Origin of the sequence: Candidatus Pantoea edessiphila (assembly GCF_002933315.1) — a bacterium.
In the GTDB taxonomy this organism is placed as follows: Bacteria; Pseudomonadota; Gammaproteobacteria; order Enterobacterales; family Enterobacteriaceae; genus Pantoea_C.
Genome location: NZ_PDKT01000002.1, coordinates 57,672 through 115,342 on the forward strand (window position 1 = coordinate 57,672; position 57,671 = coordinate 115,342).

General features: G+C 27.8%; 42 protein-coding genes (1 of these 42 only partly in view). 29 read left to right on the forward strand and 13 right to left on the reverse strand.

What is annotated here, in order from left to right; genetic code table 11:
• Positions 1 to 186 precede the first annotated feature (186 nt).
• The 7 genes from sltY to dnaJ all read left to right on the forward strand — a co-directional run bounded on the left by sltY (position 187) and on the right by dnaJ (position 11,515).
• A complete protein-coding gene (gene sltY / locus CRV12_RS02010) occupies positions 187 to 2,163 on the forward strand; it encodes a murein transglycosylase (protein ID WP_158676343.1) in 1,977 nt (658 codons plus the stop codon).
• 566 nt (positions 2,164 to 2,729) lie between these two features.
• A complete protein-coding gene (thrA, locus tag CRV12_RS02015; RefSeq protein WP_136130975.1) occupies positions 2,730 to 5,204 on the forward strand; it encodes a bifunctional aspartate kinase/homoserine dehydrogenase I in 2,475 nt (824 codons plus the stop codon).
• 18 nt (positions 5,205 to 5,222) lie between these two features.
• Entirely contained in the window at positions 5,223 to 6,152 is a 930-nt protein-coding gene (thrB, locus tag CRV12_RS02020; protein WP_136130976.1) for a homoserine kinase, read from the forward strand.
• 3 nt (positions 6,153 to 6,155) lie between these two features.
• A complete protein-coding gene (gene thrC, locus CRV12_RS02025) occupies positions 6,156 to 7,436 on the forward strand; it encodes a threonine synthase (RefSeq protein WP_136130977.1) in 1,281 nt (426 codons plus the stop codon).
• Between the two features lie 40 nt (positions 7,437 to 7,476).
• Positions 7,477 to 8,043: a molybdopterin adenylyltransferase gene (gene mog / locus CRV12_RS02030; protein WP_136130978.1), complete on the forward strand. Its 567-nt coding sequence runs from the start codon at positions 7,477 to 7,479 to the stop codon at positions 8,041 to 8,043.
• Positions 8,044 to 8,398: 355 nt separating this feature from the next.
• Positions 8,399 to 10,300, forward strand: coding sequence for a molecular chaperone DnaK (dnaK, locus tag CRV12_RS02035; protein ID WP_136130979.1), 1,902 nt, complete (start codon positions 8,399 to 8,401; stop codon positions 10,298 to 10,300).
• 102 nt (positions 10,301 to 10,402) lie between these two features.
• Positions 10,403 to 11,515 carry a molecular chaperone DnaJ gene (gene dnaJ, locus CRV12_RS02040; protein ID WP_136130980.1) on the forward strand — a complete coding sequence of 371 codons (1,113 nt, stop codon included), beginning with the start codon at positions 10,403 to 10,405 and terminating at the stop codon, positions 11,513 to 11,515.
• 23 nt (positions 11,516 to 11,538) lie between these two features.
• Here dnaJ and rpsT read toward each other — a convergent pair whose 3' ends face one another.
• A complete protein-coding gene (gene rpsT / locus CRV12_RS02045) occupies positions 11,539 to 11,802 on the reverse strand; it encodes a 30S ribosomal protein S20 (RefSeq protein ID WP_136130981.1) in 264 nt (87 codons plus the stop codon).
• Between the two features lie 260 nt (positions 11,803 to 12,062).
• Here rpsT and ribF point away from each other — a divergent pair, with 260 nt between their 5' ends.
• The 8 genes from ribF to folA all read left to right on the forward strand — a co-directional run bounded on the left by ribF (position 12,063) and on the right by folA (position 23,353).
• Positions 12,063 to 13,007, forward strand: coding sequence for a bifunctional riboflavin kinase/FAD synthetase (gene ribF, locus CRV12_RS02050; RefSeq protein ID WP_136130982.1), 945 nt, complete (start codon positions 12,063 to 12,065; stop codon positions 13,005 to 13,007).
• Positions 13,008 to 13,027: 20 nt separating this feature from the next.
• Positions 13,028 to 15,832, forward strand: coding sequence for an isoleucine--tRNA ligase (gene ileS / locus CRV12_RS02055; RefSeq protein WP_136130983.1), 2,805 nt, complete (start codon positions 13,028 to 13,030; stop codon positions 15,830 to 15,832).
• Positions 15,832 to 16,308, forward strand: coding sequence for a signal peptidase II (gene lspA / locus CRV12_RS02060; RefSeq protein WP_136130984.1), 477 nt, complete (start codon positions 15,832 to 15,834; stop codon positions 16,306 to 16,308). Before ileS ends, lspA begins: the two co-directional genes overlap by 1 nt.
• Before the next feature lie 62 nt (positions 16,309 to 16,370).
• Positions 16,371 to 17,291, forward strand: a complete 921-nt coding sequence (ispH, locus tag CRV12_RS02065) for a 4-hydroxy-3-methylbut-2-enyl diphosphate reductase (protein ID WP_136130985.1) — start codon at positions 16,371 to 16,373, stop codon at positions 17,289 to 17,291.
• A gap of 140 nt (positions 17,292 to 17,431) precedes the next feature.
• The gene (gene dapB, locus CRV12_RS02070; RefSeq protein ID WP_136130986.1) at positions 17,432 to 18,220 is read left to right on the forward strand and encodes a 4-hydroxy-tetrahydrodipicolinate reductase; all 789 of its coding nucleotides are present in this window, start codon (positions 17,432 to 17,434) and stop codon (positions 18,218 to 18,220) included.
• A 208-nt stretch (positions 18,221 to 18,428) separates the two neighbouring features.
• Positions 18,429 to 19,586 (forward strand): glutamine-hydrolyzing carbamoyl-phosphate synthase small subunit, encoded by a 1,158-nt coding sequence (carA, locus tag CRV12_RS02075; protein ID WP_136130987.1) that lies wholly within the window; start codon positions 18,429 to 18,431, stop codon positions 19,584 to 19,586.
• 2 nt (positions 19,587 to 19,588) lie between these two features.
• Positions 19,589 to 22,819, forward strand: coding sequence for a carbamoyl-phosphate synthase large subunit (gene carB / locus CRV12_RS02080; RefSeq protein ID WP_136130988.1), 3,231 nt, complete (start codon positions 19,589 to 19,591; stop codon positions 22,817 to 22,819).
• Between the two features lie 54 nt (positions 22,820 to 22,873).
• On the forward strand, positions 22,874 to 23,353 hold the full coding sequence (folA, locus tag CRV12_RS02085; protein ID WP_136130989.1) for a type 3 dihydrofolate reductase: 480 nt from the start codon (positions 22,874 to 22,876) through the stop codon (positions 23,351 to 23,353).
• 72 nt (positions 23,354 to 23,425) lie between these two features.
• Here folA and apaH read toward each other — a convergent pair whose 3' ends face one another.
• From apaH to leuA, 9 genes are all read right to left on the reverse strand, one after another.
• The gene (apaH, locus tag CRV12_RS02090) at positions 23,426 to 24,241 is read right to left on the reverse strand and encodes a bis(5'-nucleosyl)-tetraphosphatase (symmetrical) ApaH (protein WP_136130990.1); all 816 of its coding nucleotides are present in this window, start codon (positions 24,239 to 24,241) and stop codon (positions 23,426 to 23,428) included.
• Between the two features lie 53 nt (positions 24,242 to 24,294).
• Positions 24,295 to 24,672 carry a Co2+/Mg2+ efflux protein ApaG gene (gene apaG / locus CRV12_RS02095; RefSeq protein ID WP_136130991.1) on the reverse strand — a complete coding sequence of 126 codons (378 nt, stop codon included), beginning with the start codon at positions 24,670 to 24,672 and terminating at the stop codon, positions 24,295 to 24,297.
• A gap of 20 nt (positions 24,673 to 24,692) precedes the next feature.
• Entirely contained in the window at positions 24,693 to 25,496 is an 804-nt protein-coding gene (gene rsmA, locus CRV12_RS02100; protein WP_136130992.1) for a 16S rRNA (adenine(1518)-N(6)/adenine(1519)-N(6))-dimethyltransferase RsmA, read from the reverse strand.
• Positions 25,489 to 26,478, reverse strand: a complete 990-nt coding sequence (gene pdxA / locus CRV12_RS02105) for a 4-hydroxythreonine-4-phosphate dehydrogenase PdxA (protein ID WP_136130993.1) — start codon at positions 26,476 to 26,478, stop codon at positions 25,489 to 25,491. The genes rsmA and pdxA overlap by 8 nt, the downstream gene beginning before the upstream one ends.
• A complete protein-coding gene (locus tag CRV12_RS02110) occupies positions 26,471 to 27,757 on the reverse strand; it encodes a peptidylprolyl isomerase (RefSeq protein WP_136130994.1) in 1,287 nt (428 codons plus the stop codon). Before CRV12_RS02110 ends, pdxA begins: the two co-directional genes overlap by 8 nt.
• A 242-nt stretch (positions 27,758 to 27,999) precedes the next feature.
• A complete protein-coding gene (leuD, locus tag CRV12_RS02115) occupies positions 28,000 to 28,605 on the reverse strand; it encodes a 3-isopropylmalate dehydratase small subunit (RefSeq protein WP_136130995.1) in 606 nt (201 codons plus the stop codon).
• Between the two features lies 1 nt (position 28,606).
• Positions 28,607 to 30,019, reverse strand: coding sequence for a 3-isopropylmalate dehydratase large subunit (gene leuC, locus CRV12_RS02120; protein WP_136130996.1), 1,413 nt, complete (start codon positions 30,017 to 30,019; stop codon positions 28,607 to 28,609).
• A 13-nt stretch (positions 30,020 to 30,032) separates the two neighbouring features.
• Positions 30,033 to 31,112: a 3-isopropylmalate dehydrogenase gene (gene leuB, locus CRV12_RS02125; RefSeq protein WP_136130997.1), complete on the reverse strand. Its 1,080-nt coding sequence runs from the start codon at positions 31,110 to 31,112 to the stop codon at positions 30,033 to 30,035.
• On the reverse strand, positions 31,106 to 32,677 hold the full coding sequence (gene leuA / locus CRV12_RS02130) for a 2-isopropylmalate synthase (RefSeq protein ID WP_136130998.1): 1,572 nt from the start codon (positions 32,675 to 32,677) through the stop codon (positions 31,106 to 31,108). Before leuA ends, leuB begins: the two co-directional genes overlap by 7 nt.
• 412 nt (positions 32,678 to 33,089) lie before the next feature.
• On the opposite strand from leuA, the gene ilvI reads away from it, so the two are divergent.
• The 12 genes from ilvI to secA all read left to right on the forward strand — a co-directional run bounded on the left by ilvI (position 33,090) and on the right by secA (position 50,593).
• Positions 33,090 to 34,811 (forward strand): acetolactate synthase 3 large subunit, encoded by a 1,722-nt coding sequence (gene ilvI, locus CRV12_RS02135; protein ID WP_136130999.1) that lies wholly within the window; start codon positions 33,090 to 33,092, stop codon positions 34,809 to 34,811.
• A gap of 3 nt (positions 34,812 to 34,814) precedes the next feature.
• Positions 34,815 to 35,306 (forward strand): acetolactate synthase small subunit, encoded by a 492-nt coding sequence (gene ilvN / locus CRV12_RS02140; RefSeq protein WP_136131000.1) that lies wholly within the window; start codon positions 34,815 to 34,817, stop codon positions 35,304 to 35,306.
• Positions 35,307 to 35,535: 229 nt separating this feature from the next.
• Positions 35,536 to 36,474 carry a 16S rRNA (cytosine(1402)-N(4))-methyltransferase RsmH gene (rsmH, locus tag CRV12_RS02145; protein ID WP_136131041.1) on the forward strand — a complete coding sequence of 313 codons (939 nt, stop codon included), beginning with the start codon at positions 35,536 to 35,538 and terminating at the stop codon, positions 36,472 to 36,474.
• Positions 36,475 to 36,655: 181 nt separating this feature from the next.
• Positions 36,656 to 38,140, forward strand: coding sequence for a UDP-N-acetylmuramoyl-L-alanyl-D-glutamate--2,6-diaminopimelate ligase (gene murE / locus CRV12_RS02150; protein ID WP_136131001.1), 1,485 nt, complete (start codon positions 36,656 to 36,658; stop codon positions 38,138 to 38,140).
• 1 nt (position 38,141) lies between these two features.
• Complete coding sequence (gene murF / locus CRV12_RS02155) at positions 38,142 to 39,485, forward strand: UDP-N-acetylmuramoyl-tripeptide--D-alanyl-D-alanine ligase (RefSeq protein ID WP_136131002.1); 1,344 nt, start codon at positions 38,142 to 38,144, stop codon at positions 39,483 to 39,485.
• Positions 39,486 to 39,494: 9 nt separating this feature from the next.
• Entirely contained in the window at positions 39,495 to 40,577 is a 1,083-nt protein-coding gene (mraY, locus tag CRV12_RS02160; RefSeq protein WP_136131003.1) for a phospho-N-acetylmuramoyl-pentapeptide-transferase, read from the forward strand.
• A 2-nt stretch (positions 40,578 to 40,579) separates the two neighbouring features.
• On the forward strand, positions 40,580 to 41,908 hold the full coding sequence (gene murD, locus CRV12_RS02165) for a UDP-N-acetylmuramoyl-L-alanine--D-glutamate ligase (protein WP_136131004.1): 1,329 nt from the start codon (positions 40,580 to 40,582) through the stop codon (positions 41,906 to 41,908).
• A 243-nt stretch (positions 41,909 to 42,151) separates the two neighbouring features.
• Positions 42,152 to 43,210 (forward strand): undecaprenyldiphospho-muramoylpentapeptide beta-N-acetylglucosaminyltransferase, encoded by a 1,059-nt coding sequence (gene murG / locus CRV12_RS02170; RefSeq protein WP_136131005.1) that lies wholly within the window; start codon positions 42,152 to 42,154, stop codon positions 43,208 to 43,210.
• Between the two features lie 64 nt (positions 43,211 to 43,274).
• Complete coding sequence (gene murC / locus CRV12_RS02175) at positions 43,275 to 44,759, forward strand: UDP-N-acetylmuramate--L-alanine ligase (RefSeq protein WP_136131042.1); 1,485 nt, start codon at positions 43,275 to 43,277, stop codon at positions 44,757 to 44,759.
• Positions 44,752 to 45,672: a D-alanine--D-alanine ligase gene (locus tag CRV12_RS02180; RefSeq protein ID WP_136131043.1), complete on the forward strand. Its 921-nt coding sequence runs from the start codon at positions 44,752 to 44,754 to the stop codon at positions 45,670 to 45,672. The genes murC and CRV12_RS02180 overlap by 8 nt, the downstream gene beginning before the upstream one ends.
• Before the next feature lie 577 nt (positions 45,673 to 46,249).
• Positions 46,250 to 47,398 carry a cell division protein FtsZ gene (gene ftsZ, locus CRV12_RS02185; protein ID WP_136131006.1) on the forward strand — a complete coding sequence of 383 codons (1,149 nt, stop codon included), beginning with the start codon at positions 46,250 to 46,252 and terminating at the stop codon, positions 47,396 to 47,398.
• Positions 47,399 to 47,971: 573 nt separating this feature from the next.
• On the forward strand, positions 47,972 to 50,593 hold the full coding sequence (gene secA, locus CRV12_RS02190; protein WP_136131007.1) for a preprotein translocase subunit SecA: 2,622 nt from the start codon (positions 47,972 to 47,974) through the stop codon (positions 50,591 to 50,593).
• 107 nt (positions 50,594 to 50,700) lie between these two features.
• Here secA and zapD read toward each other — a convergent pair whose 3' ends face one another.
• The 3 genes from zapD to nadC form a co-directional block, all read right to left on the reverse strand.
• A complete protein-coding gene (gene zapD, locus CRV12_RS02195; protein ID WP_136131008.1) occupies positions 50,701 to 51,444 on the reverse strand; it encodes a cell division protein ZapD in 744 nt (247 codons plus the stop codon).
• Between the two features lie 4 nt (positions 51,445 to 51,448).
• Entirely contained in the window at positions 51,449 to 52,057 is a 609-nt protein-coding gene (gene coaE / locus CRV12_RS02200; RefSeq protein WP_136131044.1) for a dephospho-CoA kinase, read from the reverse strand.
• A 245-nt stretch (positions 52,058 to 52,302) separates the two neighbouring features.
• On the reverse strand, positions 52,303 to 53,199 hold the full coding sequence (nadC, locus tag CRV12_RS02205; protein ID WP_136131009.1) for a carboxylating nicotinate-nucleotide diphosphorylase: 897 nt from the start codon (positions 53,197 to 53,199) through the stop codon (positions 52,303 to 52,305).
• Between the two features lie 965 nt (positions 53,200 to 54,164).
• Here nadC and aceE point away from each other — a divergent pair.
• Positions 54,165 to 56,828 carry a pyruvate dehydrogenase (acetyl-transferring), homodimeric type gene (aceE, locus tag CRV12_RS02210; RefSeq protein WP_136131010.1) on the forward strand — a complete coding sequence of 888 codons (2,664 nt, stop codon included), beginning with the start codon at positions 54,165 to 54,167 and terminating at the stop codon, positions 56,826 to 56,828.
• Between the two features lie 14 nt (positions 56,829 to 56,842).
• Positions 56,843 to 57,671, forward strand: the 5' portion of a protein-coding gene (locus CRV12_RS02215) for a 2-oxo acid dehydrogenase subunit E2 (protein WP_136131011.1). It continues 458 nt past the right edge of the window; 829 of the gene's 1,287 nt are visible here — the first part of the coding sequence; it begins with the start codon at positions 56,843 to 56,845; its stop codon lies off the right edge, out of view.

The window sequence follows — 57,671 nt, forward strand, 5'->3', positions numbered from 1 at the left end:
CTTAAAAGTTGCTTAATAAAATATTTTAGCTATAAAACTTTTAACAATTAAATTGCATAGTATATACATTTGTTATATTAAATTTATTAGTTTAATTATGTTTTTAATTAATAACATAATAAAAATAATTTTTATGATAGATTTTTACTATTCATAATAGTATATAAAAAAAGGAAAATATGGCAAGTGAAAAATTTATGTAAATATTTAATTTTGTTTTACTTTACTACTGTAACTAATATTTTGTATGCCGATTCCATTAGTCAGCAACGTGACGATTATAAACAAATAAAAATAGCTTTAAAAAATTACAATAAAAATCTACCAGTTATAAATAAACTACTACATAAATTAAAGGATTATTCACTTTATCCTTACCTTCAATACGATATTTTAATGGAAAAAATCAAAAATGAAAAGAATTTGACTTTAATGCAAAAACCTGTAATTAATTTTATAAAAGAACACAGTGATTTAAAAGTTTCACATTTATTAAGTTATTATTTTACAGAGTTATTAGTTACAAAACATCGCTGGAAAGATCTAATGTATTTCAGTCCGAAAGCACCAAAAACAGCAAAATGTGTATGTGATTGGTATTACGCTAAATGGTCAATTGAAAAAAAACCAATACATTTTGAAGATTTAATTAAGAATTTATTAAATAGTAACCTTGTTTCCAAGAAGAATTTATTAAACAATAAAAAGAACTCAAATAATTGTGATAAGTTGTTTCTGATTCCACATAAATATATTGCAACACCTCCATCTGTGATAATCGAATATATTCGATTAGCTATGAAAAAAAATAATCATACATTAATAAATTATTTAATTAAACTTTTACCTTCAGACTATAAAAATACTGCAAATACAGTCTTAAAAATTAAAAACAATCCACTATTTATTACTGACTTTGTCAAAACAGCAAAATCTACTCCATTTAATCTTCAATTAATTAATTACTCTATTGTAAATTTATCGCCCAAACATGCTGATTTAGCAATCGAAAAAATTCCAATAATATTAAGTCATTACAAGATGGAAAATTCTGATATTCAATCGTTAAAAGAAATCGTAGCAAATAATATGATGGATAGAGAATTTACTTCGAAACAAAAAATATGGCGTGATTCAGTTATAATAAATAGTAAATCTGTTTCATTAATTGAAAAACGTATTCGTTTATCCTTAAAACAAAATAATATTAAAGATCTAAAAATTTTTATTGAGCATTTGCCGTATAACATGCAAGCAAAAGAAGAATGGCAATATTGGAAATCTTATGTATTATTAGTTTTAAACAATAATAAAATTGAATCTGATAAAATTTTATATAATTTGATGAAAAAAAATAGTTTTTATTCATTAATTGCTGCTCAAAAATTAGGTATAAGTTATCAATTTAAACAAAGTAAGACAATAGAACCTGATCCTAGTATATCGAAAATTAAAAAAATAATTAGAATAAATGAATTAATGTATTGGAACAAATATTGTTTTGCAAAGTTTGAATGGAATAAATTACTTACTAATAAATCTAATAGATTTCAGACAATGTTAGCTAGCTACGCTAATAAACAACAATGGTGGCATTTGAGTGTAGAAACCACTATTCAAGCCAAAATTTGGAATAATCTTAAGGAAAGATTTCCATTAGCTTGGAATGAATTATATAAAAAATATACTAAAGGTAAGAACATTACAAAAAATTATGCTATGGCTATTTCAAGACAAGAAAGTGGATGGGATCCTTACGTAAAATCAGCAAATAATGCTGTTGGACTTATGCAAATTAAGAATATTGCTTTTACAGATACAATGCAAATATGTCATATTAAACAATCTTTAACTATGCAAAAATTATTTAATCCTGAAAATAATATTTGGGTTGGAACAAATTATTTAGAACATATTTTCAAATTGGTTGGAAAAAATAGAGTTCTAGCTTCAGCAGCATATAATGCTGGTTTATCAAAAATAAATCAGTGGAGACGTGTAACAGCAGGTAAATTAGATGTAGTAGCGTTTATAGAATCTATTCCATTTAAAGAAACACGACAATATGTAAAGAACGTTTTATTATACAATGCATATTATAATTATTTAACGGGAAAACCTGAAAATATTTTAACTCCTCTTGAATGGAATCATAGTTATTAATTAAAATAAATTAATATATTATATGGTATTGATTATATATGGTATTAATTATATATCAATACTTATAACTAAAGATATATTAATAATATTATATTTAAATATTGATATTTTTTAGATATATTGGTAAAGATGCTAAAAAATACTTTATAAAATTTTTCTATATTATATTCCTAAAAAATAAATTATTTTATTTATATTTTTTTATATAATTCCATCCATTATGCATTCACTAATGTAGTTGTATTACAGTTATTTCATTTATATTAATTAAATAAATTATATACTTAAACGACTAATTTATATTTGATATATTAAAAACTGTATGCAATGATTACTAGTTTATTGTTAATTAAAATAAACTAGTAATCATTTAATATATTTATTTATCTGTTATCAATACTAATTTCTATAGTTCAAAATAGTGAAAAATTATTAAATTTAAATACCTTAATTATTAGTATCTATGTAAGTTAAATAATAATAAGCTGATATATAAAAGAATAAAATCACTTTAAAAAAGAAATATTTCTTAACTTTATTTGTTAAGATTAGGGAGAGTTTACACCATGCGAGTGCTGAAATTTGGTGGAACATCAATGGGTGATGCGAAACTTTTAATTCGTGCAGCCGAAATTTTGGAAGATAATGCAAAAAATGGCCAAGTCATTACTGTATTGTCTTCACCAACTAAAATTACAACTTATTTAACAGAAGTTATTAAAAATAATCTTACTAATAAAAATATTTTATTAAATATAAAGCATGCAGAGTATATTTTTTCTAGTTTACTGTTAGATTTAGTTGATATTCAACCAAAATTAAATTTTGGTTATCTAAAAAGCTTTATAGGATTGGAACTTAATAAAATAAAGAAAATACTATATGGGATAAGATTGTTAAAACAATGTCCAGACAACATATATGCTTCTGTTGTTTGCGTTGGAGGGAAAATTGCTGTTGTGATTATGGAAGAAATATTAAAAGTACGTCATAATCATACAAGCATAATTAATCCAGTGACAAAATTATTTGCATTTGGGAGCTATTTAAATTCTACAATTGATATTATTGAATCTATTCGTCGAATCAAACTGGATATAATTCCTAATAATAACATTATTCTTATGGCTGGTTCAATAGCCGGTAATGAAAATGGTGAAATAGTATTATTAGGAAATAATGGTTCAAATTATTCAGCAGCAGTTTTAGCGGCATGTTTTAATGCAGATATATGCGAAATATGGACTGATGTAGATGGTATACACAATTGTGATATAAATCAAGTGCCTAATGCAAAAACAATAAAATCAATGTGTTATCAAGAAGCTATTGAACTTTCATATTTTAATACTCAAATCTTAGATTTAAGAATAATTGAAGTTCTTGTTGATTTTAATATTAATTACTTAATTAGAAACATTATTAATGTTAAATCACCTGGAACTTTTATTAGCAATAGCAATGATAATAATCATAACAATTCAATTAAAGGTATTTTTAGTTTAAAAGATATAGTAATGTTGAATTTTTCTATACCTATTTTACAGAATTTAATTGTTGTAGAATCTCGTATAGTTTATTCTGTTTCAAAACATACTGTTTTATTATTCCTATCAATAAAAAAAAATCATCTAGAATATATTATTAATTTTTACATAGCAGAAAATAGCTTAGAAAATGTAATGCAAGTATTACAAAAAGAGTTTAAATGTGATTTCAAAAATAAATTAATTACTTCTGTAGAAGTAATTAAAAACTTAGGAATGATTTCAATTGTAGGTGATGGTATATATAATAGTAAAGGTTTATACAAAAAAATTTTTTCATTGATATCTGATAATGTTAATATTACAAATATATTAACAAATCATTCTAAAAATTCACTTTCGATTGTTTTAAATAATCATGAAGTTATAAATGCTGTTAAATTAATATATAATTCATTATTTGTTAATTATAATTCACTATTCATTAATTATAAAACAATTGAAATATTTATAATTGGAATTGGTGGAGTAGGAAATGCATTGTTAAATCAGATACATCGACAACAAAAATACTTAAGAAACCAAAAGCAAATAAAACTATCTATTTGTGGAATTGCAAATTCACAGCGATCATTAATAAATCCAGAAGAAATTAATCTCAGTAATTGGAAATTAGATTTCAATAAAACTAAAAGAATATTTAACATTAGTGAATGGGTGTCTTTAATAAAGCAAAATCACATGCCAAATCCAGTAATTGTAGATTGCACTGCTAGTCAAGAAATTGCTAATCAATATGCTGAGTTATTATCTAATGGTTTTAGTATAGTAACATCAAACAAAAAAGCTAATACTTCTTGTTGGAGTTATTATCAAAAAATACGAAATATTGCTAACACTTCAAATCGCAAATTTTTATATGAAACGAATGTTGGAGCTGGTTTGCCAGTAATTGCAAATTTAAAAAATTTATTAAATGTAGGTGATAAACTTATAAATTTTTCTGGCATTTTATCGGGTTCACTTTCCTTTATTTTTGGTAAGTTAGATGAAGGATTATCTCTATCAGAAGCAACAAATATGGCACGTGAAATGGGTTTTACGGAACCAGATCCTCGTGAAGATCTTAGTGGTATGGATGTAGCACGTAAATTATTAATTCTAGCAAGAGAAGTCGGATATAAATTAGAATTAAAAGATATAATTATTGAACCATTATTACCAAACGATCTTAAAAAGATTAAAGATGTTAATGATTTTATGGAATATTTATCAAAATTTGATGATTTATTTCAAGATAGGGTATCGAGAGCACGAAATCATGGTAAAGTGCTAAGATTTGTTGGTACTATTGATCAAGGTGGAATATGTAAAGTAAAAATCAATGAAGTAGAAGAAAATAATCCACTTCATAAAATTAAAAATGGTGAAAACGCATTAGCATTTTACAGTCGTTATTATCAACCCATTCCATTAGTTTTAAGGGGATATGGTGCAGGTAATGATGTAACAGCAGCTGGTGTATTTGCCGATTTACTGCATACTGTATCTTAATTGGGAGTTTATATTATAATGGTGAAAATCTATGCACCAGCATCAATTGGTAATGCTAATGTCGGTTTCGATGTATTAGGTGCGGCAATTGCTCCAATAGATGGTTCTTTTCTAGGTGATTTTGTTACAATCCAATCCTCAGAAAATTTTAAATTAGTTAATACTGGTATTTTTGCAAATAAACTACCCACTACCACGCAGGATAACATTATTTATCAATGTTGGAAAAAATTTTGTGAAAAAATTAATAATATTCTACCAGTAGAAATTATTTTAGAAAAAAATATGCCAATAGGATCAGGTTTAGGATCTAGTGCTTGTTCAATAGTAGCTAGTTTAGTAGCAATAAATGAATTTTGTGATAATCCTCTTAATAAAAATGAATTATTAACACTAATGGGTAACTTAGAAGGATATATTTCTAATAGTATACATTATGATAATGTAGCACCATGTTTTTTAGGAGGTATGCAACTAATTTTAGAAGAAAATAATATTATAAGTCAAAAAATACCTATTTTTAAGGAATGGTTGTGGGTAATTTCATATCCAGGTATAGAGATATCTACTGCTCAAGCTCGTTCAATTTTACCATTACAATACTGTAAAAAAGATTGTATTAAACATAGTCAGTTACTAGCTGGATTTATTCACGCTTGTTATACAAATCAGCCATATTTAGCTTCTAAACTAATGCAAGATACAATAGCAGAACCTTATCGTGCTAAATTATTAACTGGATTTATAGAAGTTAAAAAAAAATTGCAACAAATGGGTGCAATAGCATCTGGAATTTCTGGATCAGGTCCAACTATTTTTACTATTTGTGATAAAATGAACATAGCAAATCAAGCAGCAAATTGGTTAAAGTATAACTATTTAAAAAATAATGATGGTTTTGTTCATATTTGTCGCATTGATACTTTTGGTGCACGCAAATTAGGATAAAACATGAAACTATATAATATTAAAGATCGAAATGAACAAGTTAATTTTATTCAAGCTACCAAGCAAGGTCTAGGATCAAAACAAGGACTGTTTTTTCCAGTTGATCTTCCTGAATTTAATTCAGATAAAATCAATAATATACTAAAAATGAATTTTATAGATAGAAGTTATGAAATTTTATCAGCTTATATAGGTAATGAAATCCCGGTAAACACATTAACTAATTGTATTAAAAATGCATTTTCGTTTCCTGTATCAATAAAATATATAGATAATAATATTTATTGTATGGAACTATTTCATGGTCCAACACTAGCATTTAAAGACTTCGGTGGCAGATTTCTGGCACAAATACTATCACATTTTATTGATGATGAACAAATCACTATTTTAACTGCAACTTCTGGTGATACTGGTGCAGCAATATCTCATGCTTTTCATGGTATAAAAAATATAAGAGTAGTTATTTTATATCCAAAAAATAAAATAACTCTTTTGCAAGAAAAATTATTTTGTACTATTGGAGGTAATATTGAAACACTTGCTATAAAAGGTGATTTTGATACTTGTCAATTGTTAGTTAAAATGGCGTTTAATGATATTTCTTTAAAAAAATCACTATCTTTAAACTCAGCTAATTCTATTAATATTAGTCGCCTTTTAGCACAAATATGCTATTATTTTGAAGCTGTAGCTCATTTGCCTAAAAAAATACGTGATAATTTAGTAATATCGGTACCGAGCGGAAATTTTGGTAATTTAACTGCTGGTTTTTTAGCAAAATCACTTGGTCTTCCAGTGAAAAGATTTATAGCTGCTACAAATATAAATGATACTGTACCAAGATTTCTGGAAAATAATATATGGAAACCAAAAGAAACTATCTCTACTATATCTAATGCGATGGATGTTAGTAAACCAAATAATTGGCCACGTATAGAAGAATTATTTTACCGTAAATCTTGGCAATTAAAAGATTTAGCATATGGTTCGGTATCAGATGAAACAACTAAATTATCAATAAATGCATTATCGAAATTAGGTTATATTTCAGAGCCACATGCTACTATAGCTTGGCATTTATTGCGTAGTAATTTAAAAAATAGTGAGCATGGTATATTTCTTGGAACTGCGCATCCAGCCAAATTTCAAGAAATTATAGAGGAAATTACAGGAAAAAAAATAGTATTACCTTCTCAATTAATTAAATATATTAAACTTCCTATTTTATCTCATGAAATAAAACCAAAATTTAATGCATTACGTGAGTTTTTATTGCAATAAATTATCTTAATTATTGAATACTATTTTTATAAAAAATAATATGAATAAAATCAATATTGGAATCATTTCTGTTTCAGATCGTGCTTCAAAAGGTATTTATAAAGATACAAATACATCTATTTTAAAAATATGGTTAAATCATGCAATCATTACTCCGTTTAAATTATCAGTTCGTTTGATACCCGATGAACAATTACTAATTGAAAAGACACTTTGTGATTTAGTTGATAAAATTAATTGTCAACTGGTTTTAACTACAGGTGGTACGGGACCTACAAAACGTGATGTTACACCTGATGCTACATTAGCGATAGCAGATAGGGAATTGCCTGGTTTTGGTGAACAAATGCGACAGATTAGTTTACAATTTGTACCTACTGCAGTACTATCACGCCAAGTTGGAGTAATTCGTAACAATTCATTAATTATCAATCTTCCGGGGCAACCTAGATCTATAAAAGAAATCCTAGAAGGAGTTAAAGATCAACAAGGTAATATAAAAATTCATGGTATTTTTTCTTCTATACCTTATTGTTTAGAACTATTAAATAATTTGCGTATTGAAACTAATCCAGATATAGCAATTTCATTTCGTCCTAATAAATAAAATCATATCTTATTTTAATTACATTTGCTGTATAAATGCTTTTATGTATAAATGGTTATACAAATATTGTAATAATTATTTTAACTTCAATAGCATTAGAAATATAAAAATTGTTATCTTTTGCAAATATGTTATTGTAAGACATGCGAGTGAAACAATGGATACATAGAAATATTTTTTTTAGATTAACCCTTGATGCTTATACAAAATACCCCCATGTACCAGTCATTAGATGTTGTGAAACTAATTAAAAACATATAATAAAAAGCATATAAGGATAGGTTGAAAGTTAATTACCTGCCCTTATATAAGGCTCATAACCCAATGTAACAAAAGTTAAAGGGGAGACGTTTAGATGGGTAAAATTATTGGTATTGACCTAGGTACAACCAACTCCTGTGTGGCTATTATGGATGGCACACAGGTTCGCGTGTTAGAAAACGCTGAAGGTGATCGCACTACACCTTCCATTATTGCTTACACGCAGGATGCCGAAATTCTGGTCGGTCAACCGGCTAAACGTCAGGCAGTGACTAACCCACAAAATACCTTGTTTGCGATAAAAAGGTTAATTGGTCGTCGATTTAAAGATGAAGAGGTACAACGTGATATTAAAATTATGCCTTATAAAATCATCCAAGCAGATAACGGTGATGCTTGGTTAGAAGTTAAAGGTAAAAAAATGGCTCCACCACAAATTGCTGCTGAAGTATTAAAAAAAATGAAAAAAACAGCAGAAGATTTTCTTGGTGAATCGGTCAATGAAGCAGTAATTACTGTGCCTGCTTACTTTAATGATGCGCAACGTCAAGCAACAAAAGATGCAGGTAGAATTGCTGGTTTAGAGGTAAAACGTATAATTAATGAACCTACGGCAGCTGCTTTAGCATATGGTTTAGATAAAGCTAAAGGGAATAGAACAATTGCTGTATACGATTTAGGTGGAGGAACTTTCGATATTTCTATTATTGAGATAGACGAAGTTGATGGAGAAAAAACTTTTGAAGTTCTAGCGACTAATGGTGATACTCATTTAGGTGGAGAAGATTTCGATAGTCGGTTGATTAACTACCTAGTAGGTGAATTTAAAAAAGATCAAGGAATTGATTTACATAAAGATCCATTAGCAATGCAGCGTTTAAAAGAAGCTGCAGAAAAAGCAAAAATTGAACTTTCTTCAATACAACAAACTGACGTTAATTTACCATATATTACTGCAGATGCAAACGGTCCAAAACATTTAAATATTAAATTAACTAGAGCAAAATTAGAATCATTAGTGGAAGATTTAGTAGAACGTTCTATTGAACCACTAAAAGTAGCATTGCAAGATGCAGGTTTGTCTATATCCGATATTAATGATGTAATTTTAGTTGGCGGCCAAACACGTATGCCTTTAGTACAATCCAAAGTAACTGAATTTTTTGGTAAAGAACCACGTAAGGATGTAAATCCTGATGAAGCTGTTGCAGTTGGTGCAGCAGTACAAGGTGGAGTCTTAGGTGGAGATATTAAAGATGTTCTTCTATTAGATGTTACACCCCTATCTTTAGGGATTGAAACAATGGGAGGGGTGATGACTTCTTTAATTAGTAAAAATACGACAATACCAACTAAACATAGTCAAGTATTTTCAACTGCTGAAGATAATCAATCTGCAGTAACAATTCATGTACTTCAGGGAGAACGTAAACGTTCTAATGATAATAAATCTTTAGGACAATTTAATTTAGATGGTATTCAGCCAGCACCTAGAGGTATGCCACAAATCGAAGTTACATTTGATATTGATGCTGATGGTATTTTGCATGTCTCTGCAAAAGACAAAAATAGTGGTAAAGAACAAAAAATAACTATTAAAGCTTCTTCTGGTTTAAACGATAAAGAAATAGAAAAAATGGTACGTGACGCAGAGGCAAACGCTGAATCTGACCGTAAATTTGAAGATTTAGTTAAGGTGCGAAATCAAGGTGATCAAATCGTTCATAGCACTCGTAAACAACTTGATTCAATTGGGGATAAAATATCTCTTGACGATAAAAATATTATTAAAAAATCCTTAACAGAACTTGAGAACGCATTAAAAAGTGAAAATAAAGTTGAAATTGAAAACAAAATACAAGCATTAATGGAAGTATCAAGTAAATTAACACAAGCATCGCAAAATCATAATAATAAAAATACAAGTGATACAACAACAAAAAAAGACGATAACGTAGTTGATGCCGAATTTGAAGAAGTTAAAGATAAGAAATAAATATTATTTATTATTTATTTAGTTACACTATATATCTTAGCTAGAGATTTCACGGTCGAGAGGGTCATTTTATGCCCGTGAAATATATTAAGGATTGTGAAAATGGCGAAAAACGATTATTACGAAATTTTAGGTGTTAATAAATCATCTGATGAACGTGAAATTAAAAAAGCTTATAAAAGACTAGCAATGAAATTTCACCCTGATCGCAATCCTGGTGATAAAAAAGCAGAAGCTAAATTTAAAGAAATTAAAGAAGCATATGAAATTTTAACCGATTCAAATAAGAGAGCAGCTTATGATCAATATGGTCATTCTGCTTTTGAAAAAGTCAATATGGGTGCTGGTACTGATTTTGGTGATATTTTTGGAGATGTTTTTGGTGATATTTTTGGTAGCAACCGTAGACAAAGGTCATCAAGAGGATCAGATTTGCGTTATAATTTAGAACTTACACTTGAAGAAGTAGTATTAGGTGTAACAAAAGAAATTTATATTCCTACTTTAGTTGTATGTAAAACATGCCGTGGTAGTGGTACAAAAATAGGTACCAAACCACAGACTTGTAATACTTGTCATGGTTCTGGGCAAATTCAGATGCGTCAAGGATTTTTTACAGTTCAACAATCATGTCCTACATGTCGTGGCATGGGCTCAATTATTAAAAATCCCTGTAATATATGTCGTGGTCAGGGACGTATAGAACAATCAAAAACTTTATCAGTGAAAATTCCAGGAGGAGTTGATACTGGTGATCGTATACGTTTAAGCGGAGAAGGAGAAGCAGGAAAAAATGGGGCATCAGCAGGAGATTTGTATGTGCAAGTTTCAGTAAAAAAACATTCAATTTTTGATCGTGAAGATAATAATCTTTATTGTGAAGTACCAATAAATTTTGCAATGGCAGCTTTAGGTGGTGAAATCGAAGTACCTACCTTAAATGGCAGAGTAAAGTTAAAAATTCCATCAGAAACTCAAACTAGTAAATTATTCCGTATACGTGGAAGAGGAGTCAAATCGGTTAGAAATAATACTGTAGGTGATCTGTTGTGTCGTGTTGTAGTAGAAACCCCTGTAAATCTCAGTGAAACCCAAAAACATTTATTAATAGAGTTAGAGAAAAGCTTTGGTGGACCTACTGGTGAAAGAAACAGTCCACGTTCCAAACGTTTTTTTGACGGTGTAAAGAAATTTTTTGAAGATTTAACCAATTAACAGAATACTATAATTTTTCCTAACTAACATATCTTATTTATATGTGCGGTTAATCTAGATTTATGACGAGCAGCTTTATTTTTGCTGATCAACCCCTTAGAAGCTTGTCTGTCAATTACTGGTTGCATATGGCTAAATGCATTTTGTGCAGCAATTTTATCACCTGATTCTATTGCTAAATATACCTTTTTAATAAAGGTACGCACCATAGAACGATGGCTGGAATTGATTTTACGTCTTTTTTCAGATGTTATGGCTCTTTTTTTAGCTGATTTAATATTTGCCAAAATATTGTTTCCTCAACATGTTATACAATAAAAAATAACAGATCAATTATCTACTTTATATGTTTTTTTGTCAATATATTTTATTTATAAAGATATAATGTTATTTTTTCCAATGCAATATATTTTCATATAAATTAGTATCCATGATATATATTAAGATATATATAAATTTTGATGTTTGTAATATCTCTTTTTTATTATTTATACAATAAAAATACTATATATTTTATTGATTTTAATCATGTCAATTAGAGTTAATTATGAATTTAATCCGTGGTATTCATAATATTAAAAAACATCATCATGGTTGTGTAATGACAATTGGTAATTTTGATGGTGTACATAGAGGTCATCAAGCTTTATTATTTCAATTACAACAAGCAAGCATTAAATATAATTTACCAGTCATGGTGATGTTATTTGAACCACAAACTCTTGAATTATTTGCTGGGAAAAATGCACCACCACGTTTGACACCTTTACGTGAGAAATTAAAGTGTTTATCAAAAATAGGAGTTGATAATGTACTATGTGTACGTTTTAATTACAATTTAGCAATGTTGCCAGCAAATGATTTTATTTCTGAACTTTTGGTTAATAAACTAGGTATAAAATACCTTGCAATAGGTGATGATTTTCGTTTTGGTGCTGGAGGCAAAGGAGATATTAGTTTATTAAAAAAAGCTGGTTTTAAGTATAATTTTGATGTTTCTATTATCAAAACTCTATATGATGGTAAAAAAAGAATTAGCAGCACTGCCATACGTGACGAACTTGCTAAAGATAATCTAACGTTAGCACAACTTTGGTTAGGTCATCCTTTTATTATTTCTGGCAGAGTAGTACATGGCAATTCTTTAGGAAGAACATTAGGTTTTCCTACTGCTAATATTAATTTAAACCATAATATATATGTATGCCCAGTAAAAGGAATTTACGCAGTAGAAGTACACGGTATATCTTTAAAACCTATCATTGGAATTGCTAATATAGGTCGATGTCCAACATTAAAAAATTGTTATCAAAGGTTAGAAGTGCATTTATTTGATGTAAATATGAACTTATATGGTAAATATATAGACGTAGTATTGTTACATAAAATAAGAGATGAAAAACATTTCATATCATTAGAAGCATTAAAAAAACAAATTTTACAAGATATAGTAAATGCTAAACATTTTTTTTCTTTAAAACTCAAAAAATAAAAAATGGAATTCAAAATATAATGATTGATTACAAATCTACTTTAAATTTACCCAAAACAAGTTTTCCCATGAAAGGTAATCTTGTAAATAATGAACCAGAAATTTTAAAACATTGGTATGATGATAATATCTATGAAATAGTTAGGAAAGCTAAAAAAGGAAAAAAATTTTTTGTTTTGCATGACGGACCTCCTTATGCTAATGGCCAAATTCATATTGGTCATTCTGTTAATAAAATTTTAAAAGATATTATTATCAAATCTAAAGGTATGTCGGGTTATGATGCTCCATATATACCTGGATGGGATTGCCATGGTTTACCTATTGAACATAAAATTGAACAAATGGTTGGTAAGCCAGGAGAAAAAATAAGTTATTCAGATTTTCGTAAATTATGTCGTCAGTTTGCGCAAGAACAAGTTGAACAACAAAAAATCGATTTTACTCGTTTAGGTATATTAGGGAATTGGAATAATCCTTATTTAACAATGGATTTCATAACAGAAGCTAATATTATCCGAACACTAGGTAAAATTGTGAATAATGGATATTTATATAAAGGTGAAAAACCGGTTTATTGGTGTATAGATTGTCGTTCATCATTAGCAGAAGCTGAAGTTGAGTACTGTGATAAAATTTCTCCTTCTATAGATGTTATTTTTAAGTGTGTTAATTCTGATATAATTTGTAATATATTTAATGTATCACAGAAAGTAAATTCTGTTGGCTTAGTTATTTGGACTACAACTCCTTGGACCATTCCATCAAACTGTGCAATATCATTGCATCCAGAATTTTATTATCAATTGATTAAAATTAACGATTTATTTTTAATTTTTGCTAAAGATCTAGTAGAAAGTTCCTTAAAACGCATTGGAATAAATAATTGGACTGTATTAGGTGAATGTAAGGGTAAAGAACTTGAATTAAAAGAATTTCAACATCCTATTTTCAATACTTATTCTCCAGTAGTATTAAGCGAACATGTTAAATTGGATACAGGCACTGGTGCAGTGCATATTGCATCAAGCCATGGTTTAGATGACTATTCTATTTGTCAGAAATATGGAATTAATAACATAAATTTAATTAGTCCAGAAGGATTATATTTATCAGGTATACATCCTCTATTAGATAATGTTAATATTTTTGAAGGAAATAATATTGTCATTGATCTACTGAAAAACAAAAATGCACTATTAAGCACAAGAAACTTATTACATAATTATCCTTATTGTTGGAGACATAAAACTCCTATTATTTTTCAAACTACACCTCAATGGTTCATAAATATGAATCATAAAAAACTTCGCACAAGATCTTTAAAACATATTAAAAATGTAAAATGGATTCCAAGTTGGGGTCAATCATGTATGGAATCTATGATATTAAATCGTCCAGACTGGTGTATATCACGTCAGCGAATTTGGGGTGTACCTATACCTTTATTTATACATAAAAAAACTGAACAATTACATCCAGATACTTCAAATATAATAGATAAAGTTGCAAATCTTGTTGAAAAACATGGAATTCAAATATGGTGGGATTTAGATCAAAATAATTTTATACAAGAAGCTGATGATTACTTTAAAGTAACTGATACTCTTGATGTATGGTTTGATTCAGGTTCTACTATCTTTACTGTTGTTGGAACACGTTCAGATTTTAAAAACAAACAACCTGATATGTATCTAGAAGGTTTAGATCAGTATCGTGGTTGGTTTATGTCTTCATTGGTTGTTTCTACTGCTATAAGTAATGAATCTCCTTATCGACAAGTACTAACACAATGCTTTACTGTAGATGGTAATGGACGTAAGATGTCAAAATCAATTGGTAATGTAGTTTCTCCAAAAAGTGTAATAAAAAAATTTGGTGCTGATATTTTAAGATTATGGGTGGCATCAACTGATTATAAAACTGAAATGACAATTTCTGATGCTATTTTAAAATATTCAGCTGATTCTTATAGAAAAATTCGAAATACTGTTCGTTTTTTGTTAGCTAATTTACATGATTTTGATCCAAACGTAAATTTAGTTAAACCAGATAATATGTTGATATTAGATAAATGGATAGTTGGTCGTGCTCAAGCAACACAGAAAGACATTATTGGTTTTTACGAAAAATATAATTTTCATAACGTTATAAAGCGTTTAGTTTATTTTTGTTCTATAGAATTAAGCTCTTTTTATCTTGATATAATTAAAGATAGACAGTATACCATGAAAGAAAATAGTTTTGCCCGTCGAAGTTGTCAAACAGCTTTATGGCATATTATAGAGGCATTAGTTAGATGGATTGCCCCAGTTTTGTCTTTTACAGCTGATGAAATTTGGAAGCATTTGTCAGGTAATCGTACAAAATATGTATTTACTGAAGAATGGTATATAAACCTTTTCGGTTTGTCAAAAAATGATATTTTAGATGATAATTACTGGAATGATCTGATTAATATAAAAAGTGAAGTTAATAAAGTAATAGAAAAAGCAAGAAAAAATAATATCATTGGTAGTTCTTTAGAAGCAAATATTAATTTGTACGTAGGATCAGAATTATCTAAGAAACTAGCAATTTTAGGAAATGAACTAAAATTTGTATTTTTAATATCTAGTGTTCAAATTTTAAATTATAAAAATGCTAGTAACAACTTATATCAAAGTGAAATATTCGAAGATCTAAAAATAGAATTGCATAAAGTAAAAGGCAAAAAATGTCCTAGATGTTGGCATTATAATGATGAAAATAGCATGAATAATAGTATTTGTAATCGTTGTTATATTAATATATTTGGAAAAGGTGAGGAGCGTAAATTTGTATAATGAATAAACCTATTAAATTAACCAACTTACTATGGTTATGGTTAGTTCTTATAGTGATTATTATAGATATTTATAGTAAAAAAGAAATAATGCATAATATGTGTTTATATGAAACACGTCAATTAACATCTTTTTTAAATATGTTTTATTGCCATAATTATGGCATTGCATTTAGTTTTTTAGCTGATGGTAAAAATTGGCAACGATTGCTTTTTATAAGCATTTCTATTATCGTTAGTATATTTTTATTAATTTCAATATCTTATAATAATTCCAATAGCATGATTTCTGTTGCATATGCATTAATTATGGGAGGTGCATTAAGTAACTCAATTGATAGATTTTATAATGGTTTTATAGTTGATTTTATCGACTTGCACGTTAAAAATTTGCATTTTGCTACATTTAATATTGCAGATTGTAGTATATTTATTGGTGTAATATTATTAATGATAAAGAATTTTAATTATCAATGAGCATGAAACTTTAATTATTTTAGCACATCAATTTTAAATTCAAACTGGAGTATACAATTGCAATGCAAATTATACTAGCTAATCCTCGTGGTTTTTGTGCGGGAGTGAAGAGAGCAATAAGTATTGTTGAAAGTGCTTTAGAAAAGTATGGTGCTCCAATATATATATATAATGAAATAGTACATAATAGTTACATAGTTAATAGTTTACGTAAGATTGGTGCAATTTTTATTAAAAATATTAATGAAGTACCTAATAACGCAGTTTTAATATTCTCTGCACATGGCGTATCAGAAGCAATTAGAGAAAAAGCTAAAAAACGTAATTTCAAAATTCTGCTAGATGCAACATGTCCTTTAGTAACAAAAATTCACAAAGAAGTCAAAAAAGCTAGTCGTAATAATATAGAAGCTATTCTAATTGGTCATGCCAATCATCCAGAAGTAGAAGGTACTTTAGGACAATATGATAATCAAGATGGTGGTATTTATTTAATAAATTCACATCATGATATTTCTCATCTAAAATTAAAAAATGAAAAGAAAATTAATTTTATGACACAAAGCACTTTATCAATTGATGATACTTCCAATATTATAAATAAATTACGTCAACGTTTTCCATTAATTACAGGTCCTCGTAAAGAAGATATTTGTTATGCTACTACTAATAGACAAGAAGCAGTGAAAATTCTAGCATACTATACGGAATTAATATTGGTTGTTGGTTCAATAAATTCATCTAATGCTAATAGACTAGTTGAAGTAGTAGAAAATTTAGGCAAATCAGCTAAATTGATTGATTCAGCTAAAAATATTCAAAAGAGTTGGTTAGAAAATATTAATTATATTGGTGTTACTGCTAGTGCTTCAGCACCAGAATATTTGGTAAATGGAGTGATAGAATACTTAATAAAATTAGGTGGTACTAATGTTACAGAACTCATAGGAAAAAAAGAAAAAATTACATTTCATCTACCATAATAATTTATTTTTTAGTTCCAATAAGAATAAGTAATAAGGTTTTATTTTAATTAATTAAAATAATTCAATAAATATAATATTTTAATATTTATTGAATTTAGATACACTGTATTTTTATAGTAATTTTAAAAGGTATTATTATGGATAATATTAGAGTTGCTATTACAGGACCTAAAGGACGCATGGGAAAAAATCTAATTCTTGCAGCTAAACAGGAAAATATTAGTATAGGTGGCATTTTAGTAAAACCAGGATCTTTAACAGTTGACTGTAATGAAATTGATATAAAAGTAACGGATAATATATATAATATAATTGATAACTTCGATGTATTAATTGATTTTACCAATCCAAAATCTACTCTAAAATATCTAGATATATGTCGCATATATAAAAAATCTATGGTTATTGGTACGACAGGTTTTGACCAAACAGAAAATAAATTAATTGATATTGCATCAAAGGAAATTGCAATAATTTTATCTCCTAATTTTAGTATAGGGATGAATGTTATTTTAAAATTATTAGAAAAAACTACTAAAATAATAGGAAATAATTCAGATATTGAAATTATCGAAGCGCATCATCGTAATAAAATTGATGCTCCTTCAGGTTCAGCTTTAAATATGGGTAAAGTAATAGCTAATGTAATGAATTGGCAATTTGACCAACATGTAGTATATAATCGTCATGGTAGTATTAGTAAACGCAAAAATCAGTCAATTGGTTTTTCTACAATAAGAGCTGGAGATATTATCGGTGAACATACAGCAATATTTGCGAATATGTATGAACGGATAGAAATCACACATAAAGTTAACAATCGCATGAATTTTGCATTAGGTGCAATTAAAGCAACAAAATGGTTAAAAAATAAACAATCTGGTCTTTTTAATATGTGGGATGTACTTGGCTTGTCAAGCTTATAAATTTATTTTTAATATCTTAAATACAAATAGCAACTTTATCTTGATTAATATCTTTTAGAAAATCCATTATTAATAAATAATATCTGTATACTTCTGTCTTTTTTATCAAAAAATAACATTTATAGAAAATTAAAAATAATTAATATAGCATTATTTTTAATATAGTTAGTTTGTTCATCTTTTAATTTATGATCTTGAGGAGGATATTTTGATTAAGTCAGCGCTTTTAGTATTAGAAGACGGTACCCAATTTTACGGTCGTGCTATTGGTGCTATAGGTTCAGCAGTTGGAGAAATTGTATTTAATACATCAATAACTGGTTATCAAGAAATACTTACTGATCCTTCTTATTTTCTTCAAATTATTGTTTTAACATATCCGCATATTGGTAATGTAGGTACTAATATTGAAGATGAGGAATCAAGTATAGTATATGCTAAAGGTTTAGTGATACGTCATTTATCACTATTAGCTAGTAATTTTCGTAATAAAGAGAGCCTATCAAAATATTTAAAACGTAATAATATTGTAGCTATTTCGGATGTTGATACTAGAAAATTAACTCGTATATTGCGTGAGAAAGGTATTCAAAAAGGATGTATAACTACTGATAGCAGTCTAAATGTGTCAATAGCTCTGCAAAAAGCTAAAAGTATTATAAATGTAGAAGATACAGATCTATTACAAAAAATTACTACAAGTAATGTTTATAAATGGACACAAGGAACTTGGAAAATAAACAAAAAATTTACATCACAAAAACAATTAATGAGTGCACCGTATAATGTAGTTGTTTATGATTATGGTGTTAAACGTAATATTTTACGTATTTTAGTTGATAAAGGGTGTCGTGTAACAGTAGTGCCAGCACAAACTCCTGCTAGAGAAGTAATAAAAATGAAACCGGATGGAATTTTTTTATCTAATGGTCCTGGTAATCCTGAATCATATAAATATGCTATTAATTACATTAAATATTTTTTACAGATAGAAATTCCAATGTTCGGTATTTGTCTCGGTCATCAACTTCTAGCATTAGCTAACAATGCAAAAATAATAAAAATGAAAACAGGTCATCATGGTAGCAATCATCCAGTTAAAGATATTCGTAGTAATAAAATTATTATAACTGCACAAAACCATTGTTTTACAATTGACAAAGAAAGTTTACCTATTAACTTACGTATAACTCATATTTCACTTTTTGATAACACAATACAAGGCATTCATATTATTAATAAACCAGCGTTTAGTTTTCAGGGTCATCCAGAAGCAAGCCCAGGACCATTTGATGCTATGTTATTATTTGATCATTTTATTGAATTGATTGATCAATTCCGTTTAAAAAAAATAATCTGGAGTTAATAATGCCGAAGCGTACAGATATAAAATCTATTTTAATTCTTGGTGCAGGTCCTATTGTCATTGGACAAGCCTGTGAATTTGATTATTCTGGTGTACAAGCTTGTAAGGCTCTAAAAACAGAAGGTTATCGCATTATTTTAGTTAACTCTAATCCAGCAACTATTATGACAGATCCAGATATCGCTGATATCACTTATATTGAGCCAATACATTGGAAAATAATAAAAAAAATCATTGAAAAAGAAAAACCAAATGCATTACTACCAACTATGGGAGGACAAACTGCACTAACTTGTGCATTAGAACTAGATCGTAAAGGAATACTTTTAAAATATAATGTAACTATGATTGGCGCTAACGCTGAAAGTATTGATAAAGCAGAAAATCGTCAGCGTTTTGACAAAATAATGCATAGTATTGGACTAGAAACTGCTCGTTCAGGTATTGCAAAAACAGTTAAAGAAGCATTGGCTATTGCTGAATATATTGGATTTCCCTGTATTATTCGTCCATCTTTCACTATGGGTGGTAGTGGTGGTGGTGTAGCATATAACTGTGATGAATTTACAGAAATGTGCAAGCAAGGTTTTGATATTTCACCTACTAATGAATTGTTAATCGATGAATCATTAATTGGTTGGAAAGAATATGAAATGGAGGTCTTGCGCGACAAAAATGATAATTGCATAATAGTTTGTTCAATAGAAAATTTTGATGCTATGGGTATTCATACGGGTGATTCTATTACAGTTGCACCAGCTCAAACATTGACAGATAAGGAATATCAAATTATGCGTAATGCTTCAATAGCAGTATTACGCTCAATAGGAGTAGAAACAGGTGGTTCTAATGTACAGTTTGCTATTAACCAAAAAAATGGACGTTTAATAATTATTGAAATGAATCCACGTGTATCACGTTCATCAGCTTTAGCTTCAAAAGCGACTGGTTTTCCTATTGCAAAAGTAGCTGCTAAATTAGCAGTAGGTTATACTCTTGATGAACTAAAAAACGATATTACTGGAGACATAATACCTGCTTCATTTGAACCTTCTGTTGATTATGTTATTACTAAAATACCACGTTTTAATTTTGAAAAATTTCCTGATGCAAATAATATTTTGACTACACAAATGAAATCTGTTGGTGAAGTAATGGCTATTGGTCGTACTTTTCAAGAATCACTACAAAAAGCCTTACGTAGTTTAGAAGTTGGAGTCAATGGATTAGATAATAAATTAAATGGTGATAAAAATTTAAAAGATATTAAAAACCTACTTAAAAATGCCAGTTCAGATAGAATTTGGTATATTGCTGATGCATTTCGGTTAGGTATGTCCGTTTATAGTGTATTTAAATTAACACATATTGACAAGTGGTTTTTAGTTCAAATTAAAGAATTAGTAAATATAGAAAAAACAATAATTTTCAAAGGCATGAGTGGTTTGAATAAATCATTTTTATATTTTTTAAAACGCAAAGGTTTTTCTGATGTAAGGTTAGCACAATTAACTGGAGTAAAAGAAAACGATATTCGTCAGCTTAGAATATTATATAATCTACATCCAGTATATAAAAGAATTGATACTTGTGCTGCTGAATTTAATACTAATACTGCGTATATGTATTCAACATATGAAGAAGAATGTGAATCAAATCCAAACCAAAATAATAAAAAAATAATAATAATAGGAGGAGGACCAAATCGCATAGGACAAGGTATTGAATTTGATTACTGTTGTGTTCATGCTTCACTTGCATTACGTGAAAATGGTTATGAAACTATTATGGTTAACTGTAATCCAGAAACAGTTTCAACTGATTATGATATTTCTAATCGTCTTTATTTTGAACCGATTACATTAGAGGATATATTAGAAATAGTACGTATAGAACAACCAAAAGGCGTCATTATACAGTATGGAGGTCAAACGCCGTTAAAATTGGCAAATTTACTAGAAAAAAATGGAATACCTATTATAGGTACAAGTACAGATTCTATTGATTGCGCTGAAAATCGTGATCGTTTTCAACAATTAGTAAAAAAATTAAATCTAAAACAACCAGATAATGCCATTGTTGTGACTTTAGAACAAGCAATAGATAAATCTATAACAATTGGCTATCCTTTGTTAATACGTCCTTCATATGTATTAGGTGGAAGTGCTATGGAAATTATCTATGAAGAATCAGATCTTAAACGCTATTTCCAAACATCTTCATGTATATCAAAAGATAATCCTATATTAATTGATCATTTTATTGAAGATGCTATTGAAGTAGATGTTGATGCTATTTTTGACGGCAAGGATTTATTAATTGGGGGAATTATGGAGCACATAGAACAAGCAGGAGTGCATTCTGGTGATTCTGCATGTTCATTGCCAGCTTACAGTCTAGATGTTGATATTCAAAATATAATACGTCAACAGATTAAAAAATTAGCTATTGAGTTAAAAATTTGTGGTCTAATGAATATTCAATTTGCAATTAAAAATAAAGAAGTATATTTAATTGAAATTAATCCAAGAGCCTCTCGTACTATTCCATTTGTATCTAAAGCTATCGGTATTCCACTGGCAAAGGTTGCAGCACTCGTAATGATAGGTAAAACATTATCTGAACAAAAAATGACTGAAGAAATTATTCCAAATTATTTTTCAGTAAAAGAAGTCGTTCTACCATTTATTAAATTTCAGGGATCCGATCCAATTCTTGGTCCAGAGATGCGTTCAACTGGTGAAGTAATGGGTATCGGTAGAAATTTTGAAGAAGCTTTTGCAAAAGCTATGTTAAGTGCTCAATGTAATGTTAAAAAAGAAGGAAGAGCATTACTATCAGTTAGAAAAAATGATAAAAAACGTATTGTCGATCTTGCAATTAAATTACAAAATTTTGGATTTAAACTAGATGCTACTTATGGTACAGCATTAGAGTTAAAAAAAGCAGGTATTGATGTTCGTTTAGTAAAAAAAGTACATGAAAAAGGTTACCCAAATATTCAAAATCTTTTAAATAATGGAGAATACACTTATATTTTAAATACTTCTTCTGGTCGTCAATCTATTGAGGATTCTAGAGTAATTAGAAAAAGTGCAATTAAGTATAACGTATATTATAATACTACTTTAAATGGAAGTTTTGCTACATTATTGGCATTAAATTCTAACCCTACAGAAAGAATAATTTCTATTCAAGAATTACATTACCAATTAAATAATAAAATTAATTAATTGTTAACCAAAGTATATTTTTAATATAATTTATTAATTATATAGGAAAAAAAATTGATAAGTATAATTGCGTCATTTGAAAATAATCATTTTATAGGATTAAATAACGATATGCTTTGGAACCTTCCTATAGATTTAGCTTGGTTTAAAAAAAATACTATTAATAAACCTATTATTATGGGTAGACTTACCTTTGAATCAATTGGTCGTGCCTTACCAAAAAGGCTGAATATTGTGGTTAGCAGAAATTTTATTAAATACAAAAATATAATTTGTGTAAAATCTTTAGAAACAGCAATTGAAATAACTGATAAATATAATGAAATAATGATAATAGGTGGTGCAAGTATATATGAACAAACAATCAATTATGCTGATTTGCTTTATTTAACTCATGTTCATACTAGTATTAATGGTGATAAAAAATTTCCATACTATAATCCTTACGATTGGAAAATAATATTCAATGTTTTTCATGATATTGATAAAGAAAATATATATAGCTGTAATTTTAAAATTTTACGTCGTAAATAGCATAAAAGCTAATTATCTAAGTTAGATAAAATATTTTAAATAAATTAATTACTGATAACCTTATTATGTTGCTTAAGAGATTAGTTTATTTATTCTAAAGTATTTTTTTTCTTCCCAATGTAAAAGAGTTAACATGCCTCCCCAACAACAACCTGTATCTAATCCAATAATTTTCTTTGGAGTACTTTTTCCTTTTAATGCAGACCAGTGACCAAAAACTATTGTATAATCATTTGTTATTTTATTTTTAATATTAAACCATGGCTGTAAAGACATATTGTTGATTTCCATAATATTTTTAGAAAACATTTCTAATTGACCATTATTAAAACAATATCGCATTCTTGTTAATACATTAGCAATGAAACGCATTCTAGCTAATCCACTGAGTTTTTCATGCCAATTATTAGGCATATTGCCGTACATTGAATTAAGAAATAATGGATACATATCACTAGAAAGTATTTGTTCTATTTCATATGCACACTTTTTTGCTGTTTTTAAATCCCATTGTGGGCTAATTCCAGCATGTGACATAATTATTTTTTTCTGTTCATCAATTTGTATTAATGGTTTATAACGTAACCATTCGATTAGTTCATCAATATCTTTAGCTTTTAAAAGATTTTTTAATTGATCTTTAGGTTTATCTTTATTTATTCCTGCATGAATAGACAAAAGATTTAAATCATGATTTCCCAGCACTAATCTAACACATCTATCAATGGATTTAATATAACGTAATACATCTAATGAATTTGGTCCACGTGCTACTAAATCACCTGTTAGCCATAAAGTATCTTTTTTCAGATCAAAATTCACTTCTTTCAACAATATACGTAATTCTTTGTAACAGCCGTGAATATCACCAATTAGATATGTACTCATAAATTTTTATATCCAATTAAAAATTACTTATAGTTAATGGATTAAAACTTATATCAATGAATATGTGTTTTAATTGCAACTCTAAACACTGGAACTTCTACATTAAATTCATCACCTATTTCATTTACCATTACATAATACCCTTGCATAGTTCCTATTGGTGTTTCAAGTACTATACCACTAGTATAATGCAATTCACCTCCTGATGCTATATAAGGTTTTGTACCTGATACACCTTCGCCATGAATTTCTATTTCACGACCATTACCATCAGTAATTAACCAATAGCGCTTAAGTATTTGTACAGAAGACTTACTCATGTTTCGAATCATTATCATATAAGTGAAAACATAACGAGATTTTTCTGGGTAAGATTGAGATTTTACATATAAGCTTTGGACTTGAACAAATACCCGAGTTAATTTACTCATAATTTACTCCTGCATCTTTTTTAATTACTTTCTAACCAATTAGCTAGATTACAATATTGTGCAACTGAAATGTTTTCTGCACGCAAATTAGGATCAATGGATAGTTTTTTCATAATATTAGCAGGAATTACTTTATTTAAACTATTATTCAATGTCTTACGACGCTGATTAAATGCTATAGTAGTAATAAAATTTAACGATTTTATATTCCTTACCGAATATAATAGATGTTTATAAGGAATTAAACGAACTAGCATAGAATTAACTTTAGGCGAGGGTATGAAACATCTAGGATGAATTTCTAATATCGGGATAATTTTACAGTAGTATTGCATCATTACACTAAGACGACCATATGTTTTGCTTCCAGGACTACAAGCCATTCTGTCAACAACTTCTTTTTGTAAAGTGAAATGCATATCTTTAATTAAATGAATATATTTAAACAGATTGAATATTAGAGTAGTGGAAATGTTATAAGGTAAGTTCCCAAATAAACGAAGTAATTTTCTTTTTTCTGAAGCTAATTTTTCGAAATTAAATGTCAGAACATTTTGTTGAAAAACAACTAACCTAGAACCGAAAGTAATATTTTCTTGTAGTTTTTTTGCAAGTTGCTGATCTAATTCAATAACAATTAATTCATTAATATAATTACAGATATTTTTTGTTAAAGCACCTAAACCAGGTCCAATTTCTATTAATAATTGATCTTTTTTAGGGTGAATTGCAGATGTTATTTTATTAATAATATCATGATCATTTAAAAAATGTTGTCCAAAGCGTTTCCGAACATAATGACCTTGATAGATAAAACTATTCATTATTTATTCCAATCATGTTAATTGCAATATTAATTGCCATAGAAAAACTTTCTGGATTTGCTGTGCCTTTAGCAGCTAATTCAATTGCAGTTCCATGATCTACCGAAGTTCTAATAAACGGTAAACCTAAAGTAATATTAATTGATTTATTAAATCCACAAAATTTTAGTATCGGCAATCCTTGGTCGTGATACATAGCTAAAACTACATCAATATCTTTTAAATATTTTTCTTGAAATATTGTATCTGCAGATAACGGTCCTATCAATTTTAAACCTTTTTTTCTAAGTTTATCAATTACCGGAATAATTGTTTCTATTTCTTCTCTGCCTATATAACCATTATCACCTGCATGTGGATTAAGTCCACAAACATAAATTGAAGGGTTCTTAATGAAAAATTTTTTTTGAAGTTCATTATGTAGAATATTAATAATTGAAGTTAAGCTATTTTGTGTAATACATTTTGAAACTGATTTTAATGGTATATGAGTTGTTGCTAATGCTACACGTAATTTTTTATTTATTAACATCATAACTGTATTAGTATTTGTACGATCAGCAAGAAATTCAGTATGACCAGTAAATGGTATACCAGCATCGTTAATAATACCTTTGTTTACTGGTCCTGTTACCATCGCTTTAAATTTTTTATTTAAGCATTCATTACATGATTTTAATAATGTTTTTATTACATATTGACTGTTTACTTTAGATAATTTACCAGGAACAACTGGTTCTGATAATGTTACTGGAATTATTGTTAGGTCACCTGGTTTATGATTTTGAATATTATCATTGAAAGAGTAATCATATAATTTTAATGGTAAATTAAGTTGAGCAGCACGTTGATATAGCAAATCAGGAGAAGCACACACTACTAATTTAATAGGCCATTTCATCTGGGCTAACATGATTGTAATATCAGGACCAATTCCAGATGGTTCACCAGGAGTAATAATTATAGGAGAATTATTAATCATCTTTTATTATCTTTATATAAGATTTTGCAATTCTTTGTTTAATAAGAGACTCAACTTCTTCATTTAATTTATTATTCATGATATTCATAAAAGATATTTTTTTTTGTGTTGTGTTGTTTTGATTTATTTCATGAATATTTAATTTTTGAAAAATATACCATATTCCATTAAAGTAAATTGGTTGGCTTATTTGATTATCTTTTGATTTTATAAAGCTGTTTATAATAGATTGATGAGATTTATTATAAAAAAGTATCCATTTTGGAAATTCGCTTGTATTTACAAAAAATGAATATTCTGATAATTGCTTTACTATGTTCGTAAAATTGCTTTTTTTAACATTTAATAAAGATATAACATGTTTTAATTTTGCAAGATTCTGTTTATTCAAAATAATTTTTGGATTTTGCTTAATAGTAAAACAACGAAGTTTTATTTCACTAACAGGGTTATTTTTATTATTATTATATATATCATTAACTTTTAAAATATGAAAACCAATCCCAGAACGAATAGGGCCAATAATATCACCTTTTTCTGATTTGAGTAATTTATTTGCAAAAATACTAGGTATCTTTTTTATGCTGTTCCAACCCATATTTTCTATCTTAAATAAAGATAGCTTGTTTTTTGCTAATTGATTTAAGTTAAATCCTTTTTTTAATTTAAGTATAATATTTTCAGCTAAAATCTTTTTTTCATATAATTGTTTATCGGTTGGTTTTTCTGGTAATGGTAATATAATTTGACTTAAGTTTATTTCACTGTCGTTAATTATATTTAGTAGAACTTGTGTGCTTAATCTGTCTATCTCTTGTGGATAAATAATAATTCTATTTAATAGTTCTTTATTACTAATTATGGAAATAATTATTTGTTTTAGTATTTGTTCACGGTACGTATTATATTTTATGTGTTTAGATACTAGATATTTATAAAATTCTTCCATATTAATATGATTAATAGCTGATATATTTTTAATAATTTTATCTAATTGATCATTATCAATGTTTAATCCCGCTTGGTTTCCTATCTGAAAAACAATCTTTTCAATGATTTTTTTTTGAATAATTTCATTACGTAATGTATTATTATCTGGTGATTCTGTATTTGTATTATATTTTTCAAATTGCAGTTTTGCTATACCTTCTTTTATTTCACTTTCTAGAATTATATCATTATTTACTATTACTGCTATACTATCAGTCAATTTATTAATTGCTAATACATTCGTACTTACCAATAGACTACTAAAAATTAATATTTTCCAATTCTTCATATTATAGAATATCCGTGTATAATATTTATTATAATAATATATATTAATATCATTATATTAAAAACATTAATTGTATTTTTGGTATAATATAATAATAATTAATAATAATTATTTAAAAAAATAAATAGTTAGTTAAATAAATCTGTTGATTTGATATAAATACTATTTTAACAATAGCGTAGTATGATTAGCAAATATTATATTTGATTCGTATTTAATTATTTTTAATTAAAAATTTTATATTAATTCAAAAAATCCAGTTTATTTTGTTCGTGAGTAATAATGAATTCCTCATGTTGCATTGTCACTGCAATAGCATCAGTGCCGTTGATAATACAGCGACGATGAAAATTATCTATTTTAAATGAATAAATTTTATTTTCTGTAATTATTTTTGATTGATTCAGATCAATTTTAAACATCACTCCAAAATGATTATTAACTAAATCAAACATTTCTTTTAATTCTTTTTGAGTTACTTTTATTGGTAAAAGCTGATTATTAAAACTATTTTCATAAAAAATATCTGCAAAACTAGGTGCGATAATTATACGAAATCCAAAATCAGTTAAAGCCCAAACAGCATGTTCTCTTGAAGATCCGCAACCAAAATTTTCACAAGTTAATAATATACTTGAAAATTTAAATTCAGGCTTATTAAGAATAAAATCTACATTTGGTATTTTACCTGCCATATCTTCATAACGCCAATAATGAAATAAATTCTTACCAAAACCAACACGTGATATTTTATGTAAAAATTGCTTAGGAATAATTGCATCAGTATCTATATTTGATATATTTAAAGGCGCAACAATACCAGTATGTTGAATAAAATTATTTAACATTTTAGTTTAATTTCCTATAATTTAGTTCACGTACGTCAACAAAATGACCATTTATGGCAGCAGCAGCAGCCATTAAAGGACTAACAAGATGTGTACGACCTCCACGTCCCTGACGATCTTCGAAATTTCTATTAGTTGTTGATGCACAGCGTTCTCCAGAATTTAGACGATCATCATTCATTGCTAAACACATTGAACATCCTGGTAAACGCCATTCAAATCCAGCTTCTAAAAAAATCTTATCTAATCCTTCAAATTCTGCTTGTTTTTTTACTAAACCAGATCCTGGTACTACTATTGCAAATACACCTGGAGCTACTTTTTTCCCTTTTATAACCATTGCAGCAGCACGTAAATCTTCAATTCTAGAATTAGTGCAAGATCCAATAAATACTTTATCAATATTTATATTCGTTATTTTTGTATCAGGTTTTAATTTCATGTACTTCAAAGCTTTTTCAGCGGAAGCTCTTTCACTTGGATTAGAAAATGAATTTGGATGAGGGATTAACTGATCAATAGATATTACCTGACTTGGATTAGTACCCCATGTTATTTGAGGAGCTATATTTGCAACATTAATCTTCATTACAGAATCAAAATGAGCATCATCATCCGATTTTAACGTACTCCAATATTGAATTGCTTTTTTCCATTTTTTCTCTTTTGGAGAAAACGGCCTATTTTTTAAATAACTAAAAGTAATTTCATCTGGAGCTATTAAACCTGCTTTAGCTCCCATTTCAATTACCATATTACACAAAGTCATACGACTTTCCATACTCATTTTATTAATTGTTACCCCACAAAATTCTACTACATATCCATTACCTCCACTACTACCAATTTGTTTTATAATAGATAAAATTATATCCTTTGCACTTACACCAATTGCAATATCACCTATTAATTCAATTTTCATTGTTTTAGCTTTATCTTGTTTTAAAGTTTGTGTCGCTAAAACGTGTTCTACTTCTGAAGTTCCTATACCAAATGCAAGAGCACCAAAAGCACCATGAGTTGATGTATGAGAATCACCACAAACAATAGTCATTCCTGGTAAAGTAATACCCTGTTCTGGTCCTATTACATGAACAATTCCTTGGAAAGGATGATATATATCGTATAATTGAATATTAAACTCGCGACAATTATTTATCAATTCCTGCATTTGAATCCTTGATAATTCACCTGATCCATTAATATCTTTAGTTTTTGTAGATACATTATGATCCATAGTTGCAAATGTTTTAGATGGTTTACGTACTGTTCTATTATGCATTCTAAGGCTATTAAAAGCTTGCGGTGAAGTAACTTCATGAAGTAAGTGTCTATCTATATATAGAAGTGGCATGCCATTACATGATTCATGAATAACATGTGCATCGAATATTTTATGATATAAAGTTTTCATTTACTTATTTCTCTTAAAATATATACTGACTAATTATATCACCCATTTCTTCTGTACTTACTGGATTAATATCTGATATGTCTCTAGTATGATATCCGTCTTTTAAAACATTGCTTACAGCTCTTTCAATAGAATAAGCTGCATCATGTAATTTCAGACTGTAACGTAATAATAATGCCAAAGATAAAATCTGTGCTATAGGATTAGCAATATTCTTACCAGCAATATCAGGAGCAGAACCACCAGCTGGTTCATATAATCCAAAACCTTTGTCGTTTAAACTAGCAGAAGGTAATAGACCTATAGAACCAGTTATCATTGCACATTCGTCAGAAATAATATCTCCAAATAAATTAGAACATAATAATACATCAAATTGTGATGGATTATTAATTAACTGCATAGCAGCATTATCTATATACATATGATTTAATTTTATATCAGGATATTTATTGGAAATTTCTTTTACTATCTCTCTCCACATAATAGAAGTTTCCAATACATTTGCCTTATCGATAGAGGTTACATGTTTATTTCTTTTCCGTGCAAATTCAAAAGCTATTGTCGCAATCCTTTCAATTTCAAAACGATAATAAATTTCAGTATCAAACGCATATTCATAAATGTTACTACCATTACGTCCTTTAGGTTTGCCATAATAAATACCTCCAGTTAATTCACGAACACATAAAATATCAAATCCTTTTTTGGCTATATCAATACGTAATGGACAGAGGTGTTCTAAACCATTATATAATTTTGATGGACGTAAATTGCTAAATAATTTGAAATGTTTACGTAATAATAATAAAGATCCTCTTTCTGGTTGAGAATTGGGATGTAAATGTTCCCATTGTGGTCCTCCTACAGATCCAAATAAAATTGCATCAGTTTTCTCACAACCATTAATTGTTTCTTCTGGCAAAGCTTTACCGTAATGATCTATAGCAACACCTCCTACATCTAATATCATAGTATTAATATGAATGTTAAAACATTTACAAACTGCATTTAATATTTTCATAGCTTGAGACATCACTTCGGGACCTATACCATCTCCAGGCAGTACTGCTATGCAATGATTTTTTAACATACAGGTATTATTTCCTTTGGATGTTTAGATTTACGTCCTAATTCTTTTTCAACTTGTTTAGAACGCCATATATTGTTTAAAGCATTGATCATAGCTTTTACTGAAGCTTCGATTATATCGGTTGCCAAGCCTATTCCATGAAAAGTTCTATTATTATAATTTACTAATATATCTACTTGACCTAATGCGTTTTCTCCATGACCTTTTGAAGTTAATTGATAGTTTAAAAGATCAGCATTAAACATGCTAATTAAATTAATAGCTTGATATACAGCATCTACAGGACCATTACCGGTTGCAGTTTTTAGTTTTTTATTAACACCACATATTAAACTTACACATGCTTGAGCAATTTTATTAGATCCTGATTCCACATTGAAATAATTTAACCTAAAATATTCTGGATCTTCATTTTGTTTATTAATAAAAGCTAATGCTTCTAAATCATAATCAAAAACTTGACCTTTTTTATCAGCCAATTTTAAAAAAGCATCATATAAAGCATCAAGATCATAATCACTTTCTTTATATCCCATTTCCTTCATTCTATACTTTACTGCAGCCCTACCTGAACGTGATGTAAGATTGAGCTGAATCTTGTGTAATCCTATACATTCTGATGTTATGATTTCATAATTTTCACGATTTTTTAGCACTCCATCTTGATGAATTCCAGAAGAATGAGAGAAAGCATTGGTACCAACTATTGCTTTATTTGATGGAATAGGCATATTGCATATTTTACTAATGACTTGACTAGTCCTATAAATTTCTTGAAAATTAATATTTGTTTTGAGATTTAATAATCTTTGACGAGTTTTAATTGCCATAATGACTTCTTCTAATGCACAGTTACCAGCACGTTCACCTAAGCCATTTAAAGTCCCTTCAACTTGACGTGCTCCTGCTTTCAATGCTTCAATAGTATTACCAGTGGCCATCCCTAAATCATCATGAGCATGAACAGATAATATAGCTTTATCAATATTTGGAACGAGATTAATTAACTGAGTAATAATATTTGCATATTCCTTTGGTGTTGTATAACCAACAGTATCTGGTATATTAATAGTTGTAGCACCTGATTCAATTGCTACTTCCACTACACGACACAAATTATCAATTGGCGTACGCCCTCCATCTTCACATGAAAATTCAACGTCATTTGTATATCTACGGGCATATTTAATCATATATGCTGTTTTTTCAATTATTTCTGATAATGTACTCCGAAGTTTAGTTAAGATTTGTGTAGGAGAAGTTGATATAAATATATGGATACGAAACCTTTCAGCTATACATAAAGATTTATTAGCTACGTCTATATCATTTTCAATACAACGTGCTAAAGCACAAACACAGCTATTTTTAATAGTACGTGCAATTGTTTGTACGGATTTAAAATCTCCTGGTGAAGATACTGGGAATCCTACTTCTATTACATCAATGTTCATTCTTTCTAAAGCCAAAGCAATTTGTAATTTTTCTTTCACATTCAAACTGGCTTTTAAAGCTTGTTCACCGTCACGTAAAGTAGTATCAAAAATAATAACTTTATCGCTCATTATTTTATCCTTTTATTTTTTTATTCGATATTTTCATTATAAAACCCGTGACAAGCACGGGTTTTTTATTTCTCCTAATAAATTAAAAGATTTATATTAAGTGATGTAATATTTAAACATAATAATTATTTATTCAATATATTGTTTTTAAAAATTATTTATAAATTAAATAAAAAATATCAAGTGATTTTTATTTATTATTTTTAATGTAAATAATAGTAATTAATTATCTATATTAAAATAATTTTATTTTTATATATAAAGTATAAATTTTTATTTAAATTTATTTAAAATAATAAATATATCAATTTGTATTGAGTTGATTTATATATATCTGATAATAAGATGTTACTGATATTGTAAAAATTATTTTAAATGAATTTAATTATTTAATAAATTTTGGAGCTAAATAATGGAGATGTTGTCAGGAGCTGAAATGGTTGTTCATTCTTTAATAGATCAAGGCATAAAACAAATTTTTGGTTATCCGGGTGGATCAGTACTGGATATTTACGATGCTTTGCAAACTATTGGAGGTATTGAGCATATTTTAGTACGTCATGAACAAGGAGCAGTGCATATGGCTGATGGTTTGGCGCGTGCAACAGGTAAAGTAGGTGTTGTATTAGTAACATCTGGTCCAGGAGCAACTAATTCTATTACTGGTATTGCTACAGCATATATGGATTCAATTCCATTAGTTATATTATCTGGACAAGTATCTTCTTCATTAATTGGATATGATGCATTTCAAGAGTGTGATATGGTTGGTATTTCTCGTCCTATTGTTAAATATAGCTTCTTAGTAAAAAGTACTAAAGAGATTCCGATAGTCTTTAAGAAAGCTTTTTGGTTAGCATCAACTGGAAGGCCTGGACCAATTGTAATAGATTTACCTAAAGATATATTAGATCCTAATAACAAATTACCTTATAAATGGCCTGAATTAGTAAATATACGTTCCTATAATCCTGTTATTCAAATACATAGAGGAGAAATTAAAAGTGCATTGAAAAAACTTATTAAAGCAAAACAACCAATTATTTATTCCGGAGGTGGATCTATTAATTCTAATTGTGAAAATGAATTATTAGAACTAGCTGAATTTCTTCATATCCCGGTAACCACCTCTCTTATGGGTTTAGGCTCATTTCCAGGTACTCATTTTCAATTTCTTGGTATGTTAGGTATGCACGGTACTTATGAAGCTAATATGGCGATGCATAATTCTGATTTTATTTTTAGTATTGGAGTACGGTTTGATGATCGTACTACTAATAATATCGATAAATATTGTCCCAATGCTATTATAATGCATATCGATATAGACCCTACTTCAATATCTAAAACTGTAACATCTGACATTCCAATTATAGGTGATATTAAACAAATATTAAATATTATGTTGGATTTAATTAAACAAGACAAATTTAAGTATATTAATAAACTAGAAAAGTGGTGGAAACTTATTAAATATTGGCGCAGTAAAAAATGTTTATCTTTTAATCACACAAGTAAAAAAATTAAACCTCAATCAGTAATTGAAACTATTTTTAAATTAACAAAGGGTAATGCTTATGTGACTTCAGATGTCGGTCAACACCAAATGTTTACAGCACTTTATTACCATTTTGATAAACCTCGTCATTGGATCAATTCAGGAGGATTAGGAACAATGGGCTTTGGTTTGCCTGCTGCATTAGGAGTTAAAATTGCTTTACCGGAAGAAACAGTTATTTGCATTACTGGTGATGGCAGTATTCAAATGAATATTCAAGAATTGTCAACTGCTCTACAATATAATTTATCGATTTTGATTTTAAATTTAAATAATAATGTTTTAGGTATGGTAAAACAATGGCAAGATATGATTTATTCAGGAAGGCATTCGCAATCAAATATGAAATCATTACCTAACTTTATTAAGTTAGCAGAATCTTATGGTCATATTGGTATTAAAATTAATTATTTTTATGAATTAGAAAAAAAATTAATATTAGCATTAGATACTGTTTCAAAAGGTAAACTAGTTTTTGTTGATGTCAATATTGATGAGGAAGAACATGTATATCCAATGCAAATTCGCGGTGGAGGCATGAATGAAATGTGGCTAAATAAAACGGAGAAGACTTAAATTATGCGTCGTGTTTTATCAATTTTGATAGAAAATGAATCTGGTGCTTTATCCCGTGTAGTTGGGTTATTTTCACAGCGTGGATATAATATTGAAAGTTTGACCGTCGCTCCAACAGATGATCCTACTTTATCACGTATGACGATTCAAACATTTGGTGATGCAAAAGTATTAGAGCAAATTGAAAAACAATTACATAAACTAATTGATGTTTTACATGTAATTGAATTAAAAGAAAAAAAATTTGTTGAACGTGAAATAATGTTAGTAAAGATAAAAACTGTTGATCAATCACGAGAGGAAATAAAACATATAGTGGAAATCTTTCGCGGGCAAATTATTGATGTTACTAAAATAGTTTATACTGTGCAGGTTATAGGTACTACTAATAAATTAGATGCATTTTTAATGATTATTAAAGATACAGCAGAAGTAATTGAAATGGTTCGGTCAGGAATTATAGGTATTTTACGCGGTAATTACGTTATTCGCTAATTTAAAATATAATTTATTATTTCTAATAATAAATGTTTGAGAAAATCATAAATAAAACATACAAATCAATTTATTTTTTTGTTTTTACAGCCATATTACTGTTTTACATATGTAATAATAACTGAAATTTGTTCATAAAAATACTAAATTTAAGTAATATCATATAATAATATTACTTAAAACATTAAAAATATAAAAATTAATTTAGTGAAATATGATTAATATAGAAATCATTAAAAATTTAAAACATAATACCGTTTTATTGAATGAAGCAATTAAAAGTTTAAATATCAAAGAAAACGGTATTTATATAGATGGAACCTTCGGAAGAGGAGGACATTCTTATTTAATTTTATCTCATCTTGGGTATCAAGGAAAATTAATCGCTATGGATCGTGATCCACAAGCGGTACTGGAGGCTATGAAAATTAAAGATACGCGTTTTACAATTATTAAAGGATCTTTTTCTTCATTAGAAACACATATATTTAAACTTAATTTAATAGGAAAAATCGATGGAATTTTGTTAGATCTTGGTGTTTCATCACCTCAATTAGACGATTGTAATCGTGGATTTTCTTTTATAAATGATGGACCACTAGACATGCGTATGGATCCTAGCTTTAATGTTTCAGCAGCAGAATGGCTATTAAATGCAACAGAAAAAGAAATTGTTTTTGTATTAAAATCATATGGAGAAGAGAAATTTGCTAAAAAAATAGCTCGTGCAATCATAGATCGTAATCGCATAAAACCAATTACTAGAACAATAGAACTAGCTGAAATAATTTCATTTGCAATTCCAATAAAAGATAAATTTAAACATCCTGCTACACGCAGTTTTCAAGCAATACGTATATGGATAAATAAAGAACTAGAAGAACTCAAAGCTATATTAACAAGTTCTATTAAATTACTATCTTATAAAGGACGTTTATCTATTATTAGCTTTCATTCATTAGAAGATAGAATTGTTAAACATTTTATGCGTAAATACAGCAAAAAATTACAAATACCTCACGGTTTACCACTTACAGAAGAACAGATATTTAAATTCAGTAAACTACAGTTAAAATTATTAGGTAGATTATTTCCAAGTGATATAGAAATAAAAAACAATCCAAGATCACGTAGTGCTATATTACGCATTGCAGAAAAAATTTGTTAATATTATTGATAAATTTATTTCAGTATGTTTTTATCTAATTTTAAAAAACATATAAAATATTTTTATATCAATAATAAACCACAATTAGTATATAAAATTATATACTCGTTTAGAGTATATAATTTGTGTTTTAAAACATCGTATCAATATATTTTTATTTTTAATAAAAAATGAGAAATTAGTGAAAAAAAATAAAAATCTTTATTATCTACTTAATCAATGGATATCTAATGCACCGATATGTTTTTTCAATTCAATGAAATTAGATAGTCGTAAAATAAAACAGGGTAATTTATTTATTGCTATTAAAGGAGATATTAGTGACGGTAGAAATTTTATTTCTGAAGCAATTAATAAAGGTGCTGTTGCTATACTAGCAGAGGCAAACGGAATAGCGATGAATGGGGAAGTAAATATAATATCAGGTATTCCTATTATTTATTTTTCAGAATTAAATCAAAAATTATCTACTTTAGGTAAAGTTTTTTACGAAAATCCAGGAAAAACACAAAAAATTATTGGAGTAACAGGAACAAATGGTAAAACTACCATCACCCAATTATTATCACAATGGGTAACATTGTTAGGTGAAAAAAGTGCAGTAATAGGTACTATGGGATATGGAATAATAGGAAACTTAAAGAAAACAAACAATACAACAGAATCTGCAATTGATACACAAAAAATTTTATATCTTTTGGATAAAGAACGAATAAATCTAACAGCAATGGAAATATCTTCACATGCTTTAGTACAATATCGTGTAGCTGATATATTATTTTCTGCAGGAGTATTTACTAATCTAAGTCATGATCATCTTGACTATCATAATGACATGAAAAAATATGCGCTTGCTAAAAGGTCATTTTTTTTCGAACATAAACTAAATGAAATGATAATTAATGCTGATGACAAAATTGGTTCTCAATGGTTATTTGATTTACCTAGCGCAATTGCAGTTAGCATAAAAAAAAATTATAGATTTGATATTAATAGACGCTGGCTAAAGGCTACCAATATAATTTTCCGAAAAAGTCAAATAAATATTTATTTTGATTCAAGTTGGGGTTCAGGTAGAATTAATAGTGCTTTAATTGGTAACTTTAATATTAGTAATCTACTTATTGCTTTAGCCACTTTATTATCTCTCAATTATCCATTAAATTCATTATTGAAAGTGTCATCTAAATTATTACCAATAAATGGTCGTATGGAATTATTTGTTAAAGTAGGTAAACCTAAAGTAATATTAGATTATGCTCATACTCCTGAAGCATTAAAAAAAGCTTTAATAGCAGCACGTCAATATTGTACAGGTAAAATTTGGTGTTTATTCGGTTGTGGTGGTGAACGTGATAAAACTAAAAGACCTATAATGGCAGCGATTGCTGAAAAATTTGCTGATATAATTATTGTCACTCAAGATAATCCACGTAATGAAAACCAATATGAAATTATTAAAGATATTTTACATGGTTTTGTAAATTTGCATTCTGTTTATGTAATCAACAATCGATCAAAAGCAATTAATCAATCTATTAGATCAGCCTATTATAATGATTTAATCTTAATTGCAGGAAAAGGTCATGAAGAATATCAAATTATAGGTAATAATCGTTTTCATTATTCAGATCGCGCTATTATTAAATCATCTTTGGAATTATGATATGATTCAAATATCTTTAAGTAAATTAGCAAGTATAACTGATGGTATACTTTATGGAAATGATATTTTTTTAGATAAAATTTCTATAAATACAAGACATATAAAATCAGATAGTTTATTTATTGCTATTATAGGCAAACGTTTTGATGCACATATTTTTATTAATGATGCTATTGCTAATGGTGCAAAAGCTTTATTAGTTAATAAATATTTACCAATACCTATACCACAGGTAGTTGTAAATAACACTAATTTAGCATTTGAGATACTTTCATCTTGGGTAAGAAATCAAGTAAGTACACATGTTGTTGCATTAACTGGATCTTCAGGTAAAACAACTGTTAAAGAAATGACTGCTTCTATTTTGCGTCAATATGGAGATACTCTTTGTAACGAAGGTAATTTTAATAATAAGTTCGGAGTACCTATGACATTATTGCGTCTTACAAAACAACATAAATATGCAGTTATTGAATTAGGAGCATCTCAAATTGGTGAGATTAAATATATCAATAAACTAGTATATCCAGAAAGTGTATTAGTAAATAATATTTCATCTGCACATCTTGAAGGCTTCGGATCATTAGCTAACGTTGCAAAAGCAAAAAGCGAAATTTTTTATAACTTACCTGATAATGGAATTGCAATTATAAATGATGATAGTAATGACTGGCTAAATTGGAAAAAAATTTTAAGTAAAAATAAAGTATGGCGATTTTCTTTAAAAAATGATAGTAGTGATTTTTTTGCATATAAAATTAATTTGCAAGAAAATAAAACAAATTTCATTGTACGTACACCTTATGGTACAACAAAAGTAACTATTCCATTAATAGGAAAACATAATGTTTATAATTCTTTAGCTGCTTCAGCACTATCTATGTCTTTAGGTATTCCGTTAACTGCTATTAGTAATGGTCTCAAAAATATACAAGCATTACCAGGTAGATTGTTTCCTATTTACTTATCTAAAAATCAAGTAATATTAGATGATACTTATAATGCTAATATAGGGTCAATGAAAGCTGCAATTAAATTGTTATCATCTATGCCAGGTTATCGTGTTATGGTCATTGGAGATATTTCAGAACTAGGTCAAGAAAGTGAAAATCTCCATCGTGAATTAGGTATTTATGCTAAAAATATGTCTATAGATCTTGTAATAAGTATAGGAACATTCAGTTATTTAGTTAGTCAAAATAGTAAATTAGGTGAACATTTTACAAATCAATTATTTTTAATTAAACGTTTAAAAATGTTATTATCTAAATATGTAAACATTACTATTTTAATCAAAGGTTCACGTAATGCCTCTATGGAAAAAGTAGTACAAAAATTATTGTAGGAACATAGTATGTTTGTATTATTAATTAATTATTTAATTAATTTTTCCTCTTATTTTAAGATATTTTCACATTTAATATTTCGTGCTACCAATAGTTTTTTAACATCTTTATTAATTTCACTATATATAGGACCTTACTTAATAAGTTGGTTTAAAAAGTTGCAAATAAATCAAATTATACGTCATGATGGACCTAAATCTCATTTACGCAAACATAATACTCCAACGATGGGTGGCGTAATGATTATCATTTCAGTATTGATTTCAATATTAATATGGTCACGTTTATCTAATATTTATATATGGTATTCATTAATAATATTTACTGGATTCGGTATTATTGGTTTTATAGACGATTATCGTAAATTAATATATAAAAATTCAAAGGGTTTGGTAGCCAAATGGAAATATTTATGTATGTCTATTGTTTCAATTATTATTATAGCAATTTTATATTTTAACGGCAAAAATACTCTTTCTACTCAGTTAGTAGTACCTTTTTTTAAAGACTTTATGCCACAATTAGGATTATTATATGTATTTTTAGCTTATATTGTTATAGTTGGAACAGGAAATGCAGTTAATTTAACTGATGGTCTAGATGGTTTGGCTATAGTTCCTACTATATTTATAGCTACTGGTCTTAGTATAGTATCCTGGTTGACTAGTGATATAAAATTGTCTCAATATTTACACTTACCTTATATATCTTATACAAGGGAATTAATAATTTTTTGCTCTTCAATTATTGGTGCAGGTATTGGTTTCTTATATTTTAATATCTATCCTGCAAAAATTTTTATGGGTGATGTTGGTTCGTTATCACTTGGTGGAGCATTAGGTATTATTGCTGTACTATTACGTCAAGAATTACTGCTGTTTATTATGGGAGGAATATTTGTTATTGAAGCATGTTCAGTTATATTACAAGTAAGTTCATTTAAATTATTAGGTCATAGAATTTTTCTTATGGCACCTATTCATCATCATTATGAATTAAAAGGATGGTCTGAACAACGCATTATTTTACTTTTCTGGATTATTTCTTTTATATTAGTGTCAATAGGCTTGGCTACATTAAAAATGCGTTAATTATGATTGAATATAAAGATAAAAAAATTGTTATTATTGGTTTGGGTGTAACCGGAATATCATGTATTACATTTTTTTTAGAACGAGGTGTATTACCTCGTGTAATGGATACTCGTTTAAATCCTCCTAATATTAGAGATATACCTAAATATATTGAATGCTACTTAGGAGGATTTAATATTAATTGGTTATTACAATCTGACTTAATAGTTGTAAGTCCAGGTGTTAGCTTAGCACACATAGAATTGCAACAAGCAATTAATAAAGGAATAGAAATTATTGGTGATATTGAACTCTTTTGTCGTGAATTGAATAGTCCTATTATAGCAATTACTGGTTCAAATGGTAAAAGTACTGTTACTACTTTAGTTAATGAAATGGCAAAAGCAGCAGGATATCAAGTAGCTATGGGTGGTAATATTGGTTTGCCTGTACTTGATTTATTAGGCATGCAGAAACAACAATTGTACATTTTAGAAATATCTAGTTTTCAACTAGAACTTACTAATAGCTTACAAGCTAATGTGGCTGCTTTACTAAATATATCAGAAGATCATTTAAATCGTTATCCGTTAGGTATAAATCAATATCGTAATACTAAAATGCGCATATATAAAAATGCATCATATTGTGTTATTAATAAGGATGATAAATTAGCTATTCCTGTATTTAACAACAAGCAAAGTTATATTAGTTTTGGTATGCATGATGGTGATTATCATTTTATTAATAAAAATGGTAAAATCTATATAAAAAGTATCTATTATGACCAAATATTTAATACTGCAGAAATGAAAATAATGGGCATACACAATTATATAAATGCACTATCGGCATTAGCTATAGTAGGTGTATTAGAATTGCCATATATGTCTAGTTTAGCAACATTAGTTTCTTTTACAGGTTTAAAACATCGTTTTCAAGTAATATGTCAACATAATAGTGTTAAGTGGATTAATGACTCTAAAGCAACAAATATTAAAAGTACTGAAGCTGCATTATGCAGTTTATACTTTAGAGGTACATTATGGTTATTACTTGGTGGTGATAGCAAAGGTGCTGATTTTTCTTCATTAATAAACTATATTTTACAAAAAAAAATCAAAATTTTCTGTTTTGGTCAAGATGGTGCTAAAATAGCTGCCTTACAGCCTAAAATATCTACGTATACCGAGACAATGCAACAAGCAGTAAACAAAATTGCTTCTTTAGTTAGACCTAATGATATAGTACTTTTATCTCCGGCATGCTCTAGTTTAGATCAATTTAATAGTTTTGAACATCGTGGTGATGTTTTTATCAAATTAGTAAAAGATATTATCAAAAATTAAAATAATATACTTTTAATTTATATTCAGAACTATTACATGACTAAGATTTTAATACTACAATTGTATTAATTGATTTTATATTTTTTATGAATAATTAATTTTAATAAAATTTTCATTATTATCCGATTTATTAATGAATAAAAAATAGATCTTGATACATGTCGAATATTCAATGATTAATACATCAGATTTTTTAAAACACTATAGTAGTAAAATCTAAATGATCATTTGAGGTAATTACAAATGAACAAGAAGTTACTGATTATGGCAGGAGGTACTGGAGGACATATTTTTCCAGGATTAACTATTGCTCATCATATGATAGAAAAAAGTTGGAAAGTATGTTGGTTAGGTACATCTAATAATATGGAAAATAATATAGTACCGCAATACAACATAAAAATGTATTTTATTAACATCAGTGGTTTACGTGGTAAGGGAATAACAACTCAAATATTAGCACCTATATCTATTTTAAGAGCATTTATCCAGGCAAGAAACATCATGAAGTTATGTAAACCTGATGTAGTTTTAGGTATGGGGGGTTACGTTTCAGGTCCTGGTGGTTTGGCAGCTTGGACTTGTGGTATTCCTTTATTATTACATGAACAAAATAGTATCGCTGGTTTAACTAATAAGTGGCTAGCGAAAATTGCCACGAAAGTGTTACAGGGATTTCCAGGTGCTTTTCCTCATTCAGATGTAGTAGGTAATCCCATACGTAAAAATATACTTAATATACCTAAACCACAAGAGCGTTTTACAGGTCGCAGTGGCCCAATCAGAATTTTAGTAATAGGTGGTAGTCAAGGTGCTGAAATTATAAATAATATAATTCCGAAAATCGCATTTTATCTAGGTAAAAAAATCATTATATGGCATCAAACCGGAAAAGGAAAACATAAAAAAGTATATAATGCCTATAAAAATTTAGGTCAACATCAACATACTGTCACAGAATTTATTGACGATATTTTTTATGCTTATTCATGGGCAGATGTAATCATTTGTAGAGCAGGTGCATTAACAGTCAGCGAAATTGCTACTGTAGGATTAGCGGCTATTTTCATACCATTTCAACATAAAGATCGTCAGCAATATTTAAATGCTTTAAATCTGGCAAAAATAGGAGCCGCTAAAATTTTTGAAATAAAAGAACTCACTGTGGATGCTATAGTAACAACATTAGTTAATTGGGATAGATCAGTATTACTTCAAATGGCACAGAAAGCTAGACAATTAGCACATTGTAATGCAACTAAACTTATTTTTCAAGAAATAGTTAATATATCTATGCAATAAAATTTAATATATTTATTAAATAATTTAGAATAGGATATTAATGACAACTAAATCAATGACAATAATGAATAAAAAAAATCTAGCAAAATTTTGTTATATTAAACCAAAAATGTACCATATTAACCATATTCACCTTGTAGGAATTGGTGGTTGTGGTATGGGTGGGATTGCGAAAATATTAATTAGTGAAGGCTATTATATTAGTGGGTCTGATATAGAACCCAATGCAATTACTAAATATTTATCTCAATTAGGTGCAAAAATTTATTTCAATCATTATGCTGGAAATATTAATTGTACTACTGATGTTGTTGTTTTTTCTAGTGCTATATCTAGAAACAATCCAGAATTAATATATGCGAAAAAAAAGAATATTCCTATAATAAGTCGCGCTGAAATGCTAGCTGAATTAATGCGTTTTAGTTATGGCATTGCTATTTCAGGTACTCACGGAAAAACTACAACTACTGCTATGTTATCAAGTATATATATTGAAGGTGGTTTAGATCCAACATTTATTAACGGAGGGATACTGAAGATAGAAGATACACAAGCACATTTGGGTGATAATAATTATTTTATTGCTGAAGCAGATGAAAGTGATGCATCATTTTTGCATTTAAAACCAATAGTAGCTATCGTCACAAATATTGAATCTGATCATATGGATACTTATCAAGGTAATTTTGAAAATCTTAAACAAACTTTTATTAATTTTCTACATAAATTACCTTTTTATGGATATATAGTTATGTGTATAGATGATATGGTAATTCATGATTTAATACCTCGTATAGATCGTAAGATTATTACTTATGGTTTCAGCAAAAAAGCTGATTTTAGGATTGAGAATTATGTACAACATGGTACAAAAAGTTATTTCAGATTAGTGATAAAAAACCAATCTTGCTTAAAAATAATTTTAAATGCTCCAGGAAAACATAATGCTCTTAATGCTACAGCTGCTATTGCTGTATCTTATAAAGAAGGAATTGATGAAAAATCAATTATTAATGCATTGCAGTATTTTAAGGGTATTAAAAGAAGATTTGATTTTTTGGGCAAATTTTCAACACAACTTATAAATGGTAAAATTGGCGATATTGTATTAATAGATGATTACGGTCACCATCCAACAGAAATTAGTGTAACAATTAAATCTGTTCGATCAGGATGGCCAAAAAGAAAATTAATAATGATTTTTCAACCACATAGATATACACGTACTCGTGATATGATATATAGTTTTGCTGATGTATTATCAAAAGTTGATGAATTAATATTGTTAAATGTTTATTCAGCAGGTGAAAAAATCATTCCTGATGCGGATAGCAACTCTTTATGTAAAGCAATTCGCAATCTAAAAAAAATAGATCCTGTTTTAATTACTGAAAATAATATTATACCAGATATTTTATCATCAATGATTTCTGGCTATGATGTAATTTTAACTCAAGGAGCAGGGAATGTTGGTAAAATTGCTATCGAATTAATAAATTCCAAATTACAATTGCAAAATATAAAAGAAAAATTTCATGAAAATAAATAATAAAATAGCAGTGTTAATGGGAGGTACTTCATCAGAAAGAAAAGTTTCACTGATGTCAGGCAATGAAGTATTACTTGGTTTACATAAAGAAAAAGTTAATGCCTATGCAATTGATACCAAATATTATTCTATATTAAATCTTAAACAACAAGGATTTGATAAAGTATTTATTGCATTGCATGGTCGTGGTGGTGAAGATGGTAAAATACAAGGAGTTTTGGAGTTTTTAAATATATCATATACTGGAAGTAAGATAATGGCTTCATCTATTGCTATAGATAAAATAAGAACTAAATTAATATGGCAAGGATACGGATTGAAATCAAGTAATTTCGTATGGTTAACACGTAAGCAAATATCAAAAGGTTTAGATAAAAAAATAAAATATGATATTTCTATGTTAGGATTACCTCTATTTGTTAAACCAAATCGTGAAGGATCTAGCATAGGTATTAGTAAAGTAAACAATTTTGACGAATTGCCACGAGCCTTAGATAAGGCGTTATATTATGATAACGATATTATAATTGAACAGTTTTTGAATGGTGAAGAATATACTGTAGGTATTTTAGGAAATCAATTATTACCTTTAATACAAATAAAAACCAATAATAAATTTTACAATTATAAAGCTAAATATTTATCCAACAGTACTCAATATTGTTTTTCAAATAATTTAGATCTTAATCAGAAATTAAATTTGAATAAATTGGTGTTATCTGCTTGGCATGCATTAGGATGTGAGGGATGCGGTCGTATAGATGTAATGACAGATAATAACGGAGAATTTTATCTTTTAGAAATTAACACTTCTCCAGGTATGAGTAGTCATAGTTTAGTACCATTAGCTGCTAAAGAGGCAGGTATTCCTTTTTCAAAATTAGTTACTAATATTTTGCAATTAACTAATTAAAATAAAAAATAAAGTAAATAGAATATTGTACTAGTAAATCTATTTTTTATAGAAATTTTTCAATACTATTTGTAAATAATAATATCAAAATTTAATATAAATTACACTATAATAATATTTATATATTTGTAAATATAATAATTTAATACTAGTGAAAATTTTTTATGGATAATATATTTTATTTAATATTACTAATATATGAAATACAATAACTAATATTTTATGTTTATTAGTTTTTTCCCCTATCATTATAGGAAGTAGAATATAATATTAAATCAACTGTTTATTGTTTTTAATGTAAGTAAAATAAATTTAATGATGACTATGCATTTCTGCATAATATGATGTAACCGATATAATATCAATAATCAATTAGCTTTATTTTTACTTATTGATTTATTTATCATACTACTTGTTGAAGTATAACAGTGATTGTCCTGTAATTATGTAAATGGTTATATTGAATAGTAATAAAAAAATAAATTATTATTGATACTAAATAATTAGTAATACACTATATTAAAAACTAATAAAGCTGATATGCTATATTAATATCAAGTATATCTAGGAGCAAGCGATGTTAGAATCTATTGAATTAAATAATGAAGCAGTAATAAAGGTTATAGGTGTTGGTGGAGGAGGCGGTAATGCAGTAGAACATATGGTACGTGAACGTATTGAAGGAGTAGAATTTTTTATTGTAAATACTGATGCACAAGCATTACGTAAAACAGCAGTAGGTAAAACTATACAAATTGGTAATAAAATTACAAAAGGTTTAGGTGCTGGTGCCAATCCAGATGTAGGTCGTAATGCTGCTGAAGAAGATCGAGAATCACTTCGTTCTGCATTAGAAGGTGCAGATATGATATTTATTACAGCAGGTATGGGTGGAGGTACTGGTACAGGTGCAGCACCTGTAGTAGCAGAATTAGCAAAAGATCTAGGTATTCTAACTGTTTCGGTTGTGACTAAACCTTTTAATTTTGAAGGTAAAAAACGTATGGATTTTGCTGCAAAAGGTATAGAAGAACTATCTAAATACGTTGATTCTTTAATCACAATACCTAATGATAAATTACTAAAAGTATTAGGTCGAGGTATTTCATTATTAGATGCATTTGGTGCAGCAAATAATGTACTGAAAGGTGCTGTTCAGGGAATTGCTGAACTTATAACTCGTCCTGGTCTCATTAACGTGGATTTTGCAGATGTGCGTACTGTCATGTCTGAAATGGGATATGCAATGATGGGTTCTGGAGTTGCTTGTGGTGAAGATCGTGCTGAGGATGCTGCTGAAATAGCTGTTTCTAGTCCATTATTAGAAGATATTGATTTATCTGGCGCTCGTGGAGTTTTAGTTAATATTACTGCTGGATTTGATTTACGTTTAGATGAATTTGAAACTGTTGGTAATACAATTCGTTCTTTTGCTTCTGATAATGCAACTGTAGTTATTGGTACTTCATTGGATGCAGAAATGAACGATGAATTAAGAGTTACTGTTGTTGCTACAGGTATTGGTAACGATAAAAATAAAGATATCAAATTAGTATCTAATACGTCTTTAAATCAATCAGTTTTAGATTGTCGTTATCATCAGAATGGAATATCAATAATGCAAAAAGAACAAAAATCTACAAAATTATTTAATCAAATTCAAAAAGTTAACAAAGAGATTGATTATTTAGATATTCCAGCATTTTTACGCAAACAAGCAGATTAATCATGTATTTAATCATTTATTTATATTAAATTAATATTATGATTTTAAAATAAAATAATTTCTTATCTAAAGAGGATAATTTTACATATATACCATTACTTATTGAAAGTATATCATATTTAATGAAGAGTATAATTTCTATATACTATAATTCTTAGTTATTTGAGAAGCATATGAAAAATAATTGATAATAAGTTAAGTGTATAAAATATTTATATTAATAGAATTTATAAAAAAATTATTTATTCTATTATAGAATTTCAAAATTCTTATTATCTTAATAATAATGTTAAATTTAGATTAACCATTCATGCGATACCGTTGTTTAATTAATTGTAATTATTGATATTACATAAAATAATGTTAATTTAACATTGTAAATAACAAATATTTACTACATTATATGTAGCAATTGATTGATTTTATCTATTTATTTTTCTATTGTGCAAAAGTAATTAAATATAAATAACGACATATGTAATGTTTCTATTAAAAATTATTTATCATTATTTTTATTTCGCACATACAGATTAATGAATGTTTAGAGATAAAATTGAATTTGAGAATAACTTCATGAATTTAATAGAATTATTTAGCAATTTTTTTATTAGTAGCAATGATCGTGTACTACGTCATTTAAGTAAAGTAGTTGAAAGTATTAACAAACTAGAAAATGATTTTTCAAAACTTTCTGATAATGAACTTAAAGATAAAACAAAATTTTTCTATAAAAGATTAAAAGAAGGGGCAACATTAGAAAGTTTAATTCCAGAAGCATTTGCAACTGTACGTGAAGCTAGTAAACGTGTTTTTGGCATGCGTCATTTCGATGTACAACTGATTGGTGGTTTAGTGCTAAATAACTGTTGTATTGCTGAAATGCGTACAGGTGAAGGTAAAACGTTAACTGCAACTTTACCTGCTTATTTAAATGCTTTAACAAAAAAAGGAGTGCATATAGTAACTGTTAATGATTATTTAGCTAAACGAGATGCCGATAATAATCGTCCTTTATTTGAATTTTTGGGATTAAACATAGGTGTTAATTTATCAGGCATGTCGGTCTTGGATAAGCGTTTAGCTTATGCTGCTGACATCACTTATGGTACTAATAATGAATATGGATTTGATTATTTGCGTGATAATATGGCTCTTATGCCAGAAGAGCGAGTGCAAAGGAAATTAAATTACGCAATAATAGATGAAGTTGATTCTATTTTAATTGATGAAGCTCGTACTCCTTTAATTATTTCAGGTCCATCTGAAAATAGTTCAGCTTTATATATTAAAATTAATAAAATCATTCCTTATTTAGTACGTCAAGATCAAGAAGATTCAGAATTTTTTCAAGGTAAAGGTGATTTTTGGGTTGATGAAAAAATACGTCAAGTACATATATCTGAACGTGGTTTAACAAAAATAGAAAAATTATTAGTTGATAAAAATATTATACAAGTTGGAGAATCACTTTATTCTCCTATCAATATAATATTGATGCATCATGTTAATGTTGCTTTAAAACCTAACGTGTTATTTATCAAAAATGTTGACTATATTTTAAAAAATGGTGAAGTTCTTATTGTTGATGAGCATACTGGTCGTATCATGCAAGGTCGCCGCTGGTCTGATGGTTTACATCAAGCTATAGAAGCAAAAGAAAATGTTGTAATACAAAACGAAAACCGTACTTTAGCATCAATTACTTTTCAAAATTACTTTCGTATTTACGATAAATTAGCTGGAATGACTGGTACGGCGGAAACAGAAGCATTTGAATTTATTTCCATATATAAATTAAATACAGTAGTGATTCCAACTAATCGTCCTATGATAAGAAAAGATCTACCAGATCTAATCTATATGACCGAAAAAGAAAAAATAAAAGCTATCATTGAAGACATTCAGGCGTGCATAAAACGTGCGCAACCTGTTTTAGTAGGTACTATTTCAATTGAGAAATCTGAACTAATATCTAATGAATTAAAACTAGCTGGTATTAAACATAGTGTCCTTAATGCTAAATTTCATTCTCATGAAGCAGATATTATTGCACAAGCTGGTAAACCTGGAACAGTAACTATTGCTACTAATATGGCTGGCCGTGGTACGGATATTTTACTAGGTGGAAATTGGCGTACAGAGATAGATAAAATAAAAGAAATTTCTAATAATAAAATTGAAGAAATTAAATCTTCTTGGCAAATACAACATAATGCTGTAATAGCTGCGGGTGGTTTGCATATCATAGGTACTGAACGTCATGAATCTCGCCGTATAGATAATCAATTGCGTGGTCGTGCTGGTCGTCAAGGAGATGCTGGATCTTCTAGATTTTATTTATCAATGGAGGACTCTTTAATGCGTATTTTTGCATCAGAACGAGTTTCTACTATAATGCGGAAACTAGGAATACAACAAGGAGAAGCAATTGAGCATCCGTGGGTAACAAAAGCTATAGCAAATGCTCAACATAAAGTTGAAAATCGTAATTTTGATATTCGTAAGCAATTACTTGAATATGATGATGTAACAAATGAACAAAGGAGTGCTTTTTATAATCAGCGTAATAATATCTTAGAAGTTTCTGATATAAATGAAACTATTAATAATATTCGTAAAGATGTATATAGAACAGTAGTTAAGAATTATGTTCTTACACAACCTGAAGATGATTGGGATATTTCTATTTTAGAGAAAAACTTACTTATAGATTTCGATTTAAATATTAATCTTTCAGAATGGTTTAATAAACAAAAAGAAATAAATATGCAGGAAGATATTTTATTCAATTATATTCACACAAAAGCAACAGAACAATATGAACAAAAAGAAAAACAAATTGGATCTATTATAATACGAGATACAGAAAAAAAAATTATGTTGCATACATTAGATTCAATGTGGAAAGACCATTTAGCAGCTATGGATTATCTACGTCAAGGAATTCATCTTAGAGGATATGCACAAAAAGATCCAAAACAGGAATATAAAAAAGAATCATTCCTAATGTTTACTTCTATGCTAGAAAACATAAAATACGAAGTAATTAGTACATTAAGTAAGATGAAAGCAGAACAAGAAGACAAAAATCCTTTACAAGGACGATTTAATATCTTTAATAAAATTGGTAGAAATGATCCATGTCCTTGTAATTCAGGTAAAAAATATAAACGTTGTCATGGTATTTTAGTCTGAATATAAAGAAATTAATTTGTTGTTTTCATTGGTTTCTTATTTATAGCATCCTTAATTTTTTACTTAAAGGAAATATACTTGAACTTCTTTTGTCATGTATTTTATATTTAACAACAAGCTATTTGAAAATTAAATTTTAATGGTATTGTAATGTTTTCTTTATCAAGAGGCATGAAATGAATAGAAAAGCGGCTTTTGTGTCCTGAAATTTTTGGATAAATTAAATTTTCTATTTCAAGTTGTAAACGCAACAAATCAGCTCCTCCGGCATTATCTTGGTAAAATCCATTTAAACTGGTTTGTGTACGAAAAGTTCCTCCTTTTCTGATTAAATCCAAAATTATGGATAAAGTATTATGAACCGGTGATAAAGTTTCAATCCAATTTTTAACCTGATTATTGCGTATTTCTTCTAAAAAGTGTAGCCAAATATGTAAACCCGGTAAATCAAAACTACAACAACCACCAGGAATATTCAATCTTTGGCGCACAATACTAATTAAATTATCTTCTCTTAATTGCTGACCTATTCTTGGAGATTTCATTAATTGCTCTGAATGAGTTTTTAATTTACTATGTATTGTATCAATTATATCTATATCAACACCCGGTATGTTAGACCACATGAGTAATTTTTGTTTTTGACGCTCTAGCTCTTTTAACAATTGAGTTCTTATATCTCCACGTTCAAAAATATCTAATAATTCATCAATTAATCTAAAGAAAATTAATGCATGAATAGTTTTATTGATTGGAGTAGTTTCATCAAGTTGATTAATAAGAAATTCTATTCTTAGCCATGTTCGCATTTTTTCACTAAGTGGATGTTCGAATAGTACAGCTTTACTCATGATATTAATCCTGTTTCGTTTTTGCTAACTTAAGGTAGAACTGATGAAGTTTAAAAACTTGTAAAAAAGTATTTTCTAATTTACCAATATTATTGATAATATCATCAGCAAAATTAATACGTTGCTGATGTGTAGCTTGTATTTCAATGATTTTTTCTACCTGTGCCAGTGTAACATTATCGCGAATTTGTACTCTCTTTAATTGCGTTGCCTTATCTATATTAATTACTAATATACGATTAGCTTGATGTTGTAATTTATTTTCTATCAATAAAGGTACTACCCATAAGATATAAGGCGATTTTGCTATTTTTTTTAAGTTTTGAGTTTGTATATTAATTAGTGGATGTAAAATATTATTTAACCAATATCTTTCTTTTTTATCCTGAAAAATTATTTCACGCAAACGAGAACGAAAAAGAGTACCTTGTTTAGTTAAGATATCATTACCATAACGATTAATAATTGCTTTTAAAACACAGGAACCTGGTTTTACTAGTTTATAAGCAATTACATCAGCATCTATAACATTGATATTGAATTTGGCAAAAATATTTGCAATAGTGCTTTTACCACTACCAATGCCACCTGTACATGCTACTATATAAGGAATATTATTCACTGAATAGCTCTTTTTATAATAAAATTAAAAGATAGTTTAAAAAAAATAAGCATATCATGAAAAATAAATAATAATTTTAATATATATAGAGAAAATTAATATGTAATATCAATCATAAAAGTTTATTTTTATCTATAGATTGCTAAGAAATTCATTAAATGAAACATATTAATTTATTATAACATTCATGATTATTAATGTAATTTATTAATTAAAAATCATCTTGATAAATTTTTCTATTTTAACTTTAATCGCATCGAAATATCGATTGCACGTATGTTTTTAGTTATATCTCCAACTGAAATATAATCTATTCCAGTTCGTGCAATATTTGTTATTAATGATTCGTTAATATTACCAGAAACTTCTAAAATTACACGACCTTTATTAATTTTTACTGCTTCGCTAATTAATTTCAAATTAAAATTATCTAACATTACAATATCTACTCCAGCATTTATAGCTTGAATAAGTTCTTCTATTGTTTCTACTTCTACCTCTATGGGATAATCAGGAAAAGCTAAAGAGGCTGATTTGACAGCTTTTTGTATAGACCCAATAGCAATAATATGGTTTTCTTTAATTAAAAAAGCATCTGATAATCCAATGCGGTGATTATTACCTCCGCCACATATTACAGCATATTTTAGAGCAGTACGTAATCCTGGTAAAGTTTTACGTGTATCTAATAATTTTGCATTAGTATTATTTAGAAGTGCAACATAATAATTAACTTTAGTAGAAACACCAGATAAAAGCTGTATAAAATTCAATATGGTACGTTCAGATGTAACAATTGTACGTGCTGATCCTTCTATTTCAACTAATAACTGCTCAGGTATCATTTTTTGTCCATCTTTTATGTGCCAAACCAAATTTACTGATTGATTTAGTTGATCAAATATTGCTTCTACCCAATCTTTACCACAAAAAATTCCTGTTTCATGAGTTATGATATGAGCATATGCATTTTTATCTTTCGGTAATAAATTAGCAGTAATATCATTATTAACATTAATTTGACCTCCTAAATCTTCCTTTAAAGCCATAGCAATATTTTCTCTAATACCTTTTTTAGCTAATTGCATTAGGTCATCGTGACGCTTACTTAAATTATATCTTTGAATAGACATAATGGTATTGTTATTCCTTCTTACACAAAAAAATTAGAACTGTAGATATCCACTATTTGTTTAAATAAAATAAATTTTTATATCTTAATAAAAATATAATTCATCTACTTATGTAATTTAAAACAAAATCAAAATTGCAATATTATGTAAATAATAAAGATAAAAAATTATGTTTATTTGAAAATAATTAATCTATATATTAATTAAATAATATAAATTTTTTATCTTATATATTTTTTTGTAATAGTTAATTTTAAAAATATAACAATGTAACAAATAAAAAATGATAATTTAAACATAGTATTTATTATTCAAATGCTTTAAATTTTCATGCTTAAATATTTTTAGAATTTTTCTATTATCTTAAAAGATAATTATGTATTATCCATGTTTTTATTCTGAATAAACACTAACTTTTCATTTTATATTCAATGCAACCAAATCTATAAAGACTAATCGAATCTTTTAATAATGAAATATATTTTAATCATCAATATATTTATTAATTAACTAATTAATAAATATATTAATTCTATATCATATAGAGACAATATTTAATAAAAAATTAACATTATATAAATATAAAAATTTAAAGCATTTGAGTTAGTAATGATAACAATTTTGTATTAATATATAATTATAATTGTACTTAAATTAAAAATTCATTTATGATCTTACTAAACTATAATATTTTTTTCAAAAAAACGAAATATTACGTAATGATATTAATATCATAGAAAAATATAAACTATTTTACTAAATATTTTAATTATTTCAAAACAGTGTTATCATACAAATATAATTTGTAGAATAATTTTTATGAAAATAAATCTAAAAAATAATTTATATAAAACAAAAAATACTAATTATAAATCACATTAAGGGAGTTTTTATATAACTACTTGTGTTTTTTATAATTTATGACCTTTTTATTATTTTATATATAAATATCTAAGGAAAATACCATGTCAGATGATATATACAATGACGTGGATCCGATTGAAACTTGTGAATGGTTACAAGCAATCGAATCGGTTATCCGTAAAGAAGGTATTGAACGCGCACAATACTTAATTAATCAAATCTTAATTGCAGCTCGCAAAAGCGGTGTACAAATTAATTCTAGTGCTTTTATCAGTGATTATATTAATTCTATAGCTATTGAGGATGAACCTAATTATCCAGGTAATATTTTTCTGGAACGTCGTATCCGTTCTGTAATTCGCTGGAATGCTATTATATCTGTATTAAGAGCTTCGAATAAAGAATTAGAATTAGGTGGTCATATTGCATCTTTTCAATCTTCTGCCACTATTTATGAAGTTTGTTTTAATCATTTTTTTCGTGCGCCTAATAGTCAAGATGGAGGCGATTTAGTATACTTCCAAGGACATATATCACCGGGTATTTATTCTAGAGCATTTTTAGAAGGTCGCTTAACTGAAGAACAAATGAATAATTTCCGTCAAGAGGTATCTGGTAATGGTCTATCTTCTTATCCTCATCCTAAATTAATGCCAGATTTTTGGCAGTTTCCAACTGTTTCTATGGGATTAGGCCCATTATCAGCAATTTATCAAGCTAAATTTTTAAAATATCTTAAGCATCGTGGTTTAAAAGATACTTCAGCACAAACTGTTTATGCATTTCTTGGTGATGGAGAAATGGATGAACCAGAATCAAAAGGTGCAATTACTATTGCAACCCGAGAAAAATTAGATAATTTAGTTTTTATCATTAATTGTAATTTACAACGTTTAGATGGTCCAGTTGTTGGTAATGGAAAAATTATAAATGAGCTTGAGGGTATTTTTGTTGGTGCAGGATGGGAAGTAATCAAAGTAATTTGGGGTGATCGCTGGGATAATTTATTAAATAAAGATACTACTGGAAAATTAATACAATTAATGAATGAAACTATTGATGGTGATTATCAAACATTTAAATCACGTGATGGTGCTTATGTACGTAAATATTTTTTCGGTAAATATCCAGAAACTACTAGCCTTGTTAAGGATATGTCTGACGATGAAATATGGGCATTAAATAGAGGAGGTCACGACCCTAAAAAGATTTACGCTGCATTAAAAAAAGCACAAGATACGAAGGATAAACCAGTTGTAATTTTAGCACATACTATTAAAGGTTATGGGATGGGAGATATTGCTGAAGGTAAAAATATTGCTCATCAAGTAAAAAAACTTACTATAGAGAATCTTCGTTATATTAGAGATCGTTTTAATATTGAAGTAAAAGATGAAAAAATTGAAACATTACCATATATAATTTTTAAAAAAAATTCAGATGAATATAATTATTTACATAAACAAAGAAAAAAACTTGGTGGGTATTTACCAATACGTAAATCTCAATTTACAGAAGTTTTAGATATTCCGGATTTAGAAGAATTTAGTGCATTATTGCACAAACAAAATAAAGAAATTTCAACTACTGTAGCGTTTGTACGAGTTTTAAACATTATGTTAAGAAATAATTCTATTAAAAATAGATTAGTACCAATTTTAGCTGATGAAGCACGTACTTTCGGAATGGAGGGCTTATTTCGTCAAATTGGTATATATAATCCAAATGGTCAAAAATATACTCCTCAAGATCATGCACAACTTGCTTATTATAAGGAAGAAAAGACAGGTCAGATTCTACAAGAAGGCATTAATGAATTAGGTGCAGGTTCATCTTGGTTAGCAGCTGCAACATCGTACAGTACAAATGATTTACCAATGATTCCATTTTATATATATTATTCAATATTTGGTTTTCAACGTATCGGTGATTTAATGTGGCTAGCTGGAGATCAACAAGCAAGAGGATTCCTAATCGGTGGTACTTCTGGTAGAACTACTCTTAATGGTGAAGGTTTACAACATGAAGATGGTCATAGTCACATTCACTCTTTAACTATACCCAACTGTGTATCTTATGATCCAGCTTATGCTTATGAAGTTGCTGTTATCATGCATAATGGCTTAGTACGCATGTACGGAAAATCTCAAGAAAATATTTACTATTATATTACAACTTTAAATGAAAACTATCATATGCCAGCAATGCCTAAAGGAGTAGAAACAGGTATTTGTAAAGGCATATATAAACTAGAAACTATAGGAGAAGGGAACATCAAAATTCAATTGTTAGGATCAGGGTCTATATTAAGACATGTACGTAAGGCAGCTCAAACTTTACTAAAGATTTATAATATTAGCTCTGATGTATATAGTGTTACCTCTTTTACTGAATTAGCTCGTGATGGTCAAGATTGCGAACGTTGGAATATGTTGCATCCACATGAACAAGCTCGTATACCATATATTTCTCAGATTATTAAAGACATACCAACAGTTGTATCAACAGACTATATAAAATTATTTGCTGAACAGGTTTGTAATTATGTTCCAACACGTAACTATCGGGTTTTAGGTACTGATGGCTTTGGTCGTTCTGATAGCCGTGAAAATTTACGTCATTATTTTGAAATTGATATGTGTTTTATTGTAGTTGCAGCTTTAGCGGAGTTAGCTAAATGTGGTAAAATTGATAAAAATATCGTAGCCAGCGCAATTAAAAAATTTAATATTAATGTTGATAAAATTAACCCACGTTTAGCTTAAGAGGTAATATATTAATGAATATTGAAGTTAATGTACCAGATATTGGAGAAGGAGAATTTGAAGTTACTGAAATTTTAGTTAATGTTGGCGATACAGTAGAAATAGAACAATCGTTAATTACTGTTGAAGGAAATAAAGTTTCCATAGAAATACCTTCTCCATATAAAGGAGTAATAGAAAATATTAATGTTCATAATGGTGCTAAGATAAAAATTGGTTCTTTAATTATGACATTAAAAATAATCGAAGAAAAAAAAATTTTAAATCATATAAATAAAAACAAAAAACAACTATTATCTGTTGATTTAGAAGAAATTGAAAACAAAAAAAAAGTTGAGAATGATACTGTAAAAAATAATTTTGTTAAAGAAATTTATATTCATGCTACTCCTGTAGTACGTCGTTTAGCATACAAATTCGGTATTAATTTAGTTCATATTAAAGGAAAAGGCAGAAAAAATCGCATTATGAAAGAATGCGTTGACAACTATATAAAAGAAGCAATTAAATTTTTTGAATCATCTTCTGATGTAATAAATAAATTTAAAGATATACATCATATATATGATAAAAAAAATATTAGCAATATTAATCACTTTGATAAAATTGAAGAAATTAAATTAAGTTCTATTCAAAAAATTTCTGGCAGTAATTTAAGTCATAATTGGATAACTATCCCACATGTTACACATTTTGATAAAGTTGATATTACTAATCTAGAAGAATTTCGTAATAGACAAAATATAGAAATCAAAAAAAAAGACCCATCTACCAAATTGAATCTTCTAGCATTTATTATGAAAGCAGTTAATTATGCGCTAAATCAAATGCCAAGGTTTAATA

Coding starts and splice junctions, on each gene's coding strand:
- thrA (WP_136130975.1), top strand. CDS start 2,730: ATGCGAGTGCTGAAATTTGGTGGAACATCAATGGGTGATGCGAAACTT.
- thrB (WP_136130976.1), top strand. CDS start 5,223: ATGGTGAAAATCTATGCACCAGCATCAATTGGTAATGCTAATGTCGGT.
- thrC (WP_136130977.1), top strand. CDS start 6,156: ATGAAACTATATAATATTAAAGATCGAAATGAACAAGTTAATTTTATT.
- mog (WP_136130978.1), top strand. CDS start 7,477: ATGAATAAAATCAATATTGGAATCATTTCTGTTTCAGATCGTGCTTCA.
- dnaK (WP_136130979.1), top strand. CDS start 8,399: ATGGGTAAAATTATTGGTATTGACCTAGGTACAACCAACTCCTGTGTG.
- dnaJ (WP_136130980.1), top strand. CDS start 10,403: ATGGCGAAAAACGATTATTACGAAATTTTAGGTGTTAATAAATCATCT.
- ribF (WP_136130982.1), top strand. CDS start 12,063: ATGAATTTAATCCGTGGTATTCATAATATTAAAAAACATCATCATGGT.
- ileS (WP_136130983.1), top strand. CDS start 13,028: ATGATTGATTACAAATCTACTTTAAATTTACCCAAAACAAGTTTTCCC.
- lspA (WP_136130984.1), top strand. CDS start 15,832: ATGAATAAACCTATTAAATTAACCAACTTACTATGGTTATGGTTAGTT.
- ispH (WP_136130985.1), top strand. CDS start 16,371: ATGCAAATTATACTAGCTAATCCTCGTGGTTTTTGTGCGGGAGTGAAG.
- dapB (WP_136130986.1), top strand. CDS start 17,432: ATGGATAATATTAGAGTTGCTATTACAGGACCTAAAGGACGCATGGGA.
- carB (WP_136130988.1), top strand. CDS start 19,589: ATGCCGAAGCGTACAGATATAAAATCTATTTTAATTCTTGGTGCAGGT.
- apaH (WP_136130990.1), bottom strand. CDS start 24,241: ATGAGTACATATCTAATTGGTGATATTCACGGCTGTTACAAAGAATTA.
- apaG (WP_136130991.1), bottom strand. CDS start 24,672: ATGAGTAAATTAACTCGGGTATTTGTTCAAGTCCAAAGCTTATATGTA.
- rsmA (WP_136130992.1), bottom strand. CDS start 25,496: ATGAATAGTTTTATCTATCAAGGTCATTATGTTCGGAAACGCTTTGGA.
- pdxA (WP_136130993.1), bottom strand. CDS start 26,478: ATGATTAATAATTCTCCTATAATTATTACTCCTGGTGAACCATCTGGA.
- CRV12_RS02110 (WP_136130994.1), bottom strand. CDS start 27,757: ATGAAGAATTGGAAAATATTAATTTTTAGTAGTCTATTGGTAAGTACG.
- leuD (WP_136130995.1), bottom strand. CDS start 28,605: ATGTTAAATAATTTTATTCAACATACTGGTATTGTTGCGCCTTTAAAT.
- leuC (WP_136130996.1), bottom strand. CDS start 30,019: ATGAAAACTTTATATCATAAAATATTCGATGCACATGTTATTCATGAA.
- leuB (WP_136130997.1), bottom strand. CDS start 31,112: ATGTTAAAAAATCATTGCATAGCAGTACTGCCTGGAGATGGTATAGGT.
- leuA (WP_136130998.1), bottom strand. CDS start 32,677: ATGAGCGATAAAGTTATTATTTTTGATACTACTTTACGTGACGGTGAA.
- ilvI (WP_136130999.1), top strand. CDS start 33,090: ATGGAGATGTTGTCAGGAGCTGAAATGGTTGTTCATTCTTTAATAGAT.
- ilvN (WP_136131000.1), top strand. CDS start 34,815: ATGCGTCGTGTTTTATCAATTTTGATAGAAAATGAATCTGGTGCTTTA.
- murF (WP_136131002.1), top strand. CDS start 38,142: ATGATTCAAATATCTTTAAGTAAATTAGCAAGTATAACTGATGGTATA.
- mraY (WP_136131003.1), top strand. CDS start 39,495: ATGTTTGTATTATTAATTAATTATTTAATTAATTTTTCCTCTTATTTT.
- murD (WP_136131004.1), top strand. CDS start 40,580: ATGATTGAATATAAAGATAAAAAAATTGTTATTATTGGTTTGGGTGTA.
- murG (WP_136131005.1), top strand. CDS start 42,152: ATGAACAAGAAGTTACTGATTATGGCAGGAGGTACTGGAGGACATATT.
- murC (WP_136131042.1), top strand. CDS start 43,275: ATGAATAAAAAAAATCTAGCAAAATTTTGTTATATTAAACCAAAAATG.
- ftsZ (WP_136131006.1), top strand. CDS start 46,250: ATGTTAGAATCTATTGAATTAAATAATGAAGCAGTAATAAAGGTTATA.
- secA (WP_136131007.1), top strand. CDS start 47,972: ATGAATTTAATAGAATTATTTAGCAATTTTTTTATTAGTAGCAATGAT.
- zapD (WP_136131008.1), bottom strand. CDS start 51,444: ATGAGTAAAGCTGTACTATTCGAACATCCACTTAGTGAAAAAATGCGA.
- nadC (WP_136131009.1), bottom strand. CDS start 53,199: ATGTCTATTCAAAGATATAATTTAAGTAAGCGTCACGATGACCTAATG.
- aceE (WP_136131010.1), top strand. CDS start 54,165: ATGTCAGATGATATATACAATGACGTGGATCCGATTGAAACTTGTGAA.